The sequence below is a fragment of the Mycobacterium sp. genome, assembly GCF_029961025.1.
Classification (GTDB): Bacteria; Actinomycetota; Actinomycetes; order Mycobacteriales; family Mycobacteriaceae; genus Mycobacterium.
Window position 1 is genome coordinate 114,434 of sequence record NZ_JASBVP010000013.1, and the last position, 43,034, is coordinate 157,467.

Sequence of the window (43,034 nt, forward strand, 5' to 3'; positions counted from 1 at the left end):
CAAGGAGATCATTCCCAACGCGCCCGAACTCGAACGTTCCGACACCTATCCGCAAGGCATTGTCGATCAGATGCGGAAGATGGGCCTTTTCGGTCTGACGATTCCGCCAGAGTTCGGTGGGCTGGGGGAGTCGCTGCTGACCTACGCGCTCTGCGTCGAGGAACTGGCGCGCGGCTGGATGAGCATCTCCGGGGTGATCAACACCCATTTTATTGTCGCGTATCTGCTGCGCCAGCACGGCACGCGGGCGCAAAAACAGCAGTACTTGCCGCGAATGGCAACCGGCGAGGTTCGTGGTGCGTTTTCGATGTCCGAACCGGAGCTGGGCTCGGATGTCGCCGCAATCCGGACGCACGCCCGACGCACCCCGGGCGGCAGCTACATCATTGACGGCCAGAAGATGTGGTTGACCAACGGCGCCAGCTCAACGCTGATCGCGGTGTTGGTGCGAACAGCCGAGGGAGCGGAAAAGCCGCACCGCAATCTGACGGCGTTCCTCATCGAAAAACCCACCGGCTTCGGCGAAGTAGCACCGGGCCTGGTGATCCCCGGCAAGATCGACAAGCTGGGATACAAGGGCATTGATACCACCGAGCTCATTTTCGACGGCTATCGAGCGAACGCTGGCGACATCCTCGGTGGCACCCCGGGGCAGGGATTTTTTCAGATGATGGACGGCATTGAAGTCGGCCGCGTCAACGTCGCCGCCCGCGCCTGCGGGGTTGCGCTGCGCGCTTTTGAACTCGCGATGCGGTACGCCCAGCAACGACACACGTTTGGCAAGCCGATAGTCGAGCACCAGGCGATTGCGTTTCAGCTGGCCGAGATGGCCACCAAAATCGAGGCCGCCCATTTGATGATGGTCAATGCCGCCCGCCTGAAAGATTCGGGGGAGCGCAATGACTTGGTCGCAGGCATGGCCAAATACCTGGCCAGCGAATTCTGTTCGGAGGTCACCCAGCAGAGCTTTCGCATCCACGGCGGCTACGGCTACTCTAAGGAATACGAGATCGAGCGGCTGATGCGTGACGCACCGTTTCTGCTGATCGGCGAGGGCACGAGCGAAATACAGAAGTCCATCATCAGTAAACGGCTGCTAGCCGAGTATCGGATCTGAGCGGTGATGGTTCCGGAGTTCGCAACCCGGCCGCAGCTCTCCGACGGCGTGGCCCGCTTCGTGCGCAAGCGGATCTTCGACGGCACCTATGCCACGGGGCAATACATCCGGTTGGATCAACTGTCCGCGGAGTTGGGTGTCAGCGTAACGCCGGTGCGGGAGGCACTTTTCCAACTTCGCGCCGAAGGACTTTTGGCTCAGCAGCCGCACCGGGGATTTGTGGTGTTGCCATTGACGGCCCGGGATCTGACCGACGTCGCAAATGTCCAGGCTTACGTCGGCGGGGAGCTGGCCGCACGGGCCGCCGTCAACATCGGCGAGGGTCAGTTACGCCACCTCAAGGAGATCCAGAGTCGGCTCGAGAAAGCCTATGCCCAGGGGGACAATGACCGTGCGGTGGGTCTCAACCATGAGTTTCACCGAGTCATCAACATAGCCGCGGACTCACCCAAACTTGCCCAGCTGATGTCACGGATTACCCGGTACGCAGCCGAATCGGTGTTTCCGATCATTGTGGGCTGGCCAGAGCGATCCATGAGGCATCATCGGCGCCTACTGGCAGCACTTCAGAAACACAATGACGAACTTGCGCGCCAAGTCATGTCGAAACACCTTGCTAGTGCTGCTGTTTCGCTGATCGAACATCTTGCAGAGCGCGGCGTGATAGCTGAACAGCCGGTTGTGCTGCAGACCCGCGCGGCTGATCCGTCCCGGTAATACCGAAAAACTGTGGCTTTTTCACACCGGGTCGAATTTGGCGATCAGCCATTTGCCGTGAACCCTGGTCAAGGTCACCCGAACGCTGCTGGCCGCCATCGAGGGATCGGGCTTGTCCTTGCTGGTGGTGCTCTGGTCGACGAAGACCAGCACGACCGCCGAATCCGGATGAAGCTCGGCGACCGCGGCGCGCATCACGTGCGCGGTGGTTTTCAGCGCCTTCTGTCTGGCCGCCGGTGCGACGATCTGGCGGGTGAACTGATCGTAGTAAGACAAGAAATCCCCTGTCAGGTGCGACTTGGCGATGGCGAAGTCACGGTCGAGGGTGTCGGGGGCATAGGAGAGCAGCGCGACGGTCCCGTCGGAGGCGGCGCTCAACACCGCCCGCGCAACGCCGGGGCCGGTTTGCCGGTCGGGCCGGTACTGGTGAAAATACAGCCAGCTCGCCAGCCCGCCGGACGTCACCAACAACAGAATGAGAACCGCGGTAACGAGTTTCACCGCATGCAGCCGGCGCCATAGCCCAGCTTCAGACGCCGGCCGGCGGGCTTCAGCCGCAGTCTCGTCGAGTGCGATGTTTTTACCGGTCCCGTCAGCGGACGCGGCATCATCCACGTCGGCCCTGTCCTCGATCGTCACGGCACGAACTCAACTTTCGACATCTTTATTTGGCCGCCGTCGTCGGAGACGGTTACTCTGAGCCGCCACGCCCGTGGATCCTCTTTGGCACCGGCCGAATTGGTGACTCGTGAGGTCGCCGACACCAATACCACAGCGGAATTCTTACCCATCGACTCGACGGCCACCGAGTTGACCGTTCCTTCGGTGACGACCCTGGACTGCTCGACGACCGTCGTGAAATCCGCGGCTCGCTGCTGAAAGTCGTCCTTGAACTCGCCGGTGGAGCTGTCGAGCACCCGCTGGACGTCCTGCTTTGCCTTCGTGAAGTCGAGGGAGGTCAGGTTGATCACGCCTTGTCTGGCCCCGGCGGCAAACGCCGCGGCGCGCTGGCGTTGCTGGATGACATCGTGGTGCCGCCACAGGATGGCTGCGCTCGCGGCGAGCAAACCGCAGGTGGCGATGACCGCCGCCGCTTTGGCGGCCCCGGACGGTGTCGGTAGCCGCAGCCGGCGTCGCCGGGAGGAAAGCTCGGGCTCGGGGGTGGGTGGCGCACCCGCAAGGCCACCCGCACCCGTTTCGGTGACCCTTTCGGTCCCGCTCGCCGCGACGCCCGGCTCCCTCCCGGGTGCAGTCGGGGCAGCCGGGCCGGCCGATTCTTCGGTGGCTTGTGCCCGGGCTTCACGCCGCAGCCGGATGGCCCGCGCACGGGCACGGGCCGCGGCGGCCAGCGCCTCGGCCTCTGCCGCCTCCGCTTCGGCCAGTTCGGCCAGCGCCATCGCGTCGGCTGCGGGCATGGCGGCATCTACCGGTCGCTCATCGGGGTCAGTCATCGCGCTCACCTGTCAGCTTCAGCTTCGACCGCACTGCGGTTTTTCACCGCATTGCTCCTTGCTACCACCGGGCTACCACCGGGCGCGCCGCAGCGATCCCCGACCAGGTCGATCGACGGATTTTACCCACGTCGTCGGCGGCGGTGACGGAAAGCTACGGCCAGCGACCCGGCCGGCGCCGGCATCCGAAAAGATCCGCAAAGATCCGCCGCCGCCGCCAAGACAAGATCCCCCGGGTAGTGGCCCGAAAGGCGGCCCGAGCCCGGGCGTCTTTGACACAGCCGTGACCACTGAAATTCCTGATTCAGATGATGTGGTTGTCATATCCTGTGACACGTGTCGGTTTCTCGTCGCGATGTCCTCAAACTCGCGGCTGTGACGCCGGGGCTGCTGGGCCTCGAGGGTCTAACGTCGGCACTGCTTTCCACGCCGGCGGCTGCGAGTCCGGGCGGCGTTTTGTTGGACTATGCGGCCGGGGTCATCCCCGCCAGCGCGATCAAGGCCGCCGGTGCGGTCGGGTCGATCCGCTATGTCTCTGATCGCCGGCCCGGCGGCACCTGGATGCTTGGTAAGCCGATCCAACTCGATGAGGCGCGTGACCTGTACCGCAATGGGCTAAAGATCGTGTCGTGCTACCAATACGGCAAGGAGAGCACCGCCGACTGGCTGGGCGGTTATCGCGCCGGGGTGACGCATGCCACGCGCGGTTGGCAGTTGCATACCGCCGCCGGTGGTCCGGCCGGTGCTCCGATCTACGCCTCGATCGATGATGACCCGTCGTATGAGCAGTACAAACAGCAAGTGGCCCCCTATCTGCGCGGCTGGGAGTCGGTGCTTGGTCATCACCGAGTGGGCGTGTACGCCAACTCCAAAACGATCGACTGGGCGCTCAACGACGGCTTGGGTTCCTACTTCTGGCAGCACAACTGGGGCTCACCCAAGGGGTTCACCCATCCGGCCGCCCATTTGCATCAGGTCGAGATCGACAAGCGCACGGTGGCCGGGGTCGGTGTCGACGTCAACAACATCCTCAAGCCCCAATTCGGTCAGTGGGACTAACGCGGGAGCCGGCTCAGCAAACATCCGAGCGGAACGCTCGTGACGTGACGGTTATCGGGGCGCGCCGTGTCGCAGATCCGCGTTAGCACAAACTTTTAACATAACGATTTGATAACAATATGGGGTTGAGCTGCAGGATTATGGCTACTCGTCCGTAACCGCCGACACGCAGGACATTTGGTCGGCGCCGCGCCGACCATGGTTCAGCGCCGTGTTACCCAGGCCACCGTTACTCGCGCGTAGAACTCGTCAGTAACCACTTCGCACACCGGCAACGCCAACGTGGCTATGACACCCTTATGGCAGCCGATGTCGTTCCGTCGCGGCGTTCGGCCCCACGGGTCGGCGCCGATGACATACCGGTCAGTGAGGACCCGGCTGGTTCGACGGGATCGGTGGGAGCTTGTCGATGCCGCGGGCCGGCGCGCACCTGGCAGGTGGCACGAAACGAGACGCAACAGCAGTACTACAGGGAGATACGCACGGTGACGATCTATGAGCACGACAGGGTGTCAGCGGACCGCGACGGCGGTGCCCCGGAGGCCGTGCACACCCACACCCTGGTCGATCGCCTGACGGCGGGCGAGCCTTACGCGATCGCGTTCGGCGGCCAGGGCAGCGCGTGGCTGGACACGCTCGAGGAGCTGGTGTCTTCGGCCGGTATCGAGTCTGAGTTGACGACACTGGTCGGTGAGGCGGACCTGCTGCTCGAGCCGGTCGCGAAGGAGCTGGTGGTGGTGCGCCCCATCGGCTTCGATCCGCTGGGCTGGGTCCGGGCGCTGGCCGCGGAGGACCCGGTGCCCCCGGCCAAGCAGCTGACCTCCGCCGCGGTGTCGGTGCCCGGTGTGCTGCTGACCCAGATCGCGGCGATGCGCGCGTTGGCGCGCCAGGGCATGGACTTCGCCGCCGTAGCGCCGAGAGCCGTCGCAGGCCATTCCCAAGGGGTGTTGGCGGTCGAGTCGCTAAAGTCCGGCGGCGCACGCGACGTCGAACTGCTGGCTTTGGCGCAGCTCATCGGGGCCGCGGGCACGCTGGTGGCCCGTCGCCGCGGAATCTCCATTCTCGGCGACCGCCCGCCGATGGTGTCGGTCACCAACGCCGACCCCGAGCGCATCCGCGCGCTGCTCGACGAGTTCGCCAAGGATGTCCGGACCGTGCTGCCCCCGGTGTTATCCATCCGCAATGGTCGCCGCGCGGTGGTCATCACCGGAACCCCCGAGCAGCTGTCGCGTTTCGAGCTCTACTGCAAGCAGATTTCCGAGAAGGAAGCGGCCGAGCGCAAAAACAAGGTGCGCGGCGGCGGCGTGTTCGCGCCGGTGTTCGACCCGGTGCAGGTCGAGGTCGGCTTCCACACTCCCCGGCTCGCCGACGGGATCGGTTTGGTCGCCGGTTGGGCCGAGAAGGCGGGCCTCGATGTTGACCTGGCCCGGGAGATGACCGAGGCCATCCTGGTGCGTGAAGTCGACTGGGTGGAGGAAGTCAGCAGGTTGCACGAGGCCGGGGCGCGCTGGATCCTCGACCTGGGTCCCGGTGACATCCTGACCCGGCTGACCGCCCCGGTGATCCGTGGCCTCGGGGTGGGCATCGTGCCGGCGGCGACCCGTGGGGGGCAGCGCAACCTGTTTACCCCCGGGGCCGTTCCCGAGGTAGCGCGTCCGTGGTCGAGTTACGCGCCGTCGCTGGTGCGTCTGCCCGACGGCAGGGTCAAGCTGTCCACCAAATTCTCTCGGTTGACCGGCCGATCGCCCATCCTGCTGGCGGGCATGACCCCCACCACCGTGGATGCCAAGATCGTCGCCGCCGCCGCCAACGCCGGGCACTGGGCCGAACTGGCCGGCGGTGGACAGGTCACCGAGGAGATCTTCACAAACCGCATCGAGGAGCTGAACCGGCTGCTTGAGCCCGGGCGCACCTTCCAATTCAACGCCTTGTTCCTCGACCCGTATCTGTGGAAGCTGCAGGTGGGTGGAAAACGGTTGGTGCAGAAGGCGCGTCAGTCCGGCGCGCCGATCGACGGCGTGGTCATCAGCGCCGGCATCCCCGAGCTGGAAGAGGCCGTCGAGCTGATCGATGAGCTCAATGCGATCGGCATCAGCCACGTGGTGTTCAAGCCTGGTACCGTCGAGCAGATCCGAGCGGTGATCCGCATCGCGACCGAGGTGCCCACCAAACCGGTGATCATGCACATCGAGGGTGGGCGTGCCGGCGGGCACCACTCCTGGGAAGACCTCGACGACCTGCTGCTGGCCACCTACTCGGAGGTGCGCTCGCGCGCTAACATCACGGTCTGCGTCGGCGGCGGTATCGGCACCCCCGAGCGGGCGGCAGAATACCTCTCCGGGAGCTGGGCGCGGCCCTACGGCTTCCCGCTGATGCCGGTGGACGGCATCTTGGTCGGTACCGCGGCGATGGCGACCAAAGAGGCCACCACGTCACCGTCGGTCAAGCGGATGTTGGTGGAAACCCAGGGCACCGACCAGTGGATTGGTGCCGGAAAAGCCCAGGGCGGCATGGCGTCCAGCCGCAGCCAGCTCGGTGCCGACATCCACGAGATCGACAATGCGGCATCCCGGTGCGGTCGGTTGCTCGACGAGGTGGCCGGCGACGCCGAGGCGGTCGCGGCGCGCCGTGACGAGATCATCGCCGCGATGGCCAAAACCGCCAAACCTTACTTCGGCGACGTCGGAGAGATGACCTATCTGCAGTGGCTGCGTCGCTACCTCGAACTGACCATCGGTGACGGCAACTCCACCGCGGACACCGCCGCGCCGGGCAGTCCCTGGCTCGCCGACGCCTGGCGCGACCGGTTCGAAAAGATGCTGCAGCGCGCCGAGGCGCGGTTGCACCCAAGGGACTTCGGTCCGATAGAGACATTGTTCGCCGACCGGCAGTTGCTGGAGACTCCCCACGAGGCGGTCGCCGCCCTGCTGGCGCGCTACCCCGACGCCGCGACCGTGCAGCTGCACCCCGCCGACGTGCCCTTCTTCGTCACCTTGTGCAAGACGCCGGGCAAGCCGGTCAACTTCGTGCCGGTCATCGATAAAGACGTGCGGCGCTGGTGGCGCAGTGACTCGCTGTGGCAGGCGCACGACGCCCGCTACGACGCCGACCAGGTGTGTATCATTCCGGGCCCGACCTCGGTGGCGGGCATCACCCGGATGGACGAACCCGTGGGGGAACTGCTGGACCGCTTCGAGCAAGCCGCCATCGACGAGATACTGGCCGCCGGCGGGCAACCGCAACCCGTTACCGCACGCCGGCGGGGCCGTAGGGATGTGACCGGGCCGCTGGCCGTCGTCCTCGACTCTCCCGACGTGCTGTGGGCGGGCCGGGCCACCACCAATCCGGTGCACCGCATCTCTGATCCGGGCGACTGGCAAGTCCACGAAAACCGCAGCGCTACCCATTCATCCACCGGGGCGCGGCTGCAGGTCAGCGCCGACGACCAGGTTCTGCTGAGCGTTCCGGTGTCCGGTTCCTGGGTCGAAATCCGAATCACCGTGCCCCCCAACACGGTTGATGGTGGAATGCCGGTTGTCAGCACAGCGGACGCGGCCAGCGCTATGCGGTCGGTGCTGGCCATCGCCGCCGGCGTCGACGGGCCCGCAGCGCTGCCGCCGGTGCATGACGGAACAGCAACCGTGGTGGTGGACTGGAACCCGGAACGAGTCGCCGACCACACCGGGGTCACGGCAACCTTCGGTGAGCCGCTGGCTCCTGGCCCGACCACCGTACCCGACGCCCTGGTGGGCCCTTGCTGGCCGGCGGTTTTTGCGGCAATCGGCGCTGCGGTCACCGAAACCGGGGTGCCCGTGGTGGAGGGGCTGCTGAGCCTGGTGCACCTGGACCATGCCGCCCGGCTGGTTGGTCCCCTGCCCACGGTTCCGGTCGAATTGACTGTCACCGCAACCGTGTCGAGCGCTATCGACACCGAGGTCGGTCGGGTCGTGCCGGTCTCGGTCACGGTAGCCGCACAAGACGGGGCGGTGCTCGCCACCCTCGTGGAGCGATTCGCGATCCGCGGGCGTACCGGCACCGCCGAGCTCACCGACCCGGTTCGGGCCGGGGGCGCGGTGTCGGACAACGCTACCGAGACCCCGCGCCGGCGCCGGCGCGACGTCAGGCTCACCGCACCGGTGGACATGCGCCCGTTCGCGGTGGTGTCCGGCGACCACAACCCGATTCACACCGACCGCGCCGCAGCGCTGCTGGCGGGTTTGGAATCGCCGATCGTGCACGGGATGTGGTTGTCCGCCGCCGCGCAACACGTGGTGACTGCCACCGATGGGCAAGCCCGCCCACCGGCCCGCCTTATCGGTTGGACCGCGCGCTTTTTGGGCATGGTGCGCCCCGGTGACGAGGTCGACTTCCGGGTCGATCGGGTCGGGATCGATCAGGGTGCCGAGATCGTCGAGGTCGCCGCTCGCGTCGGCCCGGAACTGGTGATGTCGGCCAGCGCACGGCTGGCCGCCCCCAAGACGGTGTACGCGTTTCCCGGCCAGGGTATCCAGCACAAGGGCATGGGCATGGAGGTGCGAGCGCGCTCCAAGGCCGCCCGTAAGGTGTGGGACTCGGCGGACAAGTTCACCCGCGAGACACTGGGCTTTTCGGTGTTGCATGTGGTGCGCGACAACCCCACCAGCATCATCGCGCGCGGCGTGCACTACCACCACCCCGACGGGGTGCTCTACCTGACGCAGTTCACCCAGGTGGCGATGGCCACCGTGGCGGCGGCGCAGGTCGCCGAGATGCGTGAGCGGGGAGCCTTCGTCGAAGATGCGATCGCCTGCGGGCACTCCGTGGGTGAGTACACCGCGTTGGCCTGCGTGACCGGGATCTATGAACTCGAGGCTCTGCTGGAGACGGTATTTCATCGCGGGTCGAAGATGCATGACATCGTGCCACGCGACGAACTGGGCCGCTCCAACTACCGGCTGGCAGCCATCCGCCCGTCGCAGATCGACCTCGCGGACGCCGACGTCCCGGCGTTCGTGGCCGAGATCGCCGAGCGCACCGGCGAATTCCTTGAGATCGTGAACTACAACCTGCGCGGCTCCCAATACGCGATCGCCGGCACCGTTCGTGGTCTTCAAGCACTGGAAGCCGAGGTCGAAAAGCGCCGGGAAATCACCGGCGGCAAACGGTCGTTCATTTTGGTCCCGGGCATCGATGTGCCGTTCCACTCGCGAGTGCTGCGGGTGGGGGTGGCGGAATTCCGCCGCTCGCTGGACCGGGTCATGCCGCACGACAGGGACCCCGAGCTGATCATCGGGCGCTACATCCCCAACCTGGTGCCGCGGCCGTTCTCCCTGGATCGCGACTTCATCCAGGAGATTCGCGACCTGGTGCCGGCCGAACCGCTCGACCCGATCCTCGCCGACTACGACACCTGGCGTCGGGAACGGCCGCGGGAAATGGCGCGCACCGTCTTCATCGAGCTGTTGGCCTGGCAGTTCGCCAGCCCGGTGCGCTGGATCGAGACGCAGGACCTGCTGTTCACCGAAGAGGCCGCCGGCGGGCTGGGGGTGGAGCGGTTCGTCGAGATCGGCGTGAAGTCGGCGCCGACCGTGGCCGGATTGGCGACCAACACCCTCAAGCTGCCCGAATATGCCCACAGCACGGTCGAAGTGCTCAACGCGGAGCGCGACGCGGCGGTGCTGTTCGCCACCGACACCGATCCCGAGCCGGAGCCTGATGTCGAGGAACCGGTGGCCGAGGCGCCGGAGGAGCCCGCAGCCGTCGAAACCGCACCGGCTCCGGCGCCCACCGCGGCCCCGGGCGGCCCCAGGCCCGACGACATCCCGTTCGACGCGGCCGACGCCACCCTGGCACTGATCGCGCTGGCAGCCAAGATGCGTATCGACCAGATCGAGGCGCTGGACTCCATCGAGTCCATCACCGACGGCGCCTCATCGCGGCGCAACCAGCTGTTGGTCGACCTGGGTTCCGAGCTGAGCCTCGGCGCCATCGACGGTGCCGCGGAGGCCGACCTGGCCACGCTGCGGTCGCAGGTGACGAAGCTCGCGCGCACCTACAAGCCTTACGGGCCGGTGCTTTCCGATGCGATCAACGACCAGCTGCGGACGGTTCTGGGACCCTCCGGCAAGCGGCCCGGCGCTATCGCGGAGCGGGTGAAGAAGGTCTGGCAGCTCGGCGACGGGTGGGCGAAACACGTCACCGTCGAGGTCGCGCTGGGTACCCGTGAGGGCACCAGCGTCCGTGGCGGTGCCCTGGGGCACCTGCACGAGGGCGCGTTGGCCGATGCGGCCAGCGTTGACAAGGTGATCGACGCGGCGGTCACCGCGGTGGCCGCGCGCCGGGGCGTCGCGGTGGCCCTGCCGTCTTCGGGGGGTGGCGGCGGTGCCACCGTCGACGCGGCCGCGCTCAATGAGTTCGCCGAGCAGATCACCGGCCGCGACGGCGTGCTGGCATCGGCGGCTCGCCTGGTGCTGAGCCAACTGGGGCTGGACGACGCGGTCACCGCGTCGCCGACCGTGACCGACGCCGAGCTGGTGGACCTGGTCACCGCGGAACTCGGCGCGGACTGGCCGCGGTTGGTGGCCCCGGTGTTCGACGCCAAAAAGGCCGTCCTCTTCGACGACCGCTGGGCCAGCGCGCGCGAGGACTTGGTCAAGCTGTGGCTGGCCGACGAGGACGAGATCGACGCTAACTGGGCACGGCTGTCCGAGCGCTTCGAGGGCGCCGGCCATGTTGTTGCGACCCAGGCCACGTGGTGGCAGGGCAAATCCCTGGCTGCCGGACGCCAGATCCATGCCTCGCTGTACGCCCGCATCGCCGCCGGGGCGGAGAACCCCGAGAAGGGTTGCTACAGCGACGAAGTGGCGGTGGTGACCGGTGCCTCAAAGGGCTCGATCGCCGCGTCGGTGGTCGCCCGGCTGCTGGACGGCGGCGCCACCGTCATCGCGACCACTTCACGGCTCGACGACGAGCGACTGGCCTTCTACCGCACGCTGTATCGCGACCACGCCCGGTACGCGGCGGCGCTGTGGGTGGTGCCGGCGAACATGGCGTCCTACACCGATATTGACGCTCTGGTCGAATGGGTCGGCAGCGAACAGACCGAAAGCCTTGGGCCGCAGTCCATCCACATCAAAGACGCGCACACCCCCACGCTGCTGTTCCCGTTCGCGGCTCCCCGGGTTGCCGGCGACTTGTCCGAGGCCGGCGCGCGCGCCGAGATGGAGATGAAGGTGCTGCTGTGGGCGGTGCAACGGCTCATCGGCGGGCTGTCAAAGATCGGCGCGGAACGTGACATCGCGTCGCGGCTGCATGTGGTGCTGCCGGGTTCGCCCAACCGCGGCATGTTCGGCGGCGACGGCGCCTACGGTGAGGCCAAGTCGGCGCTGGACGCCGTGGTGGCGCGCTGGCGCGCGGAGTCGTCGTGGGCGGCGCGCGTCACGCTCGTGCACGCCCTGATCGGCTGGACCCGTGGCACCGGGCTGATGGGCCACAACGACGCCATTGTCAGCGCTGTCGAAGAAGCCGGTGTGACAACGTATTCCACCGATGAGATGGCCGCGATGCTGCTGCGGCTCTGCGATGCGGAGTCCAAGGCGGCGGCGGCCGAAGCGCCGCTCACGGTCGACCTGACCGGTGGGCTGGGCGATATCGAACTCGACATGGCCGAGCTGGCGGCCAAAGCTCGCGAGCGGGCCACGTCGGAGGCCGAGGCCGTCGACACCGCACCGGAGGTCACCATCGCCGCGCTCCCGTCCCCGCCGCGCGGTTACACCCCGGCACCGCCTCCGGCATGGGACGACCTCGACGTCGACCCTGCCGACCTGGTGGTGATCGTCGGCGGCGCCGAGCTGGGCCCCTACGGCTCGTCACGCACCCGCTTTGAGATGGAGGTCGACAACGAACTCTCGGCCGCCGGTGTGCTCGAGCTGGCCTGGACCACCGGACTGATCCGCTGGCACGACGACCCCCAACCCGGGTGGTATGACACCGAATCCGGTGAACTGGTCGACGAATCTGAGCTCGTCGAGCGCTACCACGACACCGTGGTGGAGCGCGTGGGAATCCGGGAGTGGGTCGACGACGGCTCAATCGATCCCGATCACGCCTCGCCGCTTTTGGTCAGCGTGTTCTTGGACAAGGACTTCACGTTCGTGGTCTCCAGCGAGGCCGAAGCGCGGGCTTTCGTGCAGTTCGACCCGGAGCACACCATCATCCGCCCGGTGCCCGACTCCACCGACTGGCAAGTCACCCGCAAAGCCGGCACCGAGATCCGGGTTCCGCGAAAGAACAAGCTGTCCCGTACCGTCGGCGGCCAAATCCCGACCGGGTTCGACCCCACCGTGTGGGGCATACCGCAGGATCTCGCCAGCTCCATCGACCGGCTGGCGGTGTGGAACATCGTCGTGACCGTCGACGCGTTCCTGTCCGCCGGATTCAGCCCGGCCGAAGTGATGCGCTATGTGCATCCCACGCTGGTGGCCAACACCCAGGGCACCGGCATGGGCGGCGGCACCTCGATGCAGACGATGTATCACGGTAACCTGCTCGGCCGCAACAAACCCAACGACATCTTCCAGGAAGTGCTGCCGAATATCATTGCCGCACACGTGGTCCAGTCCTACGTCGGCAGCTACGGCGCAATGATCCATCCGGTGGCGGCGTGCGCCACCGCCGCGGTCTCGGTGGAGGAAGGTGTCGACAAGATCCGGCTGGGCAAGGCTGAGCTGGTGGTGGCCGGCGGGCTGGACGACCTGACCCTGGAAGGCATCATCGGTTTCGGTGACATGGCGGCCACCGCCGACACCGAGATGATGCGCGCCAAAGGGATCAGCGACTCGCGGTTCTCCCGGCCCAACGACCGCCGCCGGCTGGGCTTCGTGGAAGCGCAGGGCGGTGGCACGATCCTGCTGGCCCGCGGCGACCTCGCGTTGAGGATGGGCCTGCCGGTGCTGGCCGTGGTGGCCTATGCGCAGTCGTTCGGTGACGGCATCCACACCTCGATCCCGGCCCCCGGCCTCGGCGCGCTGGGCGCCGGGCGCGGCGGCAAGGACTCACCGCTGGCGCGGTCCTTGGCCAAACTGGGTGTCGGCGCCGACGACATCGCGGTGATCTCCAAGCACGACACTTCGACGCTGGCCAACGACCCCAACGAGACCGAGCTGCACGAGCGGCTGGCCGACTCGCTGGGCCGCTCGCCGGGAGCGCCGTTGCTCGTGGTGTCGCAGAAGAGCCTGACCGGGCACGCCAAGGGCGGCGCGGCGGTCTTTCAGATCATGGGCATGTGTCAGATGCTGCGCGACGGGGTCATCCCGCCCAACCGCAGCCTGGACTGTGTCGATGACGAACTGGCCGGCTCGGCGCACTTGGTGTGGGTCCGTGACACGTTGCGCCTGGGCGGCAAGTTCCCGCTGAAAGCCGGCCTGATCACCAGCCTCGGTTTCGGACACGTCTCCGGTGTGATCGCGCTGGTGCACCCGCAGGCCTTCCTGGCCACGCTGGATCCCCGGGAGCGCGAGCACTACCAACGGCGGGCCGATGCCCGGCTGCTGGCGGGTCAGCGCCGACTGGCGTCGGCCATCGCCGGCGGACCGCCGCTTTATGAGCGCCCCACCGGCCGTCGCTTCGAGCACGCGGGCTCCGAGAAGCCGCAGGAGGCGGCGATGCTTTTGGACCCGGAGGCGCGGCTGGGGGACGGCGACGTCTATCCCCGATGACTTGTGGCATCGGCTAGCGTGTCCACCCATGGGCATCGTTGGTGTGGGGATCGACCTGGTCTCCATCCCTGATTTCGCTGACCAAGTCGACCAGCCGGGAACGGTGTTCTTCGAAACCTTCACCCCCGGGGAGCGCCGCGACGCCTCCGATAAAAGCTCATCGGCCGCCCGTCACCTGGCGGCGAGATGGGCGGCGAAAGAGGCGGTGATCAAGGCGTGGTCGGGGTCGCGGTTCGCGCAGCGGCCGGTGCTGCCGGAGGGCATTCACCGTGACATCGAGGTGGTCACCGACGTGTGGGGCCGGCCGCGGGTGCGGCTTTCCGGGGCCATCGCGAAGCATTTGACCGACGTGACGATCCACGTGTCGCTGACCCATGAAGGTGACACCGCCGCGGCGGTGGCCATTTTGGAATCCAAAGAATGAGCACGGAATTAACGGCAGTGAGTGCCCCTATCGGCGGCAGCGCGACCTGCTCGCGGCCTTTCGGCACCGCTGTCGGTCCCTGGGTGCCGAACCGTCGGGTCAGCCCCACGAATCATGGGTGATCTGGCCGGGCGCGTCCGCGAGGTGTTGCCGTCGGTGCGACGCGACCTGGAAACGCTGATCCGCATCGAATCGGTGTGGGCCGACCCGGCGCGCCGCTCCGAGGTTCACCGCAGCGCACAGCTGGTGGCGGAGCTGTTGTCGCACGCGGGTTTTGGCGACGTGCGGATTGTCAGCGCAGGGGGTGCGCCGGCGGTCATCGCCCGCCATCCCGCGCCGCCGGGCGCACCCACGGTGCTGCTGTATGCGCACCATGACGTTCAGCCCGAAGGCGACCCCCGCCAGTGGGTCTCGCCGCCGTTCGTGCCCACCGAGCGTTGCGGACGGCTCTACGGGCGTGGCAGCGCCGACGACAAGGCGGGCATCGCAACGCATTTGGCGGCGTTTCGGGCACATGGCGGGCGGCCTCCGGTGGGGGTGACGGTGTTCGTCGAGGGCGAGGAGGAGTCGGGGTCCCCGTCGCTGGGCCGGCTGCTGACCGCCCACCGCGACGAGTTGACCGCCGACGTGATCATCCTCGCCGACTCGGTCAACTGGAGCATCGAGGTGCCGTCGCTGACGGTCTCGCTGCGCGGGCTCGTCGACTGCGTCGTCGAAGTGGCCACCCTCGAGCACGGGCTGCACTCCGGCTTGTGGGGCGGTGTGGTGCCCGACGCGCTGAGCGCGCTGGTGCGGCTGCTGGCCAGCCTGCACGACAACGACGGCAACGTGGCGGTGGCCGGTCTCTACGAAAGCACCGCCGCGGGCCTGAATTACCCTGCCTACCCGCCGGAGCGGGTACGGGCCGAAACCGGTCTGCTGGACGGGGTTAGCGAAATCGGCTCCGGAGCGGTGACGCAGCGGCTGTGGGCCAAACCGGCGATCACCGTGATCGGCATCGACACCACGCCGATCGCGGCGGCGTCGAATACGCTGATTCCGCGGGCCCGGGCGAAGATCAGCATGCGAGTCGCCCCGGGGGGTGACGCCGCAGCGCACCTGGATGCGCTGCGCCGGCATCTGCACACGCATGCGCCGTGGGGCGCGCACGTCGAGGTCCTTCCCGGGGAGATCGGCCGACCCTGCACCATCGACGCGAGCGGTCCGGTCTACGACGTCGCGCGCGCGGCGTTCCGCCAGGCGTGGGGCGCCGACCCGGTCGAGATGGGGATGGGTGGCTCGATCCCGTTCATCGCGGAGTTCGCAGCCGCGTTCCCGAAGGCGAAAATCCTGGTGACCGGGGTAGAAGACCCCGCGACACAGGCACACAGCGTCAACGAGAGCCTGCATCTGGGTGTTCTGGAACGTGCCGCAACTGCCGAGGCGCTGCTGCTGGCCAACCTGGCCGGCCTGGCCTAAAGACCCAGATCCCGGCGCAGTTTGGCGACGTGGCCGGTGGCCTTGACGTTGTATTGCGCGAGCGCAATCCGGCCCTTTTCGTCGACGACGAAGGTCGAGCGGATCACGCCTTCCACCGTCTTGCCGTACATCTGTTTGGTCCCGTACGCCCCCCAGGCGCTAAGCACCTTACGGTTGGGGTCGGACAGCAGCGGAAACGTCAGCCGGTGCGTGTCACGGAATTTGGCCAGCTTCGCCGGCGGGTCGGGGGAGATACCGACGACATCGAGGCCGGCGTCGTTGAGATCGTGCAGGTTGTCGCGGAAATCGCAGGCCTCTTTGGTGCACCCCGGCGTCAAAGCCGCCGGGTAGAAATACACGATCAGCCGCCGTCCCCGGTAGTCATCCAGCGACACCATATGGCCGTCAGCGTCGGGCAGGCTGAAGGCGGGTGCTTGCTGGCCGGGCTGCAGGCGGGTGGTCACAGTCGACGAGGGTACCTTTCTGTTCATCTTTCTTCTCATCGTGGCGCCGCACTAAGCACCGGCTGCTCTAGGGTAGTGCGGCAGGTGACCAACGTGATACCGAGCCGTGCGGCGGCCCGGTGCGGGCGGACATGGAGGGCGGCGTGGCGGACCGGGATCCCGACACCATCAAGCGTGAGATCGATCAGGCTCGCCAGCAGTTGGCGTCGACCGTGGACGCGTTGGTTGAACGGGCCAACCCCCGCCGGATCGCCGACGACATCAAAGTCCGGGTGATCGAGTTCGTCTCCAAGCCCGTGGTCATCGTCTCCCTGGCCGGTCTCGGCGGAGTCGCCGTTTTCCTCGTGATCCGCCGGATCAGGAATCGATGATCGCCGCGTCCTACCCCGGAGCAGGCCTAAGGTGATGGTGCGCCGTCAGGGTTTCGAACCCCGGACCCGCTGATTAAGAGTCAGCTGCTCTACCAACTGAGCTAACGGCGCCTGGATAGTTCTGGGATGTGTTTGCGACAATAACAGGAGTTGCGCGCCCGGGTGAAATCCCCGGTATCGCCCTGGTGGGGAGCCTCACAGCGCTCTCGCTTGTCTGCCCCTAGACTACTGCCAAGCCTACAGGTTCGGCCCGGACGCGAGGTGGGAAGGTATGTGGCAGGTCGGTTCGATGACCCCTCGTCGGGGGCGTCAAACCTGGTCTGTGGCGCTGCTGGTCCCAGTGATCGTGTTGGCCGGCGGCGGCTGCAGCGGTGGCGGCGGCGGTCCCGCGCCGGCAAAGGCCATCGCGGATAAGGCCACCCCGTTCGCCGACTTGCTGGTCCCCAAGCTCACCGCGTCGGTGACCGACGGAGCCGTCGGTGTCGCCGTCGATGCCCCGGTGACGGTGGCCGCCGAGGACGGGGTGCTGGCCTCGGTGACCATGGTCAACGAAAACGGCAAGCCGGTCAGCGGTCAACTCAACCCCGACGGCGTGCACTGGTCGACCACTGAGCCGCTGGGCTACAACCGTCGCTATACCCTCAACGCGAAGGCGCTGGGCCTGGGCGGTGTGGCCACCCGTCAGATCACCTTCCAGACCCATTCCCCGCAGAACCTGACCATGCCCTACGTGGTTCCGCAGGACGGCGAGGTGGTCGGTGTCGGTCAGTCGGTGGCGGTCCGGTTCGATGAGGACATCGCCAACCGGGCCGCGGCCCAGAAAGCCATCAAGATCACGGCCAACCCACCGGTCGAAGGCGCGTTTTATTGGTTGAACAACCGGGAAGTGCGCTGGCGCCCCGAGCATTTCTGGAAGCCGGGCACGGCCGTGGATGTCGCGGTCGACACCTACGGTGTGGACTTGGGTAACGGTGTCTTCGGCGAGGACAACGTGCACACGCACTTCACCATCGGGGACGAGCTCATCGCCACCGCAGATGACACCACAAAAATGTTGACCGTGCGCATCAACGGCGAGGTGGTCAAGGTCATGCCGACGTCGATGGGCAAGGACAAGACCCCCACCGCCAACGGCATCTACGTGGTCGGGGAACGGTTCAAGCACATCATCATGGATTCATCCACCTACGGGGTGCCGGTCAACTCGCCCGACGGGTATCGCACCGAGGTCGACTGGGCCACCCAGATCTCCTATAGCGGGGTGTTCGTGCACTCCGCGCCGTGGTCGGTGGGTGCGCAAGGTCACACCAACACCAGCCACGGCTGCCTGAACGTCAGTCCCGGCAACGCGCAATGGTTCTACGAGCACGCCAAGCGCGGCGACGTCGTGGAAATCATCAACACGGTAGGGCCGACGCTGTCCGGAACCGAAGGGCTCGGCGACTGGAACATCCCCTGGGAGCAGTGGCGCGCCGGCAATGCCAACGGCGGTTCTGCCGCTCGATAGGTTTCAGGCACTCGTCTTCTGCTACTCGTCAGGGTGAGTGACGGGACTCGAACCCGCGACATCCAGGACCACAACCTGGTGCTCTACCAACTGAACTACACTCACCATCGCCGCCGGCTGCTCCCCGGGGAATCGACGGCCGGCGAGGTCGATATTAACCGCTTGAAGGCTCCCCGATCGAATCAGTGCCGCCGGGTGTGCTCGCCGCGCCACCGAGTTCGGCGGCCACGGCCGCGATCTCGCTGGTAGCCGGGCCCGGCGGCGGCACGAACGCGGTGCGTCGGTAAAACTGCAGTTCGCGGATGGATTCGTAGATGTCGGGAAGCGCCCGGTGGGTCAGTCCCTTGGTCGGCTGCCCGTAGTAGATGCGCGGGTACCAGCGCCGGCAGAGTTCCTTGATGGAGCTGACATCGATCATGCGGTAGTGCAGAAACGAGTCCAGCCCGGGCATGTCGCGGGCGATGAAGGCGCGGTCGGTGGCCACCGAGTTGCCCGCCAGCGGCGCCGTCTTGGGCTGCTTGACGTGCTCGCGGATGTAGTCGAGCACTATCTTCTCGGCGGTCGCCAGGTCGATGGTGGACGCCTTCACCGCATCGGTGAGGCCCGAGCGGGCGTGCATGTCCGCGACAACGTCGATCATCGAGGACAGCGCGGCCTCGTCGGTGTGGATCACCACGTCGACGCCGTCGCCGAGAACGTTCAGCTCGCCGTCGGTAACCAGGGCCGCGATCTCGATCAACTTATCCGAACGCAGATCCAGTCCGGTCATCTCGCAGTCGATCCACACCAGTTCGTCATGCACAGCGTTCACAGTAGGCAAACGTTAGCCCCAGCACCTGCCGGGACCGACGGGTGCCAAGTAGTGTCATGGTTGCCCGCACCCGTTGACGAGAGGACGCGGCACCGTGAGCTCTGGGTCGACACCGAAGGAATCCGCACCGTCCCCGGCAGGGCTGATCGCTTCCGGCTACGCCGTCGACGGGCAGGCGCTGGAGTTGGGTGCGGTCGTCGTCGACGGCACCGTCGATCCCACCGCCCGGGTGCGCATCCCGCTGGCCACGATCAACCGGCACGGGCTGGTGGCCGGGGCCACCGGCACCGGCAAGACCAAGACGCTGCAGCTGATCGCCGAGCAACTGTCCGCGGCCGGCGTTCCGGTGCTGATGGCCGACGTCAAGGGTGACCTGTCCGGACTGGCCCGACCCGGCGAGATCAGCGACAAGATCAGCGCGCGCTCCCAGGAAACCGGCGACACGTGGGAGGCGAGCGCTTTCCCGGTGGAGTTTCTCTCTCTGGGAACCAGGGGAATCGGTGTTCCGGTGCGGGCCACCATCGCCGGCTTCGGCCCGATCCTGCTGTCAAAGGTCTTGGGACTCAACGATACCCAGGAATCAACGCTGGGTCTTATCTTCCACTGGGCCGACCGGCAGGAATACGAGCTGCTGGATTTGAAGGATCTGCGGGCGGTGATCGGCTACCTCACCAGCGATCAGGGCAAGGCGGAGTTGACGGCGCTGGGTGGCGTTTCCGCGACCACGGCCGGGGTCATCCTGCGGGCCCTGGTCAATTTGGAGGCCGAGGGCGCCGATACCTTTTTCGGTGAGCCCGAACTCAAGCCCGAGGATCTGTTGCGCGTCGATAGCCAGGGCCGCGGGGTTATCTCGCTTCTCGAGCTGGGTGATCAGGCGACCCGCCCGGTGCTGTTCTCGACCTTCTTGATGTGGCTGTTGGCCACCCTCTTCAGGTGTTTACCCGAGGTCGGTGACGTGGACAAACCCAAGCTGGTGTTCGTCTTCGACGAGGCGCACCTGCTGTTCACCGGCGCGTCCAGGGCGTTCCTGCAGCAGGTGGAGCAGACCGTCAAGCTGATCCGCTCCAGGGGGGTGGGGGTGTTCTTCTGCACCCAGTTGCCCACCGACGTGCCCAACGACGTGCTCTCGCAGCTGGGGGCGCGCATCCAGCACGCCCTGCGCGCGTTCACCCCCGACGACCAGAAGGCGTTGACCAAAACCGTTCGCACCTACCCGAAAACCGATGTCTACGACTTGGCTTCGGCGCTGACATCGCTGGGCATCGGCGAAGCCGTGGTCACCGTGCTCTCGGAGCGGGGAGCCCCGACCCCGGTCGCGTGGACCAGGCTGCGCTCCCCGCGGTCGCTGATGGGCGCCATCGGTGACGAGGCGATCGGCGCGGCGGCCAAGGCCAGCCCGCTGAACGCTAAGTATGAACAAACCGCCGATCAGACGTCGATCTACGACCGTCTGAATGCGAAACTGCCGCAGGCCGTCCCAGCAGATCAGGCGTCGAAGGCGTCCAAAAAGCCCGCGCAGTCGGGCTGGTTCAAGCGCTTCCTCGATAGCCGGGAGGGTCGAAGTTTATTCAAACAGTTGGGCACTTTGGTCCTTCAGTGGATCAGCCGCAAGATCGCTGGCGACGGCAAGCGGCGGCGATAATGCTTTACCCGCCCAGCCGCTTGTAGAACCTGCCCACGATCGGTGCGACGATGGCGCGCGGCGCGTACTGGCCGACCACCGACATGGCCTTCGACGTTAGACCCGGTACGACACGCATCTTGTTGCGCGCCAACGCGTCCAGCGCCACCCGGGCGGTGTGCTCGGTGGAGATCCACAGAAAATCCGGCACCAGCTTGTCGACGAGCGAGGCCTCGTCCGGATCCGGCAGCTCGGTGCGCACCGGCCCGGGCGCCAGCAGGGTGACATGCACACCGCAGCCGCGCAGCTCCCCGCGCAACGATTCGCTGAAGGTGTTGACGAACGCCTTGGTGGCGGCGTAGGTGGCGTTGTAGGGGATCGGGGAATTGCCCGCCGCCGAACCCGAGATCAAAATCCCCCCGGCCCCTCGGCGGGTCATGCCCGGCAGCACCGCCAACACCAGATCGTGCACCGCGACGGCGTTGAGCTGCACCTGGGCCTTTTCCCCGGCCGGGTCCAGCCTCGCGACGGGGCCGAAGGTCGCGGTCCCGGCGTTGGCGCACAGGATCGAGATGGTCCGGGCGGCCAGTTCGTCAACCAGCTTCGCGCGTTCCGCGGCGTCGGTGAGATCGGCCGCCCGCACCTCGACAGTGACCCCGTAGTCCCCGGTCAGGCGGGCGGCCAGGGCGTTGAGCACCTCCTCGCGCCGCGCGGTGATGATCAGGCTGTAACCGCGCGCTGCCAGTTCGGTGGCCAATGCTGCGCCGATATTCTGCGAAGCCCCGGTGACCACGGCACGAGCGTCAGGGCTGGGGGCGGGTAGCGGCATGCGGCCATCGTAGACAAGGCCTTGCCCGGGTAAGTCACCGCGAGATTAGAGTGCCGTGCATGAGCGACCCGGCGCCGGCACCGCGAACATCCGCGCGATCCTCGGTGCTGGCGTGGGCATTGTGGGACTGCGGCGCCACCGGGCTGGCCGCCATCGTGGTGACGTTCGTGTTCTCGGTCTACCTGACCGGCAGCGTAGGCCGGGGCGCGCCCGGCGGTGCCACGCCGGCGAGCTGGCTGGGCCGGGCCCTGACCATCGCCGGGCTGACGATCGCGTTGCTGGCACCGATCATCGGCGTGTGGGTGGAGGCGCCACGGCGGCGGCGCGCGGCGTTGACCGTGCTGACCGGCTCGGCGGTGATGCTGACCGCCGCGATGAGCCTCATTCGCGACGATCCCGGCTATCTGTGGCCCGGTCTGGTGCTGCTGGCGGCGACGGCCGCCTGCGGTGACCTGGCCAGCGTCCCCTACAACGCGATGCTGCGCCAGCTTTCGACCCCGCAGACCTCCGGGCGGATCTCCGGATTCGGCTGGGCAGCGGGCTATGTGGGCAGCGTCGTTTTGCTGGTGGTCGTCTACCTGGGCTTTATCTCGGGAACCGGCGGAGTTCGCGGGCTGTTGCGGCTGCCCGTGCACGACGGGCTCAACGTCCGGGCCGCAATGCTGGCGGCCGCGGCGTGGTTTGCCGTGTTCGCGCTGCCGTTGCTGGTCACCATGCACCGGCTGCCGTCCCGTGCCGAAGCGCCCCGCCCGATGACCGCGAGCGTGCTGGGCGGCTACCGCAAGCTGTACGCCGAGATCACCGCGGAATGGCGTCGCGACCGCAATCTGGTCTATTTCCTGCTGGCCAGCGCGATTTTCCGGGACGGCCTGGCCGGGGTGTTCGCCTTCGGCGCCGTGCTCGGTGTCACCGTCTACGGCATCACCCAAGCCGAGGTGATGGAGTTCGGGGTTGGTGCCAGCGTGGTCGCCGCGGTCGGGGCGGTGCTGGGCGGACTCATCGACCACCGGGTCGGATCGAAACGGGTGATCGTGGCATCGCTGGCCGCGATCATCACGATTGGGCTCACGTTGATGACGTTGTCGGGTCCGCGGGCGTTCTGGCTGTGCGGCCTGCTGCTGTGCCTGTTCATCGGGCCTTCGCAGTCGGCGGCGCGCACTCTGCTGCTGCACATGGCGCGGCACGGCAAGGAGGGGGTGGCGTTCGGTCTGTACACCATGACGGGCCGGGCGGTGTCGTTCCTGGCGCCCTGGCTGTTCTCCGTGTTCGTCGACGCATTCGGCACCGTGCGCGCTGGCATGGGTGGGCTGTGCCTGGTGCTCGGACTCGGGCTCGTGGGAATGCTGCCCGTCCGCACCCCAGACCCCGCCGGCGCGATGGCTTAGCTTAGCTTAGCTTAGCCTTGGCCGCGGCTTAACCCGCGTTGCAGACCGTCAGCCCCACGCCGGTGTGCCGGCGGACCTGGGTCCCGGCGACGGTGACCGAGCAGGTGACGTCGTGGCCGATGTTGATGATCGTGACGCTGGCGGTGTTTTGGCTGGACAGGCTCACTTCTTTGCTCCATGGCAGCGCCACGTTGAACTCGGTCTGGCGGACACCGTCGTTGTCGACGTAGGTGATGCTGATTGCGCGGCCTTCACCGGTGACGGTGTATACGACGCTCTGCATCGGCGGGCTCCCGGTCGTCTGGGGAGGCGAGGTCGTCGGTGCCGTCGCGGTGGCCGAGGGCGACCCGGTCGTCAGCGGGGGCGAAGTGGTCGAAGTAGGGTGCGGCATCGCCGGTAACGGCGCAACGGCAGTCTGTTTTCGGGCCGAGTCGGTGGAAATCACCAGCGCGATGAGCAGTGCGACAACCAGCAGCACCGCCGCGCCGGCCAGGAGCCACAGCCAGCGCGGCGACTTCGGGCCTTGCGGCGGCGTGATCGTCTCCGGGGCGGTTTCGGCCGGCACCTGGCTCCGCCACCACTGCGGTGCCAGCCGGTCGGTGGGATCGGATTCGACCGGGCTTCGCCCCGGCGCGGAAGGATAGCCGGGCGGGTCTGCAGACCAATACGGCGGGCGGCCGACGTGGGCCGGACCGGGGTGCGGCGGAGACCACCGGCGAAACCGTTCGGTAGCCCCTTCGGTAGCCCCGGCCCGGCGCCCGACACGGCCGAAGGCCTTCGGCCGACGGCGATCGGTCATGCCCACCTCATGGCTTGCAGGGTACCCGGGCCCACGGGTGCGATCACCCGGCTCGTAACGCGGCGACAATCATCGCCCGCATGATGGCCCGGGAGCGCGTTGTCGCCGGCGCACCGTGGGCCGGTTTCATGCTGTGCGGTGTGGAGTTCAGCAACCCGAACGCTGCGTGGGCCATCAGCCGGGCGTCGGTGTCGCGAAGCTCGGGGTTGACCCGGCGCAGCGCGTCCACCCAGAGCTCCACGTACTGGCGCTGCGCTTTGCGCACCTGGCGCTGGGCCGCTGCTGGCAGGTGAGCAAGGTCGCGGTCCTGGATGCGGATGAGGTCCGGTTCGCTCAGCGCAAAATCGAGGTGGAAATCGATGAGGCCGTCCAGCGCAGCGCCCGGATCGCTCGCGTGCGCGGTCACTTCGCGGGCACCGGCGAGCAGCCGGGTGCTGATGCCGACCAGCAACTCGACCAGCAGAGACTCTTTATTGGGGAAATGCCGGTAGATGGCTGGCCCGCTGACACCGGCGGCGGCGCCGATATCTTCGAGCCGCACCGCAAGAAAGCCGCGCTCGGCGAACAGCCTCTCGGCGGCCGACAGCAGTTGCCAGCGCCGGTCGGACTTCAGTTGGCTGCGGCGGTTAGCCGCCCCGGCGGGGGGGAGGTGGTTGGCCCCGGTGGACGTTGCCATGACGGCCTCCGGTGACACTGGACATGTTGGTTAATCCTCACTAACATATCACGAGTTAGTCGCTATTAACCGGATTTGCATTGCGATCTTGGCGGGGCACCCGATGAGCACAGCGGCGGCCAACCGCGACGCGCACCTGGCGTTGGTGGCGCAGCTGCGTGACAAGTTGGCCACGGCAGCGTTGGGCGGCCCGGAACGCGCCCGCGCGCGTCACGTCGGCCGCGGCAAACTGCTGCCCCGCGACCGGGTCGACGGCCTGCTCGATCCGGGCAGCCCGTTTCTGGAAATCGCCCCGCTGGCCGCCGACGGCATGTATGACGATGAATGCCCGGCTGCGGGCATCATCACCGGGATCGGCAGGATTTCCGGCCGCGAGTGCATGATCGTGGCCAACGACGCCACCGTCAAGGGCGGCACCTACTACCCGATCACCGTCAAAAAGCACCTGCGGGCCCAGGAGATCGCCGGGCAAAACCGGTTGCCCTGCATCTACCTGGTCGACTCCGGCGGCGCGTTCCTGCCCCGCCAGGACGAGGTGTTTCCCGACCGGGATCACTTCGGCCGGATCTTCTACAACCAGGCCAAGCTCAGCGCGGAGGGCGTCCCGCAGATTGCGGCCGTGCTCGGGTCGTGCACGGCCGGGGGCGCCTACGTCCCGGCGATGAGCGATGAAGCGGTGATCGTGCGTAACCAGGGCACCATTTTCCTGGGGGGACCGCCGCTGGTGAAGGCCGCCACCGGCGAGGTGGTCAGCGCCGAGGAACTCGGCGGCGGGGACCTGCATTCCCGGATCTCCGGGGTCACCGATCACCTCGCCCACGACGACCGTGACGCGCTGCGCATCATCCGGCGGATCGTTTCCACGCTGGGTCCCCGCGGGTCACCGGCGTGGGAGGTGCTGCCGACCGTGGAGCCGGTCGCCGACCAGACCGAGCTCTACGATGTGGTACCGGTCGATGTGCGGATTCCCTACGACGTGCACGAGGTCATCACCCGCCTGGTCGACGGCGGCGCGTTCGCCGAGTTCAAAGCGGAATATGGCAGCACGCTGGTCACCGGCTTCGCCCGCATTCACGGACACCCGGTGGGTATCGTCGCCAACAACGGCGTGCTGTTTTCCGAATCGGCTTTGAAAGGAACGCATTTCATCGAATTGTGTGACAAGCGTATGGTGCCGCTGCTGTTCCTGCAGAACATCTCCGGCTTCATGGTGGGCCGGGACTACGAGGCGGGCGGCATCGCCAAACACGGCGCCAAGATGGTGACCGCGGTGGCCTGTGCGCGGGTGCCCAAGCTGACGGTGATCATCGGCGGCTCCTACGGCGCGGGCAACTACTCGATGTGCGGGCGGGCGTATTCGCCGCGGTTCCTGTGGATGTGGCCCAACGCCAGGATCTCGGTGATGGGTGGCGAGCAGGCCGCGTCGGTGCTGGCGACGGTGCGTGCCGAAGCCCTGGAAAGCTCGGGCATCACCTGGTCCGAGCGCGAGCAAGAGGAGTTCAAGGCACCCATCCGTGCCCAATACGAGCATCAGGGCAATCCGTACTATTCGACGGCCCGGCTGTGGGATGACGGCGTGATCGACCCGGCGGATACCAGAACTGTTGTGGGTCTTGCGCTTTCCATTACGGCAAACGCACCGGTCGAACCGGTCTCCTACGGTGTCTTTCGGATGTGAGGGCCGCGATGGCTGCAGGGATTTTCGACACCGTGCTAATCGCCAACCGGGGTGAGATCGCCGTCCGGGTGATCCGGACGCTGAAAAGGATGGGGATCCGGTCGGTGGCGGTCTACAGCGAGGCCGACGCGGCGGCCCGTCATGTCGCCGAGGCCGACCTGGCGGTGGCGATCGGCCCGGCACCCGCCCGGGAGAGCTACCTCAACATCGCCGCGGTCGTCGACGCGGCCGTGCGCACCGGGGCGCAGGCGGTACACCCCGGGTATGGCTTCCTGGCCGAGAACGCCGATTTCGCCGCGGCGCTGGCATCCGCCGGGGTGACGTTCATCGGACCGCCGGTGGCCGCGATCCGCACGATGGGCGACAAGATCCTCGCCAAAAACACCGTCTCGGCGTTCGGTGTTCCGGTGATCCCCGGCATCGCGCGGCCGGGTTTGACCGACGCCGACCTGGCCGCCGCCGCCGACGAGGTCGGTTTCCCGGTGTTGATCAAGCCGTCCGCCGGCGGCGGGGGTAAAGGTATGCGCCTGGTGGAACGCCGGACCGAGTTAGCCGACGCCCTGGCCGGGGCCCGTCGGGAGGCCGCCGCCGCGTTCGGCGACGACACCCTGTTCCTGGAGCGGTTCGTGCGCCGCCCCAGGCATATCGAGGTCCAGGTGCTGGCCGATTCCTATGGCAACGTGATCCACCTCGGCGAGCGGGAGTGCAGCCTGCAGCGGCGCCACCAGAAGGTCATCGAGGAGGCGCCGTCACCGCTGCTGGACGCCGCGGGCCGCGCGCGCATCGGTGCCGCGGCCTGTGACACGGCGCGCAGCGTGGACTACGTCGGTGCCGGCACGGTGGAGTTCATCGTCGCCGCGGACCACCCGGAGGAGTTCTTCTTCATGGAGATGAACACCCGCCTGCAGGTGGAGCACCCGGTCACCGAGATGGTGACCGGGTGGGATCTCGTCGAGTGGCAGATCCGGATCGCGGCGGGGGAGAAGCTGACACCGGGTGATGTCGCGCTGCGCGGACACGCGATCGAGGCGCGGATCTACGCCGAAGATCCCGCCCGCGGTTTCCTGCCCACCGGCGGTGAGGTGCTCGCGGTGGTGGAGCCGAAAGGCTCTGGGGTGCGGGTGGACTCGGGCTTGTCCGCCGGGATGGTGGTCGGCAGCGACTACGACCCGATGCTGGCCAAGGTGATCGTGCACGGCGCGGATCGGCCGGCCGCGCTGCGGGCACTCGATAAGGCGCTGGCAGACACCGCGGTGCTCGGCGTCGTCACCAACGTCGAGTTCGCCCGCTTCCTGCTCGCCGACCCGGAGGTCGTCGCCGGCCGGCTGGACACCGGACTGCTGGATCGCAAAGCCAACGGATTTGTGGCGGCGCCGCCGAGCGATGAGCAGTTCATCGCCGCGGCCGCCTACCGGTGGTTGCGGCTCTGGCCGGCGGCGGGCGCCGATCTCTGGGAGGTGCCCTCGGGGTGGCGGCTGGGCGCTGCGGCGCCGGTGAGCATCCGGTTGCGCGCCGGTGACCGCACCGAGCATGTCCGCATCACCGGCACCCCCTCGGGTGCGGTGGCACGTGTTGAAGACGGCGAAGCCCATTCGCTGCGCGCGCATCTCGCCGGTCGGCGGTTGGTGATGACGCTAGACGGGCTGCGCGCCGAATACACCGTCGCCGCGGCCGACGGTCGAATCTGGCTGGCCGGCCGCGGCGCGACCGCGGTGCTCGAAGAGGTGCGCGAGGCGCCGGTGCGCCCGGACGACGAGCACAGCGGCGACGCCGAGTTGACCAGCCCGATGCCCGGAAGCGTTGTCGCGATCGGTGTCGAAAACGGTGGCCGGGTTCGAGCCGGCACGGTCGTCGTCACGGTGGAGGCGATGAAGATGGAACACCCGCTGGTCGCCCCGGTCGACGGCGTGGTCGACCTGCTGGTTGCCGTCGGCGAGCAGGTGAGACTGGGTCAACCGGTGGCCCGCATCACCGTGGACACCGGCCGGAATGCACCGGAGATGGCTTCCCATGGCCCGCAGGGTGACGAGGCCAAGCCCGGCGATGCGCACGAAGCGACGAAAAGGAGCGGCTGGCATGACTGATTTTCTGGCGACCGGGGCGCTGCCCGACGAGTATCGGCAGCTGGCCAAGACGGTGCGGGATTTCGCGCAGAGCGTGGTGGCGCCGGTCGCCGCCCGTCACGACGCCGAGCACTCGTTTCCCTATGAAGTGGTGGCGGGCATGGCCGAGATGGGACTGTTCGGTCTGCCTTTTCCCGAGGAATGGGGCGGGATGGGCGGGGATTACTTCGCGTTGTGTCTGGCCTTGGAGGAACTGGGCAAGGTAGACCAGAGTGTTGCCGTCACCCTGGAGGCCGCGGTGTCTTTGGGCGCCATGCCGGTTTACCGGTTCGGCACCGAGGCTCAGAAGCGGGAATGGCTGCCGCAGTTGACTAGTGGCCGCGCGCTGGGCGCATTCGGGTTGACCGAGCCCGGAGGCGGCTCCGACGCGGGGGCCACCAAGACCACCGCGCGCCTGGAGGATGGGCACTGGGTGATCAACGGGTCCAAGCAGTTCATCACCAACTCGGGTACCGATATCACCAAACTGGTTACGGTCACCGCGGTTACCGGCGAGCACGCGGGGAAGAAAGAGATCTCCGCGATCCTGGTTCCGGTGCCCACCGCCGGTTTCACCGTGGAACCGGCCTATGACAAGGTGGGCTGGCGCGCCTCGGACACCCATCCGCTGAGCTTCGTCGATGTGCGGGTCCCCGAGGAAAACCTGCTCGGCGAACGCGGTCGCGGATACGCCAACTTCTTGCGCATCCTCGACGAGGGCCGCATCGCGCTGGCCGCGTTGTCCACCGGCGCGGCCCAGGGCTGTGTCGATGAAAGCGTCAAGTATGCCGGTGAGCGTGAGGCTTTCGGTCAGCCGATCGGGCGCTATCAGCACATCGAGTTCACCATCGCCCGGATGGAGGCCCGCGCCCACGCCGCCCGCGCCGCGTACTATGACGCCGCGGCGTTGATGCTGGCCGGTAAGCCGTTCAAAAAGCAGGCGGCGATCGCCAAGCTGGTGGCCAGCGAGGCTGCGATGGACAACGCCCGTGATGCCACGCAGATTCACGGCGGCTACGGGTTTATCAACGAGTTCCCGGTCGCCCGCCATTACCGGGACAGCAAAATCCTGGAGATCGGCGAGGGCACCACCGAAGTGCAGCTGATGCTGATCGCCCGTGAGCTCGGGCTGTGAAATCGAGTGAGCGGAACGAACGCAGTGAGTGACGGGAACGAGATGAACCATCGGACCGGCGAATCGAGTGAGCGCGTCGTCGTCCAGCGCGGACTGTGGTTCGAGGAATTCCAGACCGGGGTGCGCTATCTGCATCGTCCCGGGCGCACCATCACCGAGGCCGACAATGTGCTCTTCACGACGCTGACGATGAACACTCAGGCGCTGCACCTGGACGCCGCGTTCGCCGAGGCCTTGGCGCCATTTCATCAACGCCTGGTCAACTCGATGTTCACGCTGTCGACACTCGTCGGTTTGTCGGTGGCCCAGCTGACTCAGGGCACCATCGTGGCCAATCTGGGGTTCTCCGAGATCGCCTTTCCCAAACCGCTATTCCACGGGGACACCCTGTACGCGGAGACACTGGTCACCGAGAAGAGAGAGTCCAAAAGCCGCCCCGGTGAGGGCATCGTGACGTTCGCGCACACCGGGCGTAATCAGCACGGCGACATTGTGGCCACTGCCACCCGCAAGACACTGGTGCGCATGCGCCCGACCGAGCGGGACCGCGGCTGATGGGGTTACAGAACTCGGGGCCGGCGTGGCTGTTCTGCCCGGCAGATCGCCCCGAGCGCTTCGAAAAAGCCTCTGCCGCAGCTGATGTCGTTATCCTTGACCTCGAAGACGGGGTTGCCGCCGCCGAAAAGGACGTCGCCCGCGAGGCGCTGGTCCGGGTTCCCCTCGACCCGGCGCGCACGGTGGTGCGAATCAACCCGTTCGGCACCGCCGATCAGCGGCTGGACCTGGCCGCTTTGGCGAGCACCCGGTATGACACCGTCATGCTGCCCAAATGTGAAGCGGCCCATCAGGTTAGCGCATTGGACCCGCTGAATGTGGTGGTCCTGGTGGAGTCACCGATGGGCGCGCTGACCATCACCGAGAGCGCCGGTGCCGCCAATACCGTTGCCGTGATGTGGGGGGCGGAGGATCTCTTCGCCGTGTTGGGCGGCACGGCCAACCGCTACCCGGACGGCAGTTATCGTGACGTGGCTCGTTACGTGCGTTCGCAGTCGTTGCTGGCGGCCAAAGCACACGGTCGTTTGGCCCTGGATTCGGTCTTTCTCGACATCGGGGATCGTGACGGGCTGCGCGCCGAGGTCGACGACGCCGTGGCGGTCGGCTTCGACGCGAAAGTTGCTATCCATCCCAGCCAGGTGCCGATTATCCGCGCAGCTTACGTGCCCTCGCCCGACCAGGTTCAGTGGGCGCGACACGTGCTTGCCGCGGCCTCCGAACAGCGCGGGGTCTTCGCATTTGAAGGCATAATGGTAGATGCGCCAGTGTTGCGGCGGGCCGAGCGGATCATGCGGCTGGCGGCCGGCTCCGGCTGATAGCGGTCCCGGTTCGGGGCGTGCCGGGATCGTCGTAGCAGTCGCGCGTGAGGCGAAGGTGGTGCGCAACGTGACGCGCCGGCGACACGTCTTCGGAAAGGACGATATCCACTGACGGCGTGACCTTCGCCGTGGCGCGAAACAGAAGGAGGCGGTATGGCTGGCAGCACCCCGGTGCCGGTTACCGTCGACCTGGAGCCGGTGCAACTCGTGAGTCCGGACGGGTCCCCGACGGCAGAGGACCGTTACAGCCGTGACCTTCCCGCGGAGACCCTGTGCTGGATCTACGAGATGATGGTGGTCACCAGCGAGCTGGACGCGGAGCTGATCAACCTGCAGCGTCAGGGGGAGCTGGCGCTCTACACGCCGTGCCGCGGTCAGGAGGCCGCGCAAGTGGGGGCCGCGGCCTGCCTGCGCGAAACCGACTGGTTATTTCCCCAATACCGCGAACTGGGGGTCTTTCTGGTGCGCGGCATCCCGCCCGCGCACGTGGCGGCCGCGTGGCGCGGAACCTGGCATGGCGGCCTGGAATTCACCAAGAAGTGCTGCGCCCCGATGTCGGTACCGGTCGGCACGCACACCTTGCACGCCGTCGGGGCGGCGATGGCCGCCCAGCGCCTGGGCGAGGACTCGGTGACGGTGGCCTTCCTGGGTGACGGTGCCACCAGTGAGGGTGACGTGCATGAGGCGCTGAACTTCGCGGGGGTGTTCACCACACCCTGCGTGTTCTACGTTCAGAACAATCAGTGGGCGATCTCGGTGCCGGTGCGCAAGCAGACCGCCGCCGCGTCCATTGCCCACAAGGCGATCGGGTACGGCATGCCGGGCATCCGGGTGGACGGCAACGACCCGCTGGCGTGCTATGCGGTGATGGCCGAAGCCGCGGCCCGGGCCAGGGCCGGCGGCGGGCCCACGCTGATCGAGGCGGTCACCTACCGGCTCGGCCCGCACACCACGTCCGATGATCCGACCCGCTACCGAACGCAAGACGAAGTGAACCGTTGGCTCGCACTGGACCCGATTCCGCGGTACCGGGCCTACCTGCAGGGGGTGGGACTGTGGTCGCAGCGGCTTGAGGACCGGGTCACCGCTCGGTCGACGCGGATGCGGGCCGAATTGCGCGAGGCGGTGGTGGGGGCCCCCGACATCGACATCGACGAGGTGTTCACCACGGTGTATGCGGAGATCACCCCTGGATTGGAAGCACAGCGCCGGCGGCTGCGCGCAGAGTTGGGCAGGAAGGGATGAGATGACCCAGATCGCCGACCCCCCGTCGGCTTCGACTACGGCCGCGGTCCTGGGACTGCCCGGCTCGCAGCAAGCGCAGCCGCTGACCATGGTGCAGGCGCTCAACCGGGCGCTGCACGACGCGATGGCCGCTGACGAGCGGGTGCTGGTGTTCGGCGAGGACGTCTCCGCCCAGGGCGGCGTGTTCCGGGTGACCGAGGGACTGGCCGAGACCTTCGGCGAGGACCGGTGTTTCGACACCCCGCTGGCGGAGTCCGCGGTGATCGGGATCGCGATCGGCCTGGCGTTGCGCGGCTTTGTGCCGGTTCCGGAGATCCAGTTCGACGGGTTCACCTACCCGGCATTCGATCAGGTGGTCAGCCACTTGGCGAAGTACCGCACCCGGACCCGCGGTGAGGTGGATATGGCGGTGACCGTGCGGATACCGTCGTTCGGCGGCATCGGTGCGGCCGAACATCATTCGGATTCCACCGAGACATACTGGGCGCACACCGCCGGCCTCAAGGTGGTCGTCCCGTCGACGCCCTCGGACGGCTACTGGCTGTTGCGGCACTCGATCAACTGTCGCGACCCGGTGATGTACCTAGAGCCCAAGCGGCGCTACTGGGGCCGCGGCGTCGTGGACACCGGCCGGCCGGAACCACCCATCGGCAGGGCCGTGGTGCGCCGGGCCGGCACCGACGTCACCGTGCTCACCTACGGCGCGCTGGTCGCCACCGCTTTGTCTGCCGCGGAAACAGCTGAGCGGCAACAAGGCTGGAGCCTGGAAGTCATCGACCTGCGCTCACTGGTCCCGCTGGACTTCGACACCGTCGCCGAGTCGATCCGGCGCACCGGGCGGTGCGTGGTGCTGCACGAGGGGCCCCGCAGCCTGGGCTACGGCGCCGGGCTGGCCGCTCGCATCCAGGAGGAGATGTTCTACGAGCTGGAGGCGCCGGTGTTGCGCGCCTGTGGATTTGACACTCCCTACCCGCCGGCGCGGCTGGAACGATTGTGGCTGCCGGGCCCAGACCGGCTGTTGGACTGTGTCGAGCGGGCACTGGAGATGCCATGAGCCCGGCCGGCGACGACGAGCGTGTCAAGTCGTTTTTGGTTCCTGACCTCGGCGAAGGGCTCGAAGAGGTTACGGTGGTGCGCTGGAACGTGGCCGTGGGCGACCAGGTCGAGCTCAACCAAATCCTGTGCTCGGTGGAGACCGCTAAGGCCGAGGTCGAAATTCCCAGCCCGTACGCCGGGCGGATCGTCGAGATCCGCGGCGCGGAAGGCGAGGTCCTCGAGGTCGGCTCGCTGTTGGCGCGGATCGACACCCGGGTGGACGCACCGGCTCCGGCACGGAGCCGCCCACCCGAGACGGCAGCGCCCAACGGTGAATCCTCCGCGCGCAGGCCGGTACTCGTGGGATACGGGCCGGACGACGTGTCCGAGGCCGGCAGCGGGCCGGCCGAACGCGCACCTAAAGGTTCGGGGCGCCCCAAAGCCAAGCCGGCCGTGCGCAAACTGGCCGCCGAGCTGCTCGTCGACCTCAACACCGTCCCGCCCGGCCCGGATGGCCTGATCACCCGCGAGGCGGTATTGGCGGCGGCCGGGGCCAGAGCCACCCGTTACGACGTGGTGCCGGTGCACGGGGTCCAGGCCCGGATGGCGCAACGGATGACGCTGTCGCGCACCAAGATTCCAGACGCCCACGCCAGCGTAGTGGTCGAATGCACAAACCTGCTGCGGCTGCGTGACCGGCTGCGCGCGGCCGTCCCCGACGGGGAGAAGCTGATCACCGCCTTCGTGCTCACCTTGCGGCTGCTGGTCATCGCCCTGACCCACCACAAGATCTTCAACGCCACCTGGGTGGACGGTGCCGATGGCCCGCAAGTGCGCCGCCACCGCGCGGTGCATCTCGGGTTCGGTGTCGCCACCACCCGCGGCCTGCTGGTGCCCGTGGTCGCCGACGCCCAAGACAAGAGCACCCGCCAACTCGCCGAATGCGTCGCGCGGCTGATCCGCGAAGCCCGCGCGGGCACCCTGACACCGGCGGAGCTGGAAGGGTCGACGTTCACGGTGTCCAATTTCGGTGCGCTTGGGCTCGATGAGGGTGTGCCGGTGATCAACTATCCGCAGGCGGCGATCCTGGGCATGGGGTCGCTCAAGCCCCGGCCGATGGTCATCGACGACATCGTCGTCAGCCGACCGCAGATGACCCTGACATGCGCGTTCGACCATCGAATCGCCGACGGCGCTCAGGTCGCCCAATTCCTCGGTGAGCTTCGCCAACTCATCGAGTCACCGGAGCTCGCGTTGCTGGACCTGTAACGGGTGCCCGCAGGTGACCTCGGCAGCCGGCAGGCCGGTCCGCGGTCACCGGCGCCGGGCCGCGGCCAACCGGGCGGCGAACTCCGGTGATCGGATCGAGTTCACCTGGGGGCCGAGTTCGATGCGTTTGGCGAGTTCGTGCAGTTCGGTGTCGACCGACCCCGGGTTGACGGTGGCGCGCATCGTGGCCTTGGTCGCAAGCACGACCTCCCGCGGCGCGGCCGCGGCTCCGGCGGCCAACTCCAGCGCCGCGGCGACCGGGTCGTCAGCAACGCTCAGGGCCAAACCGTGCCGCACGGCGGATTCGGCGTCCAAGCACATCCCGAACAACAGCGCCGCGCGCGCGACCTGCGGCCCCACCGCCCGCTGCATCATCCACGTCGCGCCCCCGCCGGGATGCAGCCCCAACTTCAGGAAGCGGGCATCGAACACCGCGCCGGCTCCGGCGATGCGCACATCGGCGGCCAGTGCCAGGTTGAGCCCGGCGCCGACGGCCGGGCCGTTGACCGCGGCGATGGTCGGCAGCGTGCACTCGGCGACGGCCATGAATCCGTCGTAGATCCGCAGCAGGGCGGGCTCGTCAGCGTCGCGCAGGGCGGTGAGGTCAGCACCCGCGCAGAACGCCTTGCCCGCGCCGGTGACCACAACGGCGTGCACGTCGGCATCCGCTTGCGCCTGCGTCACCGCCGCGCGCAGCTGGGCCGACATCGCGGCGGTGACGGCGTTGCGCCGATCGGGGTCGTTGACGGTGATGAGCGCGACGCGATGATCGATGCTCAACAGCACGGGATCGGATCGGCCCATCTGGAACCTCCGCAGTCGGGTGTGTTGCCGGCGTCGGCCCGTGAGTCGATGGCCACGCACCTCGCCGACATCACAGACGGAAATCTCCCCGGCGTAGTCAGACTAACCCGAAGTTGCGCGCGCCCAGCGCGTTAGGAGGTGATGGTCCAGAGATCATGACCTGATGGGAAGCTCGTTGTCGCCTGCCGGTGAAAGTCCGGTCCGGGTAATTGCCAGGAAGCCCGGTAGCAGGCTGGCGGCTCGGCCTGGAAACGGGTCGGGTCGAAGCCCAGCGTCAAAAGCCACGGTGGTGGGAGCAACTGAGCGGTCCGTAGCGTGAAGCGAAGCCTGCCGCGTCGTTAGGGGATAAGACAGTGCCGAGCCGCGGTAATCACGGCGAAGGCCATGGAAGCGGTGAAGATCCTGGATGTGCAGCCGTGAGGGACTGTCCGGCGTACGGGGCTCGGAACGTTCAGAAGGTGGCGACGGGAACTGGGGAGGCCCTCCCCGGCCGGAACCGATCGCGGTGTCGGTGGAAGAGCCCTGCCCTATAACCGGTGAGGAGCCGGGAAGTGGGTGGGGGTGCCGGGAGGGAGTCGGAGGCGGTCATAGTACCGGTCGAGCCGCGGGACAACACAACCCGCGGGGAGGAAAGGGCCGCTGCTTCGTTCACGCGCATGTTGGGAGCTGCTGACTGGTGAGTGCCGCAAATACGGCTAGGTCCACCCTGGCGGCTGTCGGAGGCGACAGAGTCAGAGCGTTGCAGCACGCGCTGTACCGGGCGGGCAAGGCCGACCCGAATCGACGGTTTCACGCGCTGCAGGACAAGGTCTACCGCGAAGACGTTCTGTGGCGGGCGTGGGTGGCGGTGCGCGCTAACAACGGCGCACCGGGCATCGACAAAACCACCTTGGCCGAAGTTGAGGAGTACGGGGTGACCCGGCTGCTCGGCGAGCTGGCCGATGAACTGCGGGGCCGAAGCTGGCGGCCGCTGCCGGCGCGGCGGGTGTTGATCCCCAAGCCGGGTAGCAGCGAATACCGGCCGTTGGCGATCGCGGCGGTTCGTGATCGTATCGTGCAGGCCGCGGTGAAGATCGTGCTCGAGCCGATCTTTGAGGCCGATTTTCTGTCGTGCAGTTTCGGGTTTCGCCCGAAGCGCTCGACGCACGATGCCCTGCAAGTTCTCGTGGACGAGGCCTGGCAGGGACGACGGTGGGTGGTCGAAGCCGATATCGCCAACTGCTTTTCGGCGATACCGCATGACAAGTTGATGCAAGCGGTCGAGGAACGCATCAGCGACCGAACCGTCCTAACACTTCTGCGGGCGATGCTGCGCGCCGGGGTGGTCGACGATGGCCAGGTTCGGCGAGAGGTCACTGGAACCCCCCAAGGGGGGCCGCTTTCGCCGCTTTTGTGCAACGTGTACCTGCACCGACTGGACCGAGTGTGGGATACCCGAGCGCATGGGGTGCTGATACGCTACTGCGATGACCTGGTGGTGATGTGCAGTACCCGGCGGCAGGCCGAGGATGCGCTGGCGCGGCTGAAGGCCGTGCTGGCGGGCCTGGGTCTAGAAGTGAAGGCGACCAAGACCCGAATCGTGCACCTCACCGAGGGCAAGGACGCCGAGTGTCAGCGGTCACGTAATTCCCCAGTTCTGAGGGGTTGTCCGTCACGGAATTCCCCACCCCGGCTGTCAGGTAATTCCTCACCCTGGGCGGCGTGTCTGCCGGCTGTGGGCCTCGCACACATGTTCGCTCTGAATCCGTCGGAGTCCGGCGGACGAAAGGGCGCTGATGGCGAGGAGAGGTATCGAGATGTTCGATCTGATCGAGCTGTACATGCATTGGCAGGCGGGCCGCTCGCAGGTGCAGTAGTGGCAGTCGCTGGGGATGGATCGCAAGACGATCCGCAAATATCTGGCGCCGGCGGAAGCGGAGGGTATCGAGCCGGGCGGAAAACCACTGACCGCCGAGCAGTGGGCAGAGCGAATCGCGCAATGGTTTCCCGGACTGGATGATCCAGGTGCCCGGGCATCGACGTGGCCGCTGATCGAGCCGCATCGGGACCGGATTAAGGGCTGGTTGGACGCCGATGTCACGGTGGCTACGATCGCGCAGCGGTTGCGCGACGACCACGAGGTCGCGGTGTCGGAGTCGTCGGTGCGGCGGTGGGTGGCAACGCATTTCGCTGAGGAGGTGGCCCGAGCGCGGGTGAGTGTGCCGCGCGGCGAGGTGGCCCCGGGCAGTAAGGCGCAGATCGACTACGGCAGGTTGGGGATGTGGCTGAACCCGGCCACCGCGCGCCGGGTCGCGGTGTGGGCGTTCGTGATGGTGCTGGCATGCTCGCGGCACTTGTTCGTGCGGCCCGTCATTCGGATGGACCAAAAAACTTGGTGCGCTTGCCATGTCGAGGCATTCGAGTTCTTCAATGGTTATGTGGGTGTTGATCCCACTGTACGAGCCGAAACGGCGCGAGAATGGGCGCAACCCGAGACGGGGAGCGCCGATGTTGTGGACACCGTGTCTGGTGCGATCATCGGGTCCGGATGGTGAGGTCCGGGCCAGTCTCGGCGATGCGCTGGTCGATGACTATCTGAGGTTCGTTGCGGCGCGGTCGCGACCGAACACGGTGCTGGCGACGGCCTACGACCTGAAGGTGTTCTTCTCGGTGGTCGGCAAGGAGCCGGCTCGGGTGTCAACGACGGATGTGATGGGGTTCCTTGTTGCGCAGCGGGCGCCGCGTCGGGGCGCCGGTGTGGTGCGACTCGAAGACGGCGAGTCGGGGTTGTCGGCGCGCACGCTTAAGCGCCGATTGGCAAGTGTGTCAGGTCTGTTCGCCTATCTATTGGCCCGTGATGATGTCGATCTGCGGCGCAATCCGGTGCCACGCGGTGTGGGCACCCGGCGCCCGCTGGCCTCGGGGGCGCGTGGGGTGCCGCTGATCCGCACGCCGCGAACGCTGCCGAAGGTGCTCTCCCCGGTCGAGGTGGACTCGCTGCTGGGGGTGCTGCGCACGCATCGCGACCGCGCCATCGTGTTGGCGATGCTGCTGGGCGGGCTGCGTCGCTGCGAGGTGCTCGGGCTGCGCATGTCGGACGTGCATGCCGGGGAGCGGCGGCTGTTCATCGCTGAGGGCAAGGGCGGTCATCAGCGGATCGTGCCGGTGGCGAACCGGTTCTTCGTGAGCCTTGCCGACTACTGCGAGCACGAACGGCCGGCCACCGACACAGAACGGGTGTTCGTGGTGCTGCGCGGGCCGACCCGAGGTCGTGCCCTATCTGCGGCCGGGATGGATCAGGTGCTCGACGGGGCGCGGCAGCGGGCGGGACTGGACCATGCGACCTGTCATCAGCTGCGTCACACTTGCCTGACCCGGCTGCGGGAGGCGGGGATGGCGGTGGAGGCGGTGCAGGCTCAGGCCGGGCACCGCTCGATCGAGTCGACCCGCGTCTATCTGCACCTGGCCAATGGGTGGCTGGCCGAGGAGTACGCCCGCGCGGTAAACGCGATCGAAGATGACATCGCCGATCAGGCCGAGGACGGTGCAAGCTGATGACCGCCTACCGACTCGTTGGCGAGGCGTTGGATCTGGTCAGCGCCTACGAGAATGACCTGTGGGACATCGGCCAGGTGCCAGAGCGAACGGTGTTATGGGGCGCTCGGTGGTTTTTGGTGCATATCGGCGAACCACGAGCTTTCGCCGAGCTGCCCTTAGAAGAGCAGCTCGCCGTCCACAACGCGGTGCATCGGTTCATCGCGTGGCTCATCGCGACTCGGCGGCTGCAACCGAGCGCGGACTACCTGGTGGTCCGCCGACCCCGGCTGGGTATCAGCTTGTCGCGGCACTGGCCGGTGTTCCATGCCCTGTTCATCAACACCGCCGCAACGCTTAAGTTTCCGATCAAGACCGCACAAGCGCAGTGGGCCGCGCTGGCCCAGATCTGCGCCTTGACCGGACTGGCGCCAGAATGGCTGACCCACGCTGACATCGACAGGGCACGCGGCCAATTACTGGCCGCCGCAGACCGTTACGGACACCACTCGCACCGCGCCTTATCCACCGCGATCTTCGGTCTGGAAGCGACCCTGTTCCACGCCGGGGTGATCGACGAACTACCCCGTAAACGAGTCCGCACCAAAGCAGACATCCGCGCTGTACAGTGGGCCGAGGTGCCCGAGCGGATGCGCGCCACAATGCGCACTTACCTCCAGCAGGTGGCGACCACGCTGCGGCCCGGGCGAGTGAAAAACATCGAGGCGACCTTGCGGGAATTTGCCGGATTCGTCGCCGAGCGAGATCCGTCCGCGCGATGCGTCGCCGACTTGGGTCGAACACACGTCGAGGCCTACAAGTGCTGGCTGGCCGGGCGGCCGGGCAAACGCGGCGCACCACTGCATCGGCACACGATCAAGGACCGACTCTGCGCGTTGCGCGGGTTCTTCATCCGGCTGCTGGAATGGGAGATCGACGACGCGCCAGCCAAAGTGCCCGTGCTGGCCTCCGATATGCCGATCCCCGACGAAACTTTGCCCCGGTTCCTCGACGACGCCGCGGCGACCAAGCTGCTGCAAGCCGCCCGAGAGGACAATGACCCGTTCGTGCGGCTCACCGTCGAGTTTCTCGCCCGAACCGGCATGCGTAAGGGCGAGTACTTGGCGCTGACCACCGACGCCGTTGTGCAGATCGGTTCGGCCTACTGGCTGCACGTGCCGCTGGGCAAGCTGCACACCGACCGATACATCCCGCTGCACCCGCAGTTGAAGGAACTGCTCGACGAGTGGCTCGCAAAGCGTCCGGAAGGGTTGCGCAGCAAGCTGATCTTCGTCGAGCAAGGCCGACCGATCCCTATCTCGCGGGTCGATTCCGCTGTCGCTAAAGCAGCCAAAACAGCTGGCATCGGCAGTGTTTCACCACACAGGCTCAGACATACCCTGGCGACCCAGGCGATCAACCGCGGCATGTCGCTAGAGGCGATCGCGGCCCTGCTCGGGCATTATGCGGGTGATCTTGTCAAGTGCGTCTTGTCAGGAGGCGGTTTGATCGAGTCGGGCGAGCAGTCCGTCGAACACTTTCTGGCGGCCGAGCTGTCCTTTCTCGGCAGCGTCGTCGCGTTGTGCCTGCAGAGTGGGCCGGAAGGCGATGGTGGTCTGAAAGAAGGTGCAGGATTCGCAGATGGATTCGAAGTGGCAGTCCAGGCCGACGGGTCGGGCGCAGTAGCCGTTACCGAGCATCCGACGGTGCATCTCGGCGCGGAGCTTTCGCATTTCGGCGCCTTCGGCGTCGGCGGGAAGTGCGCGCGGCTGATCGTAGAGGGCCTCGACCTTTTCGCTGACGGTGAAGTATTCGTCGGCGACGGTGCGATCGGCGATTCGAGCGTAAACGAGCGTCATCCGCATAGATCGGTGACCCAACAGCGCAGCCAGCGCTTCCAGCGACATACCGCGGTTGATCGCCTGGGTTGCCAAGGTATGTCTGAGACGATGGGGCGAAACACGGCCGATACCAGCCACGTTCGCGGTTTCAGCGGTGGCCCGATCGACGCGGCCCTCCCCGATGCGTTGGCCGTGCTCGACGAACAGGTAGCGGCTGCGCAGGCTGACGGGTCGGGCGGCGAGCCATTCGTCGAGGAGATCCTTGAGTTGGGGATGCAACGGAATGTAGCGGTCGTTGCGCAGTTTCCCCAGCGGCACGTGCAACCAGTACGCGGCCCCGATCTGCACCACGGAATCGACTGTGAGATCGAGGAATTCGCCCTTACGCAGGCCGGTGCGGGCCAAAAACTCCACGCACAGCCGGACAAACGGGTCGTCGGCGGCGCGTGCGGCCTGCAGCAGCTTGGTGAACGCGGCGTCGTCGAGGAAGCGGGGCAGCGGCTCGTCGCGGATCGGCAGGTCGGCGGCGAACACAAGCACGCGGGCGGGAATATCGTCGCCGTCGCATTCGGTGAGCCGGTCGAAGCAGGTGCGCAGGGTGCCGAGATGTTCGGCGAGACTGATCTTGGACAACCGGCCGCCGCGCGCCGAAGGACGGGTGGCCAGGTGCAGCTTGTAGGCCTCGATGTGTGCCCGACGCAGGTCAGCAACACAGACCACCTCGGGGGCGTTGGCGGCCAGCCAGCCGGCGAACTCCCGCAGCACGCCCTCGACACGCACCATCGTCGAGGCCCGCAGCGACAGCCGCGTCTGGGCGATGTAACCGGTCAGGGTGGCCGCCAGCCGCGGCGGAACCGCCGCCCACTGGGCGGCCCGCTCAGCCGAGCGGTTTGGGCTGGTCTTGCGGGGCGCGCTGTCGAGGACGCCGAGGTGGAACAGGGTGGTCTGCGCACCGAACAGCGCCGCGCTCAGTGCTTTGGCGCCGTGGCTGCCGGGTCGGTGACGAGTTATCGCGGCACTCAACGCTTTTCGCTGCTCATCGATCACCGGCTGGGTCAGCTGCTCGGGAGTCAGCCCGGCCAGCGCGGCCACCTTGGCCAGCGCCGACCACTGCAGGCGGGTCACGATGGGATCAAACCCGAACTCGGTGGAGGTCGCGACGAACCGTTGGTGGAACCCGCGGTGATGATGGGCGGCGACTTCGCCAAGGTAGGGCCGGCACGCCACGAGATAGTCCGGGCTGGGCCGCAGCCGTCCCGTCACGATCAGCCAACCAACCACCCGTCGATCCTTCAGCGGCAAAGCGCACTGGGTTGCCAGCGGCAACGCAGACCAGCCCGCCACACCCACGCGGGTGAAGAACGTGCGGGCCACCGAGGTCACCGGATGTCCGGCGAACATCCCGGCCGCAACCAGGTCGGCCCGATACGCCTCGACGAGCTCTTCGATGTCGGGGCGATGTGCTGGTGAGCGGTTCATGCCTCGGCCGCCTCACCGGACGCGACGACCTGCGCCTCGATCGCTTCGGCGGCCCGCAGGTACTCCCGTTCCAACCAGTCGTTGGCCAGGTGCAGGTAGATGCGGGTGGAGTCGATCAAGGCGTGGCCGGCCTGGGCTTGGATCGCCTCCAGTGCCATCCCCGCCTCCCGCAGCCGGGTGAAACAGGTGTGCCGCAGCTGATGGCACGTCGCCTGGGTCAGCCCGGCGCGAGCGCGCGCACCGTCGAGGATCTCATCCAGACCGGCGGCCGACAACGGCTCGCCACGCCGGGGTCCCTTCAACACCACGAACACCCGATCGGTCGACGTCCGCGGCCGCTCCTGATCCAGATAGTCCCCCAGCGATGCGAAGAACCGCGCCGATACCGGCACCATCCGCTGCCGACCACCCTTGCCTTCGGCCACGAACACCCGCCGCTCACCGGCGTTGACGTCGTCGAGGCGCAGGCCCAGCACCGCGCAGCGTCGCAGTCCACCCAGCAGCATCGCCTCGACCATGGCCCGGTCGCGGTGGGTGCGCAGCACCGCCCGCAGCGCGTCGACCTCGCTTGGCGCCAGCACCCGGGGCAGCGTGCGCGGGGTGCGGATCAACGCCATCCCGCCCTTCCCGCGCCGAGCACCGGGGCGGCGGGCGGCCAGGCTGGTCGGCACCGGGTTGCGGCTTACGCCGGTGTCACCGCGGGCCGCGAGGTAGGCATACAGGCCACGCACACTGGACAACCGGCGGGCGATCGTGCGCGCCGCCAGGCCCGGCTCGCCGTCCTCCAACCGCACCACCCGCTCACCCAAACGGGCAGTGCGTTGAAACGCCAAGAACGCCAACACATCTGCGGCGCTCACCTGGGTCGGTTCCTTGGCAACCACACCGAAGAAGATCTTCAAATCCGAGGCCACCGCCAGCCAAGTGTTCGTTCGGGCTCGTGCCGCAACGAAGGCCAGGTAGTCATCCAGCAGCGGATGCCCCAGGGTGATCGCGGCCAACTCCGCCCCACGATGGTGACGGACCAGGCACGGCATGAACACGGCAACCTCCCGCCGCCAGCATCCGCGCCCACCCCGCTGGATCACGGCAGACACGCCGAAGATCACCCGCATATCAAACATCGCTCGTTGCATATGACGCTCGTTTAGGCCAAGATCGCCGATCGCACCGTCG

General features: G+C 67.2%; 29 protein-coding genes, 2 tRNA genes and 3 pseudogenes (1 of these 34 cut by a window edge). 22 read left to right on the forward strand and 12 right to left on the reverse strand.

Annotated features, from left to right (window positions below; translation table 11 throughout):
• Positions 1-1,117: the 3' portion of an acyl-CoA dehydrogenase family protein gene (locus tag QJR12_RS15315; RefSeq protein WP_300583960.1), read on the forward strand. Its footprint begins 77 nt before the window's first position; 1,117 of the gene's 1,194 nt are visible here — the last part of the coding sequence; the start codon falls outside the window, past its left edge; the stop codon is at positions 1,115-1,117.
• A 3-nt stretch (positions 1,118-1,120) separates the two neighbouring features.
• On the forward strand, positions 1,121-1,834 hold the full coding sequence (locus tag QJR12_RS15320; protein WP_300583962.1) for a GntR family transcriptional regulator: 714 nt from the start codon (positions 1,121-1,123) through the stop codon (positions 1,832-1,834).
• Positions 1,835-1,855: 21 nt separating this feature from the next.
• Here the strand turns inward: QJR12_RS15320 and QJR12_RS15325 are convergent, their stop codons facing one another.
• Together QJR12_RS15325 and QJR12_RS15330 are read right to left on the reverse strand one after the other, a co-directional pair.
• On the reverse strand, positions 1,856-2,473 hold the full coding sequence (locus QJR12_RS15325) for a hypothetical protein (RefSeq protein WP_366526316.1): 618 nt from the start codon (positions 2,471-2,473) through the stop codon (positions 1,856-1,858).
• Positions 2,470-3,285, reverse strand: coding sequence for a hypothetical protein (locus tag QJR12_RS15330; RefSeq protein ID WP_300583964.1), 816 nt, complete (start codon positions 3,283-3,285; stop codon positions 2,470-2,472). The genes QJR12_RS15325 and QJR12_RS15330 overlap by 4 nt, the downstream gene beginning before the upstream one ends.
• Before the next feature lie 336 nt (positions 3,286-3,621).
• Between QJR12_RS15330 and QJR12_RS15335 the strand changes: the two genes are divergently transcribed.
• From QJR12_RS15335 to QJR12_RS15350, 4 genes are all read left to right on the forward strand, one after another.
• Positions 3,622-4,344, forward strand: a complete 723-nt coding sequence (locus QJR12_RS15335) for a DUF1906 domain-containing protein (protein ID WP_300583966.1) — start codon at positions 3,622-3,624, stop codon at positions 4,342-4,344.
• Between the two features lie 485 nt (positions 4,345-4,829).
• Entirely contained in the window at positions 4,830-14,039 is a 9,210-nt protein-coding gene (locus QJR12_RS15340; RefSeq protein ID WP_300583968.1) for a type I polyketide synthase, read from the forward strand.
• A gap of 28 nt (positions 14,040-14,067) precedes the next feature.
• On the forward strand, positions 14,068-14,463 hold the full coding sequence (locus tag QJR12_RS15345; RefSeq protein ID WP_300583970.1) for a holo-ACP synthase: 396 nt from the start codon (positions 14,068-14,070) through the stop codon (positions 14,461-14,463).
• A 114-nt stretch (positions 14,464-14,577) separates the two neighbouring features.
• Entirely contained in the window at positions 14,578-15,921 is a 1,344-nt protein-coding gene (locus QJR12_RS15350) for a dipeptidase (protein WP_300583972.1), read from the forward strand.
• Here QJR12_RS15350 and bcp read toward each other — a convergent pair.
• A complete protein-coding gene (gene bcp / locus QJR12_RS15355) occupies positions 15,918-16,412 on the reverse strand; it encodes a thioredoxin-dependent thiol peroxidase (protein WP_300583973.1) in 495 nt (164 codons plus the stop codon). The genes QJR12_RS15350 and bcp overlap by 4 nt on opposite strands.
• 116 nt (positions 16,413-16,528) lie before the next feature.
• On the opposite strand from bcp, the gene QJR12_RS15360 reads away from it, so the two are divergent.
• Complete coding sequence (locus tag QJR12_RS15360) at positions 16,529-16,756, forward strand: DUF3618 domain-containing protein (RefSeq protein ID WP_300583975.1); 228 nt, start codon at positions 16,529-16,531, stop codon at positions 16,754-16,756.
• Positions 16,757-16,791: 35 nt separating this feature from the next.
• Here QJR12_RS15360 and QJR12_RS15365 read toward each other — a convergent pair.
• Positions 16,792-16,867, reverse strand: a tRNA-Lys gene (locus QJR12_RS15365).
• Between the two features lie 160 nt (positions 16,868-17,027).
• Here QJR12_RS15365 and QJR12_RS15370 point away from each other — a divergent pair.
• Positions 17,028-18,263 carry an Ig-like domain-containing protein gene (locus QJR12_RS15370; protein ID WP_300583977.1) on the forward strand — a complete coding sequence of 412 codons (1,236 nt, stop codon included), beginning with the start codon at positions 17,028-17,030 and terminating at the stop codon, positions 18,261-18,263.
• A 32-nt stretch (positions 18,264-18,295) separates the two neighbouring features.
• Here the strand turns inward: QJR12_RS15370 and QJR12_RS15375 are convergent.
• Together QJR12_RS15375 and orn are read right to left on the reverse strand one after the other, a co-directional pair.
• Positions 18,296-18,368 (reverse strand) — tRNA-His (locus tag QJR12_RS15375).
• Between the two features lie 49 nt (positions 18,369-18,417).
• Positions 18,418-19,065, reverse strand: a complete 648-nt coding sequence (gene orn, locus QJR12_RS15380; protein ID WP_300583979.1) for an oligoribonuclease — start codon at positions 19,063-19,065, stop codon at positions 18,418-18,420.
• 151 nt (positions 19,066-19,216) lie between these two features.
• Between orn and QJR12_RS15385 the strand changes: the two genes are divergently transcribed.
• A complete protein-coding gene (locus tag QJR12_RS15385; protein ID WP_300584027.1) occupies positions 19,217-20,716 on the forward strand; it encodes a helicase HerA-like domain-containing protein in 1,500 nt (499 codons plus the stop codon).
• A gap of 4 nt (positions 20,717-20,720) precedes the next feature.
• On the opposite strand, the gene cmrA is transcribed toward QJR12_RS15385, so the two are convergent.
• Positions 20,721-21,524 carry a mycolate reductase gene (gene cmrA / locus QJR12_RS15390; protein WP_300583981.1) on the reverse strand — a complete coding sequence of 268 codons (804 nt, stop codon included), beginning with the start codon at positions 21,522-21,524 and terminating at the stop codon, positions 20,721-20,723.
• A gap of 59 nt (positions 21,525-21,583) precedes the next feature.
• Between cmrA and QJR12_RS15395 the strand changes: the two genes are divergently transcribed.
• Complete coding sequence (locus QJR12_RS15395) at positions 21,584-22,909, forward strand: MFS transporter (RefSeq protein WP_300583983.1); 1,326 nt, start codon at positions 21,584-21,586, stop codon at positions 22,907-22,909.
• 28 nt (positions 22,910-22,937) lie between these two features.
• On the opposite strand, the gene QJR12_RS15400 is transcribed toward QJR12_RS15395, so the two are convergent.
• Together QJR12_RS15400 and QJR12_RS15405 are read right to left on the reverse strand one after the other, a co-directional pair.
• Complete coding sequence (locus QJR12_RS15400; RefSeq protein ID WP_300583984.1) at positions 22,938-23,708, reverse strand: MmpS family transport accessory protein; 771 nt, start codon at positions 23,706-23,708, stop codon at positions 22,938-22,940.
• A gap of 43 nt (positions 23,709-23,751) precedes the next feature.
• The gene (locus tag QJR12_RS15405; protein WP_300583985.1) at positions 23,752-24,384 is read right to left on the reverse strand and encodes a TetR/AcrR family transcriptional regulator; all 633 of its coding nucleotides are present in this window, start codon (positions 24,382-24,384) and stop codon (positions 23,752-23,754) included.
• 103 nt (positions 24,385-24,487) lie between these two features.
• Here QJR12_RS15405 and QJR12_RS15410 point away from each other — a divergent pair, with 103 nt between their 5' ends.
• The 8 genes from QJR12_RS15410 (at position 24,488) to QJR12_RS15445 (ending at position 34,221) form a co-directional block, all read left to right on the forward strand.
• Entirely contained in the window at positions 24,488-26,062 is a 1,575-nt protein-coding gene (locus QJR12_RS15410; RefSeq protein WP_300583987.1) for a carboxyl transferase domain-containing protein, read from the forward strand.
• An 8-nt stretch (positions 26,063-26,070) separates the two neighbouring features.
• Positions 26,071-28,146, forward strand: a complete 2,076-nt coding sequence (locus QJR12_RS15415; RefSeq protein WP_300583989.1) for a biotin carboxylase N-terminal domain-containing protein — start codon at positions 26,071-26,073, stop codon at positions 28,144-28,146.
• Positions 28,139-29,299, forward strand: coding sequence for an acyl-CoA dehydrogenase family protein (locus tag QJR12_RS15420; RefSeq protein WP_300583991.1), 1,161 nt, complete (start codon positions 28,139-28,141; stop codon positions 29,297-29,299). The genes QJR12_RS15415 and QJR12_RS15420 overlap by 8 nt, the downstream gene beginning before the upstream one ends.
• A 42-nt stretch (positions 29,300-29,341) precedes the next feature.
• Positions 29,342-29,854, forward strand: a complete 513-nt coding sequence (locus QJR12_RS15425) for a MaoC family dehydratase (RefSeq protein WP_300584029.1) — start codon at positions 29,342-29,344, stop codon at positions 29,852-29,854.
• Complete coding sequence (locus QJR12_RS15430; protein WP_300583992.1) at positions 29,854-30,669, forward strand: CoA ester lyase; 816 nt, start codon at positions 29,854-29,856, stop codon at positions 30,667-30,669. The genes QJR12_RS15425 and QJR12_RS15430 overlap by 1 nt, the downstream gene beginning before the upstream one ends.
• A 156-nt stretch (positions 30,670-30,825) precedes the next feature.
• Positions 30,826-31,917, forward strand: a complete 1,092-nt coding sequence (gene pdhA / locus QJR12_RS15435; RefSeq protein ID WP_300583993.1) for a pyruvate dehydrogenase (acetyl-transferring) E1 component subunit alpha — start codon at positions 30,826-30,828, stop codon at positions 31,915-31,917.
• A gap of 1 nt (position 31,918) precedes the next feature.
• The gene (gene bkdB, locus QJR12_RS15440) at positions 31,919-32,971 is read left to right on the forward strand and encodes a 3-methyl-2-oxobutanoate dehydrogenase subunit beta (protein WP_300583994.1); all 1,053 of its coding nucleotides are present in this window, start codon (positions 31,919-31,921) and stop codon (positions 32,969-32,971) included.
• Positions 32,968-34,221: a dihydrolipoamide acetyltransferase family protein gene (locus QJR12_RS15445; protein ID WP_300583995.1), complete on the forward strand. Its 1,254-nt coding sequence runs from the start codon at positions 32,968-32,970 to the stop codon at positions 34,219-34,221. Before bkdB ends, QJR12_RS15445 begins: the two co-directional genes overlap by 4 nt.
• A 45-nt stretch (positions 34,222-34,266) precedes the next feature.
• Here the strand turns inward: QJR12_RS15445 and QJR12_RS15450 are convergent, their stop codons facing one another.
• Positions 34,267-35,025 carry an enoyl-CoA hydratase gene (locus QJR12_RS15450; RefSeq protein WP_300583997.1) on the reverse strand — a complete coding sequence of 253 codons (759 nt, stop codon included), beginning with the start codon at positions 35,023-35,025 and terminating at the stop codon, positions 34,267-34,269.
• Positions 35,026-35,701: 676 nt separating this feature from the next.
• On the opposite strand from QJR12_RS15450, the pseudogene ltrA reads away from it, so the two are divergent.
• The 4 genes and pseudogenes from ltrA to QJR12_RS17780 form a co-directional block, all read left to right on the forward strand.
• Positions 35,702-36,613 (forward strand): annotated as a pseudogene (gene ltrA, locus QJR12_RS15455) (group II intron reverse transcriptase/maturase); the annotation flags it as partial.
• 208 nt (positions 36,614-36,821) lie between these two features.
• Positions 36,822-37,523 (forward strand): annotated as a pseudogene (locus tag QJR12_RS15460) (hypothetical protein); the annotation flags it as partial.
• The gene (locus tag QJR12_RS15465; RefSeq protein ID WP_300583109.1) at positions 37,513-38,559 is read left to right on the forward strand and encodes a tyrosine-type recombinase/integrase; all 1,047 of its coding nucleotides are present in this window, start codon (positions 37,513-37,515) and stop codon (positions 38,557-38,559) included. The pseudogene QJR12_RS15460 and the gene QJR12_RS15465, both read left to right, overlap by 11 nt.
• A gap of 953 nt (positions 38,560-39,512) precedes the next feature.
• Positions 39,513-39,944 (forward strand): annotated as a pseudogene (locus tag QJR12_RS17780) (tyrosine-type recombinase/integrase); the annotation flags it as partial.
• 87 nt (positions 39,945-40,031) lie between these two features.
• Here QJR12_RS17780 and QJR12_RS15475 read toward each other — a convergent pair.
• Both QJR12_RS15475 and QJR12_RS15480 read right to left on the reverse strand, forming a co-directional pair.
• Positions 40,032-41,858, reverse strand: coding sequence for a tyrosine-type recombinase/integrase (locus QJR12_RS15475; RefSeq protein ID WP_300584001.1), 1,827 nt, complete (start codon positions 41,856-41,858; stop codon positions 40,032-40,034).
• The gene (locus tag QJR12_RS15480) at positions 41,855-42,994 is read right to left on the reverse strand and encodes a tyrosine-type recombinase/integrase (RefSeq protein WP_300584031.1); all 1,140 of its coding nucleotides are present in this window, start codon (positions 42,992-42,994) and stop codon (positions 41,855-41,857) included. Before QJR12_RS15480 ends, QJR12_RS15475 begins: the two co-directional genes overlap by 4 nt.
• Between the last annotated feature and the right edge of the window lie 40 nt (positions 42,995-43,034).

Coding starts and splice junctions, on each gene's coding strand:
- QJR12_RS15395 (WP_300583983.1), top strand. CDS start 21,584: ATGAGCGACCCGGCGCCGGCACCGCGAACATCCGCGCGATCCTCGGTG.
- QJR12_RS15415 (WP_300583989.1), top strand. CDS start 26,071: ATGGCTGCAGGGATTTTCGACACCGTGCTAATCGCCAACCGGGGTGAG.
- QJR12_RS15400 (WP_300583984.1), bottom strand. CDS start 23,708: ATGACCGATCGCCGTCGGCCGAAGGCCTTCGGCCGTGTCGGGCGCCGG.
- bcp (WP_300583973.1), bottom strand. CDS start 16,412: ATGAACAGAAAGGTACCCTCGTCGACTGTGACCACCCGCCTGCAGCCC.
- QJR12_RS15445 (WP_300583995.1), top strand. CDS start 32,968: ATGAGCCCGGCCGGCGACGACGAGCGTGTCAAGTCGTTTTTGGTTCCT.
- QJR12_RS15475 (WP_300584001.1), bottom strand. CDS start 41,858: ATGAACCGCTCACCAGCACATCGCCCCGACATCGAAGAGCTCGTCGAG.
- QJR12_RS15450 (WP_300583997.1), bottom strand. CDS start 35,025: ATGGGCCGATCCGATCCCGTGCTGTTGAGCATCGATCATCGCGTCGCG.
- QJR12_RS15410 (WP_300583987.1), top strand. CDS start 24,488: ATGAGCACAGCGGCGGCCAACCGCGACGCGCACCTGGCGTTGGTGGCG.
- QJR12_RS15345 (WP_300583970.1), top strand. CDS start 14,068: ATGGGCATCGTTGGTGTGGGGATCGACCTGGTCTCCATCCCTGATTTC.
- QJR12_RS15370 (WP_300583977.1), top strand. CDS start 17,028: ATGTGGCAGGTCGGTTCGATGACCCCTCGTCGGGGGCGTCAAACCTGG.
- QJR12_RS15330 (WP_300583964.1), bottom strand. CDS start 3,285: ATGACTGACCCCGATGAGCGACCGGTAGATGCCGCCATGCCCGCAGCC.
- QJR12_RS15420 (WP_300583991.1), top strand. CDS start 28,139: ATGACTGATTTTCTGGCGACCGGGGCGCTGCCCGACGAGTATCGGCAG.
- bkdB (WP_300583994.1), top strand. CDS start 31,919: ATGACCCAGATCGCCGACCCCCCGTCGGCTTCGACTACGGCCGCGGTC.
- cmrA (WP_300583981.1), bottom strand. CDS start 21,524: ATGCCGCTACCCGCCCCCAGCCCTGACGCTCGTGCCGTGGTCACCGGG.
- pdhA (WP_300583993.1), top strand. CDS start 30,826: ATGGCTGGCAGCACCCCGGTGCCGGTTACCGTCGACCTGGAGCCGGTG.
- QJR12_RS15430 (WP_300583992.1), top strand. CDS start 29,854: ATGGGGTTACAGAACTCGGGGCCGGCGTGGCTGTTCTGCCCGGCAGAT.
- QJR12_RS15405 (WP_300583985.1), bottom strand. CDS start 24,384: ATGGCAACGTCCACCGGGGCCAACCACCTCCCCCCCGCCGGGGCGGCT.
- QJR12_RS15480 (WP_300584031.1), bottom strand. CDS start 42,994: ATGCAACGAGCGATGTTTGATATGCGGGTGATCTTCGGCGTGTCTGCC.
- QJR12_RS15425 (WP_300584029.1), top strand. CDS start 29,342: ATGAACCATCGGACCGGCGAATCGAGTGAGCGCGTCGTCGTCCAGCGC.
- QJR12_RS15465 (WP_300583109.1), top strand. CDS start 37,513: ATGTTGTGGACACCGTGTCTGGTGCGATCATCGGGTCCGGATGGTGAG.
- QJR12_RS15350 (WP_300583972.1), top strand. CDS start 14,578: ATGGGTGATCTGGCCGGGCGCGTCCGCGAGGTGTTGCCGTCGGTGCGA.